General features: G+C 40.7%; 75 protein-coding genes (1 of these 75 running past the window's edge). 62 read left to right on the top strand and 13 right to left on the bottom strand.

Going from position 1 to position 54,128, the window contains the following annotated elements; genetic code table 11:
- A protein-coding gene (locus DFR63_RS05060; protein ID WP_115884857.1) for a lipid II:glycine glycyltransferase FemX crosses the window boundary here: on the top strand, positions 1–945 show its 3' portion. The gene continues 309 nt to the left of window position 1, outside the view; only the last 945 of its 1,254 coding nucleotides appear in the window; its start codon lies beyond the left edge, outside the window; the stop codon is at positions 943–945.
- A 45-nt stretch (positions 946–990) separates the two neighbouring features.
- On the opposite strand, the gene DFR63_RS05055 is transcribed toward DFR63_RS05060, so the two are convergent.
- From DFR63_RS05055 to DFR63_RS11750, 4 genes are read right to left on the bottom strand one after another with little or no spacing between them, the layout of a single operon-like run.
- Entirely contained in the window at positions 991–1,266 is a 276-nt protein-coding gene (locus DFR63_RS05055) for a hypothetical protein (protein WP_115884856.1), read from the bottom strand.
- 12 nt (positions 1,267–1,278) lie between these two features.
- A complete protein-coding gene (mspA, locus tag DFR63_RS05050; protein WP_115884855.1) occupies positions 1,279–1,596 on the bottom strand; it encodes a membrane stabilizing protein MspA in 318 nt (105 codons plus the stop codon).
- Complete coding sequence (locus DFR63_RS05045; protein ID WP_115884854.1) at positions 1,593–2,747, bottom strand: MFS transporter; 1,155 nt, start codon at positions 2,745–2,747, stop codon at positions 1,593–1,595. Before DFR63_RS05045 ends, mspA begins: the two co-directional genes overlap by 4 nt.
- An 18-nt stretch (positions 2,748–2,765) precedes the next feature.
- A complete protein-coding gene (locus DFR63_RS11750; RefSeq protein WP_162842284.1) occupies positions 2,766–2,933 on the bottom strand; it encodes an SE1832 family protein in 168 nt (55 codons plus the stop codon).
- A 217-nt stretch (positions 2,934–3,150) separates the two neighbouring features.
- On the opposite strand from DFR63_RS11750, the gene DFR63_RS05040 reads away from it, so the two are divergent.
- From DFR63_RS05040 to rpsI, 37 genes are all read left to right on the top strand, one after another.
- On the top strand, positions 3,151–3,789 hold the full coding sequence (locus DFR63_RS05040; protein WP_245954136.1) for a YczE/YyaS/YitT family protein: 639 nt from the start codon (positions 3,151–3,153) through the stop codon (positions 3,787–3,789).
- A 23-nt stretch (positions 3,790–3,812) separates the two neighbouring features.
- On the top strand, positions 3,813–5,144 hold the full coding sequence (locus tag DFR63_RS05035) for an NCS2 family permease (RefSeq protein ID WP_115884852.1): 1,332 nt from the start codon (positions 3,813–3,815) through the stop codon (positions 5,142–5,144).
- A 292-nt stretch (positions 5,145–5,436) separates the two neighbouring features.
- On the top strand, positions 5,437–5,745 hold the full coding sequence (rpsJ, locus tag DFR63_RS05030; protein ID WP_026859110.1) for a 30S ribosomal protein S10: 309 nt from the start codon (positions 5,437–5,439) through the stop codon (positions 5,743–5,745).
- Positions 5,746–5,767: 22 nt separating this feature from the next.
- Positions 5,768–6,430, top strand: a complete 663-nt coding sequence (gene rplC / locus DFR63_RS05025) for a 50S ribosomal protein L3 (RefSeq protein ID WP_115884851.1) — start codon at positions 5,768–5,770, stop codon at positions 6,428–6,430.
- 21 nt (positions 6,431–6,451) lie between these two features.
- A complete protein-coding gene (gene rplD, locus DFR63_RS05020; RefSeq protein ID WP_115884850.1) occupies positions 6,452–7,072 on the top strand; it encodes a 50S ribosomal protein L4 in 621 nt (206 codons plus the stop codon).
- The gene (gene rplW / locus DFR63_RS05015) at positions 7,072–7,344 is read left to right on the top strand and encodes a 50S ribosomal protein L23 (RefSeq protein WP_115884849.1); all 273 of its coding nucleotides are present in this window, start codon (positions 7,072–7,074) and stop codon (positions 7,342–7,344) included. Before rplD ends, rplW begins: the two co-directional genes overlap by 1 nt.
- Before the next feature lie 35 nt (positions 7,345–7,379).
- Positions 7,380–8,210: a 50S ribosomal protein L2 gene (gene rplB / locus DFR63_RS05010; RefSeq protein WP_115884848.1), complete on the top strand. Its 831-nt coding sequence runs from the start codon at positions 7,380–7,382 to the stop codon at positions 8,208–8,210.
- 54 nt (positions 8,211–8,264) lie between these two features.
- Positions 8,265–8,540 (top strand): 30S ribosomal protein S19, encoded by a 276-nt coding sequence (gene rpsS / locus DFR63_RS05005; protein WP_092595648.1) that lies wholly within the window; start codon positions 8,265–8,267, stop codon positions 8,538–8,540.
- A gap of 35 nt (positions 8,541–8,575) precedes the next feature.
- Positions 8,576–8,959, top strand: a complete 384-nt coding sequence (rplV, locus tag DFR63_RS05000; protein ID WP_115884847.1) for a 50S ribosomal protein L22 — start codon at positions 8,576–8,578, stop codon at positions 8,957–8,959.
- 21 nt (positions 8,960–8,980) lie between these two features.
- Positions 8,981–9,622, top strand: a complete 642-nt coding sequence (rpsC, locus tag DFR63_RS04995) for a 30S ribosomal protein S3 (protein WP_115884846.1) — start codon at positions 8,981–8,983, stop codon at positions 9,620–9,622.
- A gap of 17 nt (positions 9,623–9,639) precedes the next feature.
- On the top strand, positions 9,640–10,074 hold the full coding sequence (gene rplP / locus DFR63_RS04990) for a 50S ribosomal protein L16 (RefSeq protein WP_115884845.1): 435 nt from the start codon (positions 9,640–9,642) through the stop codon (positions 10,072–10,074).
- Positions 10,064–10,273, top strand: coding sequence for a 50S ribosomal protein L29 (gene rpmC, locus DFR63_RS04985; protein ID WP_026859101.1), 210 nt, complete (start codon positions 10,064–10,066; stop codon positions 10,271–10,273). The genes rplP and rpmC overlap by 11 nt, the downstream gene beginning before the upstream one ends.
- Positions 10,274–10,291: 18 nt before the next feature.
- A complete protein-coding gene (gene rpsQ, locus DFR63_RS04980; RefSeq protein ID WP_115884844.1) occupies positions 10,292–10,555 on the top strand; it encodes a 30S ribosomal protein S17 in 264 nt (87 codons plus the stop codon).
- A 30-nt stretch (positions 10,556–10,585) separates the two neighbouring features.
- Positions 10,586–10,960, top strand: coding sequence for a 50S ribosomal protein L14 (rplN, locus tag DFR63_RS04975; protein WP_115884843.1), 375 nt, complete (start codon positions 10,586–10,588; stop codon positions 10,958–10,960).
- A 26-nt stretch (positions 10,961–10,986) separates the two neighbouring features.
- Positions 10,987–11,295, top strand: coding sequence for a 50S ribosomal protein L24 (gene rplX / locus DFR63_RS04970; RefSeq protein ID WP_115884842.1), 309 nt, complete (start codon positions 10,987–10,989; stop codon positions 11,293–11,295).
- Positions 11,296–11,321: 26 nt separating this feature from the next.
- Positions 11,322–11,861 carry a 50S ribosomal protein L5 gene (gene rplE, locus DFR63_RS04965; RefSeq protein WP_115884841.1) on the top strand — a complete coding sequence of 180 codons (540 nt, stop codon included), beginning with the start codon at positions 11,322–11,324 and terminating at the stop codon, positions 11,859–11,861.
- A gap of 19 nt (positions 11,862–11,880) precedes the next feature.
- The gene (locus DFR63_RS04960) at positions 11,881–12,066 is read left to right on the top strand and encodes a type Z 30S ribosomal protein S14 (RefSeq protein WP_026859096.1); all 186 of its coding nucleotides are present in this window, start codon (positions 11,881–11,883) and stop codon (positions 12,064–12,066) included.
- A 29-nt stretch (positions 12,067–12,095) separates the two neighbouring features.
- On the top strand, positions 12,096–12,494 hold the full coding sequence (gene rpsH, locus DFR63_RS04955) for a 30S ribosomal protein S8 (protein WP_092595632.1): 399 nt from the start codon (positions 12,096–12,098) through the stop codon (positions 12,492–12,494).
- Between the two features lie 25 nt (positions 12,495–12,519).
- Positions 12,520–13,056, top strand: a complete 537-nt coding sequence (gene rplF / locus DFR63_RS04950; RefSeq protein WP_115884840.1) for a 50S ribosomal protein L6 — start codon at positions 12,520–12,522, stop codon at positions 13,054–13,056.
- Positions 13,057–13,080: 24 nt separating this feature from the next.
- Positions 13,081–13,443, top strand: coding sequence for a 50S ribosomal protein L18 (gene rplR / locus DFR63_RS04945; protein WP_115884839.1), 363 nt, complete (start codon positions 13,081–13,083; stop codon positions 13,441–13,443).
- Positions 13,444–13,464: 21 nt separating this feature from the next.
- Positions 13,465–13,968, top strand: coding sequence for a 30S ribosomal protein S5 (rpsE, locus tag DFR63_RS04940; protein WP_115884838.1), 504 nt, complete (start codon positions 13,465–13,467; stop codon positions 13,966–13,968).
- Positions 13,969–13,982: 14 nt separating this feature from the next.
- Positions 13,983–14,162: a 50S ribosomal protein L30 gene (gene rpmD, locus DFR63_RS04935; protein WP_115884837.1), complete on the top strand. Its 180-nt coding sequence runs from the start codon at positions 13,983–13,985 to the stop codon at positions 14,160–14,162.
- A gap of 27 nt (positions 14,163–14,189) precedes the next feature.
- Complete coding sequence (gene rplO, locus DFR63_RS04930) at positions 14,190–14,630, top strand: 50S ribosomal protein L15 (protein WP_115884836.1); 441 nt, start codon at positions 14,190–14,192, stop codon at positions 14,628–14,630.
- Entirely contained in the window at positions 14,630–15,931 is a 1,302-nt protein-coding gene (gene secY, locus DFR63_RS04925) for a preprotein translocase subunit SecY (RefSeq protein WP_115884835.1), read from the top strand. The genes rplO and secY overlap by 1 nt, the downstream gene beginning before the upstream one ends.
- An 18-nt stretch (positions 15,932–15,949) precedes the next feature.
- Positions 15,950–16,597, top strand: coding sequence for an adenylate kinase (locus DFR63_RS04920; RefSeq protein WP_115884834.1), 648 nt, complete (start codon positions 15,950–15,952; stop codon positions 16,595–16,597).
- Positions 16,598–16,736: 139 nt separating this feature from the next.
- Complete coding sequence (gene infA / locus DFR63_RS04915) at positions 16,737–16,955, top strand: translation initiation factor IF-1 (RefSeq protein ID WP_017547668.1); 219 nt, start codon at positions 16,737–16,739, stop codon at positions 16,953–16,955.
- Positions 16,956–16,985: 30 nt separating this feature from the next.
- The gene (gene rpmJ / locus DFR63_RS04910) at positions 16,986–17,099 is read left to right on the top strand and encodes a 50S ribosomal protein L36 (RefSeq protein WP_003156543.1); all 114 of its coding nucleotides are present in this window, start codon (positions 16,986–16,988) and stop codon (positions 17,097–17,099) included.
- Between the two features lie 24 nt (positions 17,100–17,123).
- On the top strand, positions 17,124–17,489 hold the full coding sequence (gene rpsM / locus DFR63_RS04905; RefSeq protein ID WP_115884833.1) for a 30S ribosomal protein S13: 366 nt from the start codon (positions 17,124–17,126) through the stop codon (positions 17,487–17,489).
- A gap of 29 nt (positions 17,490–17,518) precedes the next feature.
- Positions 17,519–17,908: a 30S ribosomal protein S11 gene (gene rpsK, locus DFR63_RS04900; protein WP_035809663.1), complete on the top strand. Its 390-nt coding sequence runs from the start codon at positions 17,519–17,521 to the stop codon at positions 17,906–17,908.
- 80 nt (positions 17,909–17,988) lie between these two features.
- Positions 17,989–18,933: a DNA-directed RNA polymerase subunit alpha gene (locus tag DFR63_RS04895; protein WP_115884832.1), complete on the top strand. Its 945-nt coding sequence runs from the start codon at positions 17,989–17,991 to the stop codon at positions 18,931–18,933.
- Between the two features lie 19 nt (positions 18,934–18,952).
- Positions 18,953–19,351, top strand: a complete 399-nt coding sequence (rplQ, locus tag DFR63_RS04890) for a 50S ribosomal protein L17 (RefSeq protein ID WP_115884831.1) — start codon at positions 18,953–18,955, stop codon at positions 19,349–19,351.
- Positions 19,352–19,498: 147 nt separating this feature from the next.
- Complete coding sequence (locus tag DFR63_RS04885; RefSeq protein ID WP_115884830.1) at positions 19,499–20,290, top strand: energy-coupling factor transporter ATPase; 792 nt, start codon at positions 19,499–19,501, stop codon at positions 20,288–20,290.
- Entirely contained in the window at positions 20,287–21,147 is an 861-nt protein-coding gene (locus DFR63_RS04880) for an energy-coupling factor transporter ATPase (protein WP_115884829.1), read from the top strand. The genes DFR63_RS04885 and DFR63_RS04880 overlap by 4 nt, the downstream gene beginning before the upstream one ends.
- Positions 21,140–21,937, top strand: a complete 798-nt coding sequence (locus DFR63_RS04875; RefSeq protein ID WP_115884828.1) for an energy-coupling factor transporter transmembrane component T family protein — start codon at positions 21,140–21,142, stop codon at positions 21,935–21,937. Before DFR63_RS04880 ends, DFR63_RS04875 begins: the two co-directional genes overlap by 8 nt.
- A gap of 5 nt (positions 21,938–21,942) precedes the next feature.
- Entirely contained in the window at positions 21,943–22,677 is a 735-nt protein-coding gene (truA, locus tag DFR63_RS04870) for a tRNA pseudouridine(38-40) synthase TruA (protein ID WP_115884827.1), read from the top strand.
- Positions 22,678–22,853: 176 nt separating this feature from the next.
- Complete coding sequence (rplM, locus tag DFR63_RS04865) at positions 22,854–23,291, top strand: 50S ribosomal protein L13 (protein WP_115884826.1); 438 nt, start codon at positions 22,854–22,856, stop codon at positions 23,289–23,291.
- 19 nt (positions 23,292–23,310) lie between these two features.
- Positions 23,311–23,703: a 30S ribosomal protein S9 gene (gene rpsI, locus DFR63_RS04860; protein WP_115884825.1), complete on the top strand. Its 393-nt coding sequence runs from the start codon at positions 23,311–23,313 to the stop codon at positions 23,701–23,703.
- A gap of 117 nt (positions 23,704–23,820) precedes the next feature.
- Here the strand turns inward: rpsI and DFR63_RS11745 are convergent, their stop codons facing one another.
- A complete protein-coding gene (locus DFR63_RS11745) occupies positions 23,821–23,958 on the bottom strand; it encodes a hypothetical protein (RefSeq protein WP_162842283.1) in 138 nt (45 codons plus the stop codon).
- Positions 23,959–24,125: 167 nt separating this feature from the next.
- Between DFR63_RS11745 and DFR63_RS04855 the strand changes: the two genes are divergently transcribed.
- The 4 genes from DFR63_RS04855 to DFR63_RS04840 all read left to right on the top strand — a co-directional run bounded on the left by DFR63_RS04855 (position 24,126) and on the right by DFR63_RS04840 (position 27,209).
- Positions 24,126–24,572 carry a DUF4385 domain-containing protein gene (locus tag DFR63_RS04855; RefSeq protein WP_115884824.1) on the top strand — a complete coding sequence of 149 codons (447 nt, stop codon included), beginning with the start codon at positions 24,126–24,128 and terminating at the stop codon, positions 24,570–24,572.
- Between the two features lie 92 nt (positions 24,573–24,664).
- Complete coding sequence (locus DFR63_RS04850) at positions 24,665–25,345, top strand: YjjG family noncanonical pyrimidine nucleotidase (RefSeq protein WP_115884823.1); 681 nt, start codon at positions 24,665–24,667, stop codon at positions 25,343–25,345.
- A gap of 67 nt (positions 25,346–25,412) precedes the next feature.
- On the top strand, positions 25,413–26,129 hold the full coding sequence (locus tag DFR63_RS04845) for a 3-ketoacyl-ACP reductase (RefSeq protein ID WP_115884822.1): 717 nt from the start codon (positions 25,413–25,415) through the stop codon (positions 26,127–26,129).
- Between the two features lie 138 nt (positions 26,130–26,267).
- The gene (locus DFR63_RS04840; RefSeq protein WP_162842282.1) at positions 26,268–27,209 is read left to right on the top strand and encodes a hypothetical protein; all 942 of its coding nucleotides are present in this window, start codon (positions 26,268–26,270) and stop codon (positions 27,207–27,209) included.
- A 47-nt stretch (positions 27,210–27,256) separates the two neighbouring features.
- On the opposite strand, the gene DFR63_RS04835 is transcribed toward DFR63_RS04840, so the two are convergent.
- Positions 27,257–27,766 carry a YfiT family bacillithiol transferase gene (locus DFR63_RS04835; protein ID WP_115884821.1) on the bottom strand — a complete coding sequence of 170 codons (510 nt, stop codon included), beginning with the start codon at positions 27,764–27,766 and terminating at the stop codon, positions 27,257–27,259.
- A gap of 115 nt (positions 27,767–27,881) precedes the next feature.
- Positions 27,882–29,252: a uracil/xanthine transporter gene (locus tag DFR63_RS04830; protein ID WP_115884820.1), complete on the bottom strand. Its 1,371-nt coding sequence runs from the start codon at positions 29,250–29,252 to the stop codon at positions 27,882–27,884.
- A 220-nt stretch (positions 29,253–29,472) separates the two neighbouring features.
- Here DFR63_RS04830 and DFR63_RS04825 point away from each other — a divergent pair, with 220 nt between their 5' ends.
- The gene (locus DFR63_RS04825) at positions 29,473–29,916 is read left to right on the top strand and encodes a YaiI/YqxD family protein (protein ID WP_115884819.1); all 444 of its coding nucleotides are present in this window, start codon (positions 29,473–29,475) and stop codon (positions 29,914–29,916) included.
- Positions 29,917–29,931: 15 nt separating this feature from the next.
- A complete protein-coding gene (locus tag DFR63_RS04820; RefSeq protein WP_115884818.1) occupies positions 29,932–30,855 on the top strand; it encodes an AEC family transporter in 924 nt (307 codons plus the stop codon).
- Positions 30,856–30,922: 67 nt separating this feature from the next.
- On the opposite strand, the gene DFR63_RS04815 is transcribed toward DFR63_RS04820, so the two are convergent.
- Both DFR63_RS04815 and DFR63_RS04810 read right to left on the bottom strand, forming a co-directional pair.
- Entirely contained in the window at positions 30,923–31,300 is a 378-nt protein-coding gene (locus DFR63_RS04815; RefSeq protein WP_162842281.1) for a thiol-disulfide oxidoreductase DCC family protein, read from the bottom strand.
- Between the two features lie 190 nt (positions 31,301–31,490).
- A complete protein-coding gene (locus DFR63_RS04810; protein ID WP_115884816.1) occupies positions 31,491–31,871 on the bottom strand; it encodes a RidA family protein in 381 nt (126 codons plus the stop codon).
- Positions 31,872–32,102: 231 nt separating this feature from the next.
- Here DFR63_RS04810 and DFR63_RS04805 point away from each other — a divergent pair, with 231 nt between their 5' ends.
- The 4 genes from DFR63_RS04805 (at position 32,103) to DFR63_RS04790 (ending at position 36,990) form a co-directional block, all read left to right on the top strand.
- Complete coding sequence (locus tag DFR63_RS04805) at positions 32,103–33,749, top strand: PucR family transcriptional regulator (RefSeq protein ID WP_115884815.1); 1,647 nt, start codon at positions 32,103–32,105, stop codon at positions 33,747–33,749.
- Between the two features lie 150 nt (positions 33,750–33,899).
- Positions 33,900–35,297 carry an NCS1 family transporter gene (locus DFR63_RS04800; RefSeq protein ID WP_115884814.1) on the top strand — a complete coding sequence of 466 codons (1,398 nt, stop codon included), beginning with the start codon at positions 33,900–33,902 and terminating at the stop codon, positions 35,295–35,297.
- 90 nt (positions 35,298–35,387) lie between these two features.
- Positions 35,388–36,323, top strand: coding sequence for a CorA family divalent cation transporter (locus DFR63_RS04795; RefSeq protein WP_115884813.1), 936 nt, complete (start codon positions 35,388–35,390; stop codon positions 36,321–36,323).
- Between the two features lie 169 nt (positions 36,324–36,492).
- Entirely contained in the window at positions 36,493–36,990 is a 498-nt protein-coding gene (locus DFR63_RS04790; protein WP_115884812.1) for a hypothetical protein, read from the top strand.
- A gap of 86 nt (positions 36,991–37,076) precedes the next feature.
- Here DFR63_RS04790 and DFR63_RS04785 read toward each other — a convergent pair whose 3' ends face one another.
- On the bottom strand, positions 37,077–38,525 hold the full coding sequence (locus tag DFR63_RS04785) for a YhgE/Pip domain-containing protein (RefSeq protein ID WP_115884811.1): 1,449 nt from the start codon (positions 38,523–38,525) through the stop codon (positions 37,077–37,079).
- Between the two features lie 222 nt (positions 38,526–38,747).
- On the opposite strand from DFR63_RS04785, the gene DFR63_RS04780 reads away from it, so the two are divergent.
- Both DFR63_RS04780 and DFR63_RS04775 read left to right on the top strand, forming a co-directional pair.
- The gene (locus tag DFR63_RS04780) at positions 38,748–39,029 is read left to right on the top strand and encodes a DUF3219 family protein (RefSeq protein WP_245954135.1); all 282 of its coding nucleotides are present in this window, start codon (positions 38,748–38,750) and stop codon (positions 39,027–39,029) included.
- A 3-nt stretch (positions 39,030–39,032) separates the two neighbouring features.
- Complete coding sequence (locus DFR63_RS04775) at positions 39,033–40,001, top strand: LLM class flavin-dependent oxidoreductase (RefSeq protein WP_115884809.1); 969 nt, start codon at positions 39,033–39,035, stop codon at positions 39,999–40,001.
- A 61-nt stretch (positions 40,002–40,062) separates the two neighbouring features.
- Here the strand turns inward: DFR63_RS04775 and DFR63_RS04770 are convergent, their stop codons facing one another.
- A complete protein-coding gene (locus tag DFR63_RS04770; RefSeq protein WP_115884808.1) occupies positions 40,063–41,238 on the bottom strand; it encodes an MFS transporter in 1,176 nt (391 codons plus the stop codon).
- Between the two features lie 255 nt (positions 41,239–41,493).
- On the opposite strand from DFR63_RS04770, the gene DFR63_RS04765 reads away from it, so the two are divergent.
- The 4 genes from DFR63_RS04765 to DFR63_RS04750 all read left to right on the top strand — a co-directional run bounded on the left by DFR63_RS04765 (position 41,494) and on the right by DFR63_RS04750 (position 43,979).
- Positions 41,494–42,087 (top strand): ribonuclease H1 domain-containing protein, encoded by a 594-nt coding sequence (locus DFR63_RS04765; RefSeq protein ID WP_115884807.1) that lies wholly within the window; start codon positions 41,494–41,496, stop codon positions 42,085–42,087.
- Positions 42,088–42,104: 17 nt separating this feature from the next.
- A complete protein-coding gene (locus tag DFR63_RS04760) occupies positions 42,105–42,512 on the top strand; it encodes a hypothetical protein (protein WP_115884806.1) in 408 nt (135 codons plus the stop codon).
- 22 nt (positions 42,513–42,534) lie between these two features.
- Complete coding sequence (locus tag DFR63_RS04755) at positions 42,535–43,314, top strand: Cof-type HAD-IIB family hydrolase (RefSeq protein ID WP_115884805.1); 780 nt, start codon at positions 42,535–42,537, stop codon at positions 43,312–43,314.
- A 200-nt stretch (positions 43,315–43,514) separates the two neighbouring features.
- Complete coding sequence (locus tag DFR63_RS04750; protein ID WP_115884804.1) at positions 43,515–43,979, top strand: Dps family protein; 465 nt, start codon at positions 43,515–43,517, stop codon at positions 43,977–43,979.
- Positions 43,980–44,032: 53 nt separating this feature from the next.
- On the opposite strand, the gene DFR63_RS04745 is transcribed toward DFR63_RS04750, so the two are convergent.
- On the bottom strand, positions 44,033–44,692 hold the full coding sequence (locus DFR63_RS04745) for a metal-dependent transcriptional regulator (protein WP_115884803.1): 660 nt from the start codon (positions 44,690–44,692) through the stop codon (positions 44,033–44,035).
- A 150-nt stretch (positions 44,693–44,842) separates the two neighbouring features.
- A complete protein-coding gene (locus DFR63_RS04740) occupies positions 44,843–45,565 on the bottom strand; it encodes an SDR family NAD(P)-dependent oxidoreductase (protein ID WP_115884802.1) in 723 nt (240 codons plus the stop codon).
- Positions 45,566–45,678: 113 nt separating this feature from the next.
- Here DFR63_RS04740 and DFR63_RS04735 point away from each other — a divergent pair, with 113 nt between their 5' ends.
- The 8 genes from DFR63_RS04735 to DFR63_RS04700 all read left to right on the top strand — a co-directional run bounded on the left by DFR63_RS04735 (position 45,679) and on the right by DFR63_RS04700 (position 53,592).
- A complete protein-coding gene (locus tag DFR63_RS04735; protein ID WP_115884801.1) occupies positions 45,679–45,999 on the top strand; it encodes a hypothetical protein in 321 nt (106 codons plus the stop codon).
- A gap of 15 nt (positions 46,000–46,014) precedes the next feature.
- Complete coding sequence (locus DFR63_RS04730) at positions 46,015–47,316, top strand: pyrimidine-nucleoside phosphorylase (RefSeq protein WP_115884800.1); 1,302 nt, start codon at positions 46,015–46,017, stop codon at positions 47,314–47,316.
- Between the two features lie 15 nt (positions 47,317–47,331).
- Positions 47,332–48,480: a UTP--glucose-1-phosphate uridylyltransferase gene (locus DFR63_RS04725; protein WP_115884799.1), complete on the top strand. Its 1,149-nt coding sequence runs from the start codon at positions 47,332–47,334 to the stop codon at positions 48,478–48,480.
- The gene (gene trhA / locus DFR63_RS04720; RefSeq protein WP_115884797.1) at positions 48,480–49,190 is read left to right on the top strand and encodes a PAQR family membrane homeostasis protein TrhA; all 711 of its coding nucleotides are present in this window, start codon (positions 48,480–48,482) and stop codon (positions 49,188–49,190) included. The genes DFR63_RS04725 and trhA overlap by 1 nt, the downstream gene beginning before the upstream one ends.
- 68 nt (positions 49,191–49,258) lie before the next feature.
- A complete protein-coding gene (gene proC, locus DFR63_RS04715; protein ID WP_115884794.1) occupies positions 49,259–50,059 on the top strand; it encodes a pyrroline-5-carboxylate reductase in 801 nt (266 codons plus the stop codon).
- Between the two features lie 72 nt (positions 50,060–50,131).
- A complete protein-coding gene (locus DFR63_RS04710; RefSeq protein ID WP_115884792.1) occupies positions 50,132–51,682 on the top strand; it encodes an amidohydrolase in 1,551 nt (516 codons plus the stop codon).
- A 90-nt stretch (positions 51,683–51,772) separates the two neighbouring features.
- Entirely contained in the window at positions 51,773–52,822 is a 1,050-nt protein-coding gene (locus tag DFR63_RS04705) for an Mrp/NBP35 family ATP-binding protein (RefSeq protein WP_115884789.1), read from the top strand.
- A complete protein-coding gene (locus DFR63_RS04700; RefSeq protein WP_115884786.1) occupies positions 52,819–53,592 on the top strand; it encodes a KinB-signaling pathway activation protein in 774 nt (257 codons plus the stop codon). The genes DFR63_RS04705 and DFR63_RS04700 overlap by 4 nt, the downstream gene beginning before the upstream one ends.
- Positions 53,593–54,128: the final 536 nt, after the last annotated feature.

Raw genomic sequence — 54,128 nt, 5'->3', positions numbered from 1 at the left:
TATACGATTAAAATAGATCCGGATATTCCCGCTGAAGGCAATGAAGATACAATAGAATACCTGAAATCCCTCGGTTTTAAACACCACGGTCTTACAGACGGAATGAGCAAAGATGTTATCCAGCCCCGTACGACGATGGTGACGGATATCAGTGTTGATGATAAACTGCTGCTGCAGAGTTTCGAGCGCAACAACCGCACGAAAGTCCGCAATTCTCTTCGCGCGGGAACGACGGTGTATAAGGCAGCGAGAGAAGAATTGCCTGACTTTGTTAAGCTGATGAAAGAGACTGGCGAACGCGACGGTTTCTTAACGAGAGATATTACTTACTTTGAATCGCTGTATGATAACTTAAATCCAGAAGGCCACATGGAACTGTTTATGGTAAAACTGATGCCGGAAGAAGCTTTGCAGGCTCTTGAAAACGATATTGCTAAGGTGGAAAAAGATATCAGGAAAGCGGAAAAAATTAAAGATGAACAGAAGAAGCAAAATCAGCTTGAAAACTTAAATAAGCGTATGGCAAAAGTTCAGGCGCAGTTTGAAGGCATGAATGAAATTCAGCGTACACATCCGGACGGGGTTCTTCTGTCAGGAGCGCTCTATGCCCAGGCCGGTCATAAATCTTATTACCTCTACGGAGCATCTTCAAACGATTTCAGGGAGTTTCTACCGAATCATCACATGCAGTGGCATATGATGCAGTATGCAAGAGAACACGGGGCAGTGACATATGACTTCGGCGGTGTATCGGTTGAGCCCGATAGAGAGGATGAACATTTTGGGCTGTGGCAATTTAAAAAAGTATGGGGCACAGAAGTATCAGATAAAATTGGTGAATTTGATTATGTAACAAACCGTCCTCTGTATACCATGGCGGAAGTGATGTTTCCGTTGTTCCAGAAAAGTAAAATGCAGCTGAATAGAATACTTAAAAGAAGATAATAGTAAAAAAAGATCCATCCGGAGTACTCCGGATGGATCTTTCGCTTATAAATAATAAGGCTGCATTATAGCAATATACAATATAAACAGCACGGACGCACACGAGATAATAATCAGCGCGAGTGAAAAGTAAGAGTGCATATTCCGGCTTTCATTCAGATGAGGCTCTGAGCGGAAAGCCCGGATGCCTGTAATAATAGCCAGTGCTGCGAGAGTGAACCAGATATAAATGTTGTAGAAAATAATGCCGTCGTTAATCGAATAATTTATAAAGAACAGTATCTGTATTAACATCAGCAGTATTAGGATAACACGTCTCATGTACACATCTCCTTACAGCGTGAGCAGTATTATTATAAGTACAAGCGCCATCGTCAGCGTAAAGGCATGAACTAAAAATAAATTTTCGCGGTCGCCCTTTGATTCTTTAAAAGCTGTAATTTCAACTGACAGAACAATACATAAAGAAAGTGCCAGTACGATAAAAATATCCGGGCTGGTCAGTGACAGACTGAATGTAATTGTCATCATTAAAAATGCAGCGCCGGAAATATAACGTGCAACGTCAAGAACGCGCGACCGCATATTTAAAATGGTAGCAGCACTGATAACGATATAAATTAAAAGCATGAGGAGCGTTAGTAAGGTCATGCGGCTCTCCCTCGTTTTCTATAATATTGAAAAATAAAATGTGTAGACAGCACAGTCATCAGCGCACCGAAATAAAACGGCAAGCCGGCAGATACTAAGAACAGTGCGTTAAATATAAGCGGCCCGCATATTCTACCGAGACTGTCTAGAGAATATGTCGTTGCTGTAACGCGTCCCATATCATGGGCAGATGCTTCTTTCGTAATCTGTGATGTCATTAATGTTTTTGCGAGTGCGTTGCCTGTCATAAGCAGCACAATACAGATTCCTGCGTAGACAAGTCCGGTCATAAACGGCAGCATGATAAAGGCAATAACTGCCATAATTTGTCCCGCAACCATTGCTTTTTTCTCCTGGCCGTCTTTCAGCTTTCTTATATACACTCCTTGAGTCAGCGCATTGAATATTCCGCCGATGAAAAACAGTACACCCATTTCTGTCGGTGTAATATCAATGCGGTCCTGTCCGAGCAGCTGGAAAGTACTTTCCATCCCGCTCATGAAAAACATTACGAAAAAAGTGCCGATCATCAGTATGCCAATCGGCTGCGTAAAGTAATCAGCGGCGAGGGTAATTTTCTTCGGTGCCTGCTGTGTTGACTGACGATATGTTTCAGAGACTTTAAAGAAGCTGAAAATCAAGGCGCCGGTAATCACGGTTGTCGTCATGTAGTAGGCAAAACTTAAAGAGATGCCGGCGAGAATTCCTCCGACACCCGGGCCGAAAATAAAGCCGAGACCAATGCACATACCGACAAGGCCCATGTATTTTGTGCGCTCTTCACGAGTTGTAATATCTGCAACCATGCTCGTTGTGGCGGTATAAAGTGCGCCTGAAGCGGCACCCCCAATAATTCTGCTTATATACAGTACGGTTAAATTGTCGATGAATAAACCGAAAATTAAAAAGCTGAGTGCAAAAGCAGCGAGCCCTCCGAGCAGAAGCGGACGTCTGCCGACTTTATCCGACAGCCGCCCGAAGAACGGTGCCGAAAGAAAACTTGCAAGTGAATAAACCGCAAGCAGCAGCCCCATATGTATCGTATTGACACCGAGCTGATTCACAAGCTCGGGAATGACGGGGATAATCATACTGAATCCGAAATAGATTAAAAATTGAATGATCATAATCAGGGTAATCATTCGTTTCATTATATACACGTCCTGAAATTACTTATTTTTTAGCGCCTGGCGAACTTCTTTAATTTGCTGTTCGAGGTCGTGAAGACGGTCAGTCATTTTCGCAGTTGGATGACCAGTGGACTCAATTTTTTCCAAGTCACCCTGAAGGTGAACATATTCATACTTTAACTCCTGCAATTTGCTTTCCAAATCCATTTTTACCACCACCTAAACTTAATTAATATCATATCATAAAAGTGGAGTTCTAATTGTGATGAGAAAACAATAAATTTTAGACAAACGTTAACGTTAAAAAAAATGTAAATGTACGGTTTTAGCATAGATTAATATAAAAAAAGGTGTATAATATACTTGTATTTGAGATTTAATCCAACTGGTAAAATTTATGCTTATTATACATAGGAGTGATAATTTGTCGCACAGCTTTATTAAGCGTTGCCTGTTTTACTTTGCGGGTTTAATCATATTATCGGTCGGTATAGCGATGCAGGTCAAAGGTTTCGTTATGGGGCTGTCTCCCTGGGATGTACTGCATTTTGGCCTGTGGCAATCACTCGGACTGACATTTGGAAGCTGGTCGGTTATCGTCGGCATTGGAATAGTTATTGCAACTTCGCTGATTTTAAAAGCTCTTCCTAAAGGGGGAGTTTACGTCAATCTGGTAACGATAGGTGCATTCATCGACTTTTTTGTCTGGATACTGCCGGATGCGGAAGCCTGGCCGGCACAGGCACTATTTTTTACAGCGGGTGTATTTATTGCAGCCTTTGGTTCGGCTTTTTACATGACACCGAATTTAGGAGCGGGACCGAGAGATTCGCTAATGATGGTGCTGGTCATGAAGTTTAATTTAAGAATGGCGAGAGCGCGGTTTTTAATGGAGCTTACAGTTGCTGTACTTGGTCTGATACTTGGCGGACCGGTATTTATTGGTACGGTGCTGATTGTACTTTTTTACGGCAGAATTATCGAAATGTTTTTCCCTTATACAAGGGAACTGCTGATTCGTTTTATCGGTTATGATGATCCGAAGATTATACAATTTAAATAATCATTATATGATTGGAGTTTGTTATGAAAAAGTTTTTTGGATTCGATGAACTGGACACTAATTTTAAAAAAGAAATTATCGGGGGACTGACGACGTTTCTGTCGATGGCTTACATTCTTGCAGTAAACCCTTCAATATTGTCACTGCAGGGTATAGAGGGCGTACCCGATGAAATGAAGATGGATATTAATGCCGTCTTCGTGGCAACGTGTCTTGCCGCTTTTGTCGGCTGTCTTTTTATGGGCGTTATTGCGAAGTATCCCATCGCTTTAGCACCGGGCATGGGGCTGAACGCGTTCTTCGCTTTTACAGTTGTGCTGACGATGGGTATTCCATGGCAGACTGCTTTGACCGGCGTTCTCTTCTCCGGAGTAATATTCGTACTGCTGACATTGACCGGACTTCGCGAATACATAATTAATGCCATTCCGATGGAAATGAAAATGGCGGTCAGTGCCGGTATCGGATTCTTTATTACATTCGTTGGACTTCAGTCCTCAGGTATTATCGCAGGAGATGATGCGACATTAATCAGCCTCGGCGATGTTCAAAGCGGCGGTGTGCTGCTGACTTTTGCAGGACTCGTTATTACCGTTATTCTAATGACTAAAAAAGTGCCGGCTGCAATTTTTATCGGTATGATTGCTACTGCACTTCTCGGTATTATGACAGGAATTGTTCCGCTGCCGTCTGCAATTGTTGGCTCTGTGCCAAGTGTTGCACCGACATTTGGTGCGGCGTTTGAAGGTCTGATGGACTTTGATACAATATTTAATGTGCAGTTTCTAATTGTAGTGCTGACATTCCTGTTTGTGGATTTCTTTGATACTGCAGGAACACTCGTAGGAGTAGCGTCACAAGCCAACCTTATTAAAGACAACAAACTCCCGCGGGCTAGTAAAGCGCTTCTCGCAGATGCATTTGCCACGATTACAGGAGCGATTTTCGGAACATCTACAACTACTTCATATGTAGAGTCTACTGCCGGAGTAGCAGCCGGCGCACGGAGCGGATTTGCTTCGGTGGTCACCGGTCTGTTATTCTTATCAGCAATATTCTTTTCACCGCTGATTGTGACATTTACTTCTGAAGTGACAGCGCCTGCACTTATAATAGTAGGAATTTTAATGGCATCGAATCTATCTAAGATAAGCTGGGGCAGATTTGAAATCGCAGTCCCTGCATTCCTGACTGTATTTATGATGCCGCTCACTTACAGTATTGCGACCGGTATCGCTGTCGGATTTATCTTCTATCCGATCACGATGATTATGGCAGGAAAAAGAAAAGAAATTAATCCAATCATGTACGGTTTATTTATAGTATTTATTTTATACTTCATATTCATTAATTAATATCAGAACTGATGCATATATAATAGAAAATAAAAAAACTTTAAAAAGAGTGAAGAAATCTTTAGAAATCTATTGATTTCCTCACTCTTTTACTGTATCATATCTAACGTTGGACTTAAGCGGACACTAATGTGTCCTGTATACGTGAAGTGCTGATCCAATGCACATCACACATCGATGAAGCGAGAGGTTACTGACACACCCGGCCGCATTGCCATGGCTGATGTGCGAGAAAATTTTCGCGGAGATAGTCTACCATTAATAGGATGACGACCATAAGGAGGTATAAATAATGGCAAAGCAAAAAATTCGTATTCGTTTAAAAGCGTACGACCACAGAGTGCTGGATCAATCAGCAGAGAAAATCGTTGAAACGGCAAAACGTTCAGGTGCAGATGTATCAGGACCGATTCCGTTACCGACTGAGAAAACTATTTACACAGTTATTCGTGCGGTGCACAAATACAAAGATTCACGTGAACAGTTTGAACAGCGTACGCACAAACGTCTTATCGACATTTTAAACCCTACACCTAAAACAGTTGATGCTCTAATGGGCTTAAACTTACCATCAGGCGTAGACATCGAAATCAAGTTATAAATTATAGGAGGTGCGACTTTCGATGACCAAAGGAATCTTAGGTAGAAAAATTGGGATGACTCAAGTTTTCGGTGAAAACGGAGAGCTAATCCCTGTAACAGTAGTTGAAGCTGCAGGAAACGTAGTAGTTCAAAAGAAAACTGAAGAAACAGACGGATATAACGCGATTCAAATCGGATTTGATGACAAACGCGATTATAACGCAAAAGGCAGAAGCAATAAATATGCTAACAAAGCAGAGGCGGGCCATGCTAAAGCATCTGGTGCTGCTCCTAAGCGCTTCATACGCGAATTCAAGAACGTAAACACAGAGGAATTTGACGTAGGTCAAGAAGTCACTGTAGATACATTTGCTGCAGGCGATTTTGTAGACGTAACAGGAACTTCAAAAGGTAAAGGTTTCCAGGGTTCTATCAAACGACACAATTTCAGCCGCGGACCAATGAGTCACGGTTCACGTTACCACAGAGGATCAGGTGCCATGGCTATGGCAGCGAGCCCGTCAAGAGTCTTCAAAGGTAAAAAATTACCTGGACAAATGGGTGGTAAAACGATTACTATGCAAAACTTAGAAATCGTACGTGTTGACGCAGATAAAAATGTTGTTCTTATTAAAGGCAACGTACCAGGACCTAAAAAAGGTTTTGTAAAAATTTCATCATCAATTAAAAAAGGTAACAAGTAATAAGGAAGGGAGGATAAACACATGGCAATCGATGTTTTATCAAAAGAAGGAACTAAAGTAAGTTCTATCGAACTAAACCAGGATGTATTCGGAATCGAACCGAACCAGCATGTACTGTTTGAAGCAGTTCACTTACAGCGTGCATCTCTTAGACAAGGGACACATGCAGTGAAAAACCGCTCAGCTGTACGCGGCGGCGGAAGAAAGCCGTTTAAACAAAAAGGAACAGGTAACGCACGTCAAGGTACAATCCGTGCACCACAGTTCCGCGGAGGCGGCGTTGTATTCGGACCGACTCCAAGATCATACAGCTTCAGCATGCCGAAGAAAATGAGGAAACTTGCACTTCGTTCAGCACTTTCAGCGAAAGTGAATGAAGAAGCACTACAAGTGATTGACCACCTTGAAATGGAAGCGCCAAAAACTAAAGAATTCTTAACAGTTCTTGAAAACCTTGGTGCGGCTAAGAAAGTACTTCTTGTACTTGAAAATAAAGACGAAATCGTTGAAAAATCAGCGCGTAACATCCCAGGTGTTACCGTGTTGACTCCAGCTGGTCTTAACGTACTAGATATCCTTTCTGCTAACCATGTGATCTTCACTGAGGGAGCAATCAAAAAAGCAGAGGAGGTACTTGTATAATGGATGCACGCGACATTATCAAGCGCCCAGTAATCACTGAGCGTTCTGCTGACTTAATGTCAGAAGACAAATACACATTTGATGTAGATGTGAGAGCGAACAAAACTCAAGTTAAACACGCAATTGAAGAAATTTTCGACGTTAAAGTAGACAAAGTAAACATTATGAATGTTAAGCCTAAGAAAAAACGCATGGGCCGTTACGAAGGCTACACAAACAGAAGAAGAAAAGCGATTGTAAAACTTAAAGAAGGTTCAATCGAAATCTTTTAATTAATAATAGATACCAATAAGGAGGTATAACGAGGATGGCAATTAAGAAATATAAGCCTACCACGAATGGTCGTCGTAATATGACTGGTTCGGACTTTGCTGAAATTACTTCAACAACTCCGGAACGTTCATTATTAGAGCCGCTGCCGAAAAGAGCGGGACGTAATAACCAGGGTAAAATCACTGTACGTCACCAAGCAGGTGGACACAAACGTCAATACAGAGTCATTGATTTTAAACGTAATAAAGACGGGGTTCCTGCAACAGTAAAAACTATTGAATACGATCCAAACCGTTCAGCTAACATCGCGTTAGTATCATATGCAGATGGTGAAAAGAGATATATCTTAGCACCTAAAGGCATGACAGTTGGAGCAGTAATCATGAGTGGACCTGAAGCAGATATCAAAACAGGGAACGCATTAGCATTAGCTGATATCCCAGTTGGTACTACAATCCACAATATCGAATTAAAACCGGGTGCCGGCGGACAGATGTCTCGTTCAGCAGGTACAGGTGCACAGCTGTTAGGTAAAGAAGGTAAATACGCGCTGGTAAGATTAGCTTCCGGCGAAGTACGTATGGTTCTCCTTACATGCAGAGCGACAATCGGACAAGTTGGTAACGAGCAGCACGAACTTATCAACATTGGTAAAGCCGGACGCTCTAGATGGAAAGGTAAACGCCCTACAGTACGCGGTTCGGTAATGAACCCTAACGATCACCCTCACGGTGGTGGTGAAGGTAAAGCGCCAATCGGTAGGCCATCTCCAGTTTCACCTTGGGGCAAACCAACTCTTGGTAAGAAAACTCGCAGAGGCAAAAACCGTTCGACTAAGTTCATAGTAAGAGGACGTAAAAAATAAGTAATGTAAGTGTGCGGATAAAATCCGCACGCATTATTGGAAGGAGGCGCCTACATGGCACGCAGTCTTAAAAAAGGACCTTTCGTCGATGATCACCTCATGAAAAAAGTAGAGGCTCAGAACGAAGGTAGTAAAAAAAGTGTAATTAAAACATGGTCACGCCGTTCAACGGTTTTCCCGAATTTCATCGGACACACAATCGCTGTATACGACGGACGCAAACATGTACCTGTGTACATCACAGAAGATATGGTTGGCCACAAACTGGGTGAATTTGCACCTACTAGAACTTTCAGAGGTCACGGAAACGATCAGAAAACAAAAAGATAAATAACTAACCATATGCGATAAAGGAGGAAAGACTCATGCAATCGAAAGCTGTTGCTAAAACTGTGAGAATCGCTCCGCGTAAAGTACGCCTTATTCTTGACCTTGTCAGAGGTAAAGAAGTTGGAGAAGCGATTTCAATTCTAAAACTTACAAACAAGAGATCTTCACCGGTAGTGGAGAAATTAGTTAAATCTGCTGTTGCTAACGCAGAACACAACTACGATATGGATATCGACAACCTGTACATTTCAGAAATTTATGCAGACGAAGGTCCAACGCTGAAAAGATTCCGTCCACGTGCTCAGGGCCGTGCTACTAAAATCAACAAGCGTACGAGCCATATCACAGTAGTTGTTGAAGAATATGCAAATGAAACAGAAGTTGAAACTGAAGAAAACCAAGAGACAGAGAACGCTTAATTATATAAGGAGGGAATTAACTTGGGCCAAAAGATAAATCCAAATGGGTTTCGTGTAGGTGTCATTCGTGACTGGGAAGCAAAATGGTATGCAGATAAAAACTTTGCAAGCCTGTTACACGAAGACTTAAAAGTTCGTGAATATATCGAGACTAATCTTAAAGATGCATCAATTTCCAAAGTGGAAATCGAACGTGCAGCAAACCGTGTAAACATTGCACTGCACACAGGTAAACCAGGTATGGTAATTGGTAAAGGCGGTAGTGAAATTAACAAACTCCGTACTGCACTGACTAACTTAACTGGCAAGAAGGTTCATATCAACGTTATTGAAATTAAGAAAGTGGATATGGATGCTAAACTTGTAGCAGAAAATATTGCGCGTCAGCTAGAAAACCGTGTATCTTTCCGTAGAGCACAAAAACAAGCGCTTCAAAGAGCTATTAAATCAGGCGCTAAAGGTATCAGAACACAAGTATCAGGACGTTTAGGCGGTGCCGACATCGCTCGTGCTGAAGGTTACAATGAAGGAACAGTTCCACTTCATACACTTCGTGCAGACATCGATTATGCTCACGAAGAAGCAGACACTACTTACGGTAAGTTAGGTGTCAAGGTATGGATCTACCGTGGAGAAGTTCTTCCTACAAAGAATAATAAATAGTAAGGAGGAAAATTGGAATGTTATTACCAAAAAGAGTTAAATACCGTCGTCAGCACCGTCCAGACACTAAAGGACGTTCAAAAGGCGGAAATCAAGTAAGCTTTGGCGAATATGGACTGCAGGCTACAACAACGTCTTGGATTACTGCAAGACAAATCGAAGCAGCACGTATTGCAATGACACGTTACATGAAACGTGGCGGTAAAGTATGGATCAACATCTTCCCGCACACGCCATATACAAAGAAACCATTAGAAGTACGTATGGGTTCTGGTAAAGGTGCAATTGAAGGCTGGATTGCAGTTGTTAAACCAGGCCGCGTTATGTTTGAAGTTGCGGGTGTTGAAGAAGAAGTGGCGAAAGAAGCTCTTCGTCTTGCAAGTCATAAACTTCCATTAAAAACGAAAGTAGTAAAACGTGAAGAATTAGGTGGTGATACGAATGAAAGCTAAAGAAATCCGTGATTTAACGAATTCTGAAATTGAATCTAATGTTAAAGAATTGAAAGAAGAACTTTTCAATCTGCGCTTTCAGCTAGCTACAGGTCAGCTAGAAAACACTGCTCGTATCAAAGAAGTTAGAAAGACTATTGCTAGAATGAAAACGACGGTTCGCCAGAGAGAGATTGAAGAAGCGCAAGCGAATCAATAATTAGAGGAGGTTCAAATCGTGGAAAGAAAAAACGAACGCAAGGTTTACCAGGGCCGCGTCGTATCCGACAAGATGGATAAGACTGTAACGGTACTTGTTGAAACTTACACTAAGCACCCGATCATCGGAAAACGTGTTAAATATTCTAAGAAATATAAAACACATGATGAAAATAACACTGCGAAAATGGGCGACATTGTAAGAATTGAAGAAACACGTCCATTATCTGCGACTAAACGATTCCGTCTAGTTGAGATCGTTAAAGAATCTGTAATTATATAAAATATTTGAAACAGAAGGAGGGAATCACGCATGATTCAGTCAGAGAGCCGTTTGAAGGTAGCTGACAACTCAGGTGCACGTGAAGTGCTAACTATTAAAGTTTTAGGCGGAACAGGCCGTAAAACTGCGAACATTGGTGATGTAATCGTTGCAAGTGTTAAGAATGCAACACCAGGTGGGGTTGTCAAAAAAGGTGAGGTTGTTAAAGCCGTCATCGTCAGAACAAAAACAGGTGTCCGTCGTGAAGATGGTTCATATATTAAATTCGATGAGAACGCATGCGTAATCATCCGTGATACTGATGATAAAGGTCCAAGAGGTACGCGTATTTTCGGACCAGTTGCTCGTGAACTTCGCGAAGGAAACTTCATGAAGATTATCTCATTAGCACCAGAAGTACTATAACCAAAACCGAAGGAGGTGCGACAACTATGCACGTAAAAACAGGTGACCAGGTCGTTGTAATAAGCGGTAAGGACAAAGGTAAAAAAGGAACTGTACTAAAAGCAATTCCTGCAGATAATCGTGTCGTTATCGAAAATGTCAACGTAATTAAGAAACATCAGAAGCCATCTCAAATGAACCCGGAAGGCGGGATTCTAGAGGTAGAAGCTCCGATTCATGTTTCCAACGTCATGCATGTAGATCCTGAATCAGGTGAACGCACTCGTGTCCGTCATGAAATCAAAGATGGTAAAAAAGTGAAAATCGCTGTTAAATCAGGTAAAGAGATCAAATAAGATTTAAACGGAAGGAGGTCCCATTAATGGCTCGCTTAAAAGATAAATACAATGAAACAATTAAACAAGAACTCGTAAATAAATTTAATTATTCTTCAGTAATGCAGGCACCAAAGATTGATAAAATCGTAGTAAACATGGGTATCGGTGACGCTGTACAAAACGCAAAAGTACTCGACACAGCAGTTGAGGAATTAAGTGCTATTACAGGTCAAAAACCAATTATTACTAAAGCTAAAAAATCAGTCGCTACATTCCGTTTACGTGAAGGTATGCCGATCGGTGCGAAAGTTACACTTCGCGGAGAAAGAATGTATGAATTCCTGGACAAACTTATCTCAGTTTCATTACCACGTGTAAGAGACTTCAGAGGTATTTCGAAGAAAGCGTTCGATGGCCGCGGTAACTACACATTAGGTGTTAAAGAACAATTAATCTTCCCGGAAATTGATTACGATAAAGTATCAAAAGTGCGCGGTATGGATATCGTTATTGTAACGACAGCAAACACGGACGAAGAAGCTCGTGAACTGCTTACACAATTCGGTATGCCGTTCCAAAAGTAAGTAATAAGGAGGCAATATAGTGGCTAAAAAATCAATGATTGCTAAACAGCAAAAAGAACAAAAATTCAAAGTTAGAGAATATACTCGCTGTGAAAGATGTGGAAGACCACACTCAGTACTACGTAAATTCAAGCTTTGCCGTATCTGTTTCCGTGAACTTGCTTACAAAGGGCAAATTCCTGGTGTAAGAAAAGCAAGCTGGTAAGATTCATTAATCGAAAGGAGGCAACTTAAATGACAGTGTCAGATCCAATTGCAGATATGCTAACACGCATTAGAAATGCGAACATTGTTAGACATGAAACTTTAGAGATTCCTGCTTCAAACATGAAAAAGGAAATCGCTGGAATTTTGAAAACAGAAGGTTTTGTAAAAAATGTAGAATACATCGAGGACGATAAGCAAGGCATCATCCGTGTATTCATGAAATACAGCAACGAAAACGAACGCGTTATCACTGGTTTGAAACGTATTTCTAAACCTGGACTTCGTGTTTATGCTAAAAGAGAAGAGTTACCGAGAGTACTTAACGGTCTTGGGATTGCTCTTATCTCAACATCAGAAGGTGTGCTTACTGATAAAGAAGCACGTAAAAGAAATCTCGGCGGGGAAGTTCTCGCATACGTTTGGTAATTAATAAAACAGGAGGTGCAAAGTAATGAGTCGTGTAGGTAAACGTCTTATTGACATTCCAAATGATGTTACAGTTGACATTAAGGACAATACTATTACAGTAAAAGGCCCTAAAGGTGAACTGGTAAACACATTTAATGAAGAAATGGCATATAATCTTGAAGACACTACTTTAGAAGTAGTTCGCCCAAGTGAATCTAAAGAACACCGTACAGTTCACGGAACAACTCGTGCACTTATCAATAACATGGTTGAGGGTGTATCAAAAGGTTTCGTTAAAGAATTAGAACTTATCGGGGTTGGTTACCGTGCTCAAATGCAAGGTAATAAATTAACGCTCAACGTTGGTTTATCACACCCGGTAGAATTCGAATCAGCTGGAGATCTTTCAATCACAGTTGACGGTAATACTAACATTAAAATTGAAGGTATTAATAAAGAGGAAGTTGGAGCATTAGCTTCTAAAATCCGCCAAGTACGTCCGCCAGAGCCATACAAAGGTAAAGGTATTCGCTATAAAGGTGAAAACGTTCGCCAAAAAGAAGGTAAAACTGGTAAATAATAAATAAGTGAGGAGTGAACATCAATGATCGCGAAAATTGACAAGAATAAAGTACGTCAAAAGAGACATGGTCGCGTGCGTAACTTACTTTCAGGTACGTCTGAAAGACCACGTTTAAATGTTTACCGTTCAAACAAGCATATCTATGCTCAATTAATTGATGACACTGCGCAAATTACACTTGCAAGCGCGTCTACTAAAGACACTGAATTCAAAGGCGAATCAGGCTCTAACGTAGAAGCTGCTAAAGAAGTCGGAACTCTTATTGCTAACCGTGCAAAAGATAAAGGCATCGAGAAAGTAGTATTTGACCGTGGTGGATATTTATATCATGGACGCGTTAAAGCATTAGCAGACGCAGCTCGTGAAAACGGACTTGATTTCTAATATAAAGGAGGGACATATTTCATGGCTCAAAGAAGAGAAAGAGAAGTACAAGAATTTGAAGAACGCGTTGTAACGATCAACCGTATCGCTAAAGTAGTTAAAGGTGGTCGTCGTTTCCGTTTCTCAGCTTTAGTAGTAGTTGGAGACAGAAAAGGACGTGTAGGTTTCGGTACCGGAAAAGCACAGGAAGTTCCGGAAGCTATTAAAAAAGCAATCGAAGCTGCTAAGAAAAATCTAATTGAAGTACCGATCGTTAATGGTACTGTACCTCATGAAGTAATCGGACGATTCTCATCAGGTAACGTATTAATGAAACCTGCTGCTCCTGGTACAGGGGTTATCGCTGGCGGACCTGTCCGTGCGGTACTTGAGTTAGCTGGTGTTACAGATATCTTAAGTAAATCACTCGGCGCTAACACACCAATTAACGTAGTTCGCGCTACAATGGTAGGTTTAACTGAACTTAAAGATGTTAACGAAGTTGCAAAACTCAGAGATAAAACTGTAGAAGAGATTCTAAACTAAGGAGGGAATAGTCAATGGCAAAAGTGAAAGTTACCCTCACTAAAAGTGTTATTGGGAAACCAGAAACACAAAGAGAAACAGTTAGAGCATTAGGCCTTAGAAAAATGCACCAGACTGTTGAGCAGGAAGATACTCCTCAGTTAAGAGGACAGCTTGCGAAAATCAGTCATTTAGTTACAGTCGAAGAAAATTAATGATAAAATAATGTAGGAGGTGCGAAGATGAAATTACACGAACTTAAACCAGTTGAAGGCGCGCGTAACAAACGTAACAGAGTTGGACGCGGTATGTCATCAGGTAACGGTAAAACATCCGGTCGCGGTCATGACGGACAGAAGTCTCGTTCTGGCGGTAAAATTGGTCTTACTTTCGAGGGTGGTCAATTACCACTTTTCCGTAGAATTCCAAAACGCGGATTCACAAACATCAACCGTAAAGATTACGCAGTTGTAAATGTTAGTGCGTTAAACCGTTTTGACAATGGTACAGAAGTAACGCCTGAACTTTTAATAGAATCAGGGATTGTTAAAAACGAAAAATCTGGAATTAAGATTTTAGGCAACGGTAACTTAGAGAAGAAGTTGACGATTAAAGCGCACAAATTTTCTAGTTCAGCTGTAGAAGCGATTGAGCAACAGGGCGGAACTCATGAGGTGATCTAATGATCGGAACGATATCGAATTTCTTTAAGATTAAAGAAATACGTAACAAGATACTGTTTACTTTGGCAATGCTAGTTATCTTTAAAATCGGCACTTATATTCCTGTTCCCGGTGTAGATCCTGGTGTTTTCGACACTGGTGCTTCCGGGAGCGGAGTTTTAGATTTAATGAACACATTTGGCGGCGGAGCACTCATGAACTTCTCTATCCTTGCGATGGGAATAATGCCGTACATCACGGCTTCAATTGTGACGCAGCTGCTTCAAATGGATGTAGTTCCAAAGTTTGCTGAATGGGCAAGACAAGGTGAAGTCGGAAGACGTAAACTTGCTCAATTCACTAGGTATTTCACTATCGTTTTAGCATTTATCCAAGCTATCGGTATGTCATTTGCATTTAACCAGATGTTTGGCGGCAACCTTATCGATGACAATAATGTCGGATCTTATCTGCTTATTGCTTTAATTTTAACTACGGGTACAGCATTTCTTATGTGGCTTGGTGAGCAGATTACTGCACATGGTGTAGGTAATGGTATTTCAATCATTATCTTTGCTGGTATCCTCGGTGCACTTCCAGGTGCATTGATTCAGCTTTATCAGTCAAGATTCACAGGTAATGCGGATACTACAATGGCAGTGCTCCAAATTGCCGGTATTGTAATATTCCTTATTCTTCTGACTGCGTTTGCAGTGTTTATCTTACAAGCGATTCGTAAGATTCCAGTGCAATATGCAAAAGGACAAAGAACACCTGGATCACAGCTCGCGCCGCAATCGACATTTTTACCGTTAAAAGTTAACCCGGCAGGGGTTATCCCGGTAATTTTTGCAATGGCATTTCTGATGATGCCTCAAACTCTGACATTATTCTTCCCAGATGCAGACTGGGCACAAACGGTAGCCCGTTTTGCCGATCCGTCTGACTGGATAGGAATGATTGTCTATGTTGTCCTGATTATCGCATTTGCTTACTTCTATTCATTTGTACAGGTGAATCCTGAGAAAATGGCTGACAACCTGAAAAAACAGGGCAGCTACATTCCCGGTATCCGCCCAGGTAAAAATACACAGGACTATATTACTTCTGTTTTATACAGATTAGTATTTGTAGGTTCTCTGTTCCTTGCAGGAATTGCAATTTTACCACTCTTAATTACGAAGTTTATGGACTTGCCGCAGGCAATTCAAATTGGGGGAACGAGCTTGCTGATCGTTATCGGGGTCGCTCTTGAAACGATGAAACAATTGGAAGCTCAGGCTAACCAGAGAGAATACCGCGGATTTAGAAAGCGTAGATAAGTAGGAGGAAACAAAATAATGAATATTATTATTATGGGTTTGCCTGGTGCAGGTAAAGGTACTCAAGCTGCGAAAATAATCAAAAAATACTCGATTCCCCATATTTCCACAGGAGATATGTTCCGTCTTGCAATTAAAAACGAGACGGATCTCGGGAGACAGGCCAAGGCTTTTATGGATCAGGGAGAACTTGTTCCTGATGAAGTAACAGTTGGTATCGTAAAAGAGCGTCTCTCTCAAAGTGATGCAAAAGATGGTTTCCTGCTTGACGGTTTCCCTAGAACCGTTGAACAGGCTGAAGCGTTGAACAGCATCATGTCAGAGCTCGGCACTCAAATCGATAAAACCATATATGTTGAAGTGCCTGAAGAAGAACTGATGAACAGACTGACTGGCCGGCGCATCTGCGAAACTTGCGGTGCGACTTACCACCTCGTGTTTAATCCGCCTAAGACAGAGGGTATCTGTGATTTAGACGGCGGTAAATTATACCAGCGCGAAGATGACAATCCGGAAACAGTGCAAAACCGTCTGGAAGTCAACATCAAACAGACAGCACCACTTTTAGATTTCTATAAAAGTCTTGGAGTTCTAGCTACAGTAGATGGCTCAAAAGATATAGAAGAAGTTTTCGAAGAAGTCGATGAAATTCTTAATGGCTTATAGAAATGTTCACCTTGCAGCAATTTAGGTGAATGTTGCTATGTCTATATGTATACGAGAGAGTCGTTATTAGACGAAGTGAGTCGTCACCTAGAGCAAATTTCTATAAAGGAATTGAAATGCTGTATAAGGAGGAAAAGAAGTGAGTAAACAAGATGTAATTGAACTGGAAGGTACAGTGCTTGATACTTTACCAAATGCAATGTTCAAAGTAGAATTAGAAAATGGTCATGAGATATTAGCTCATGTATCAGGTAAAATTCGTATGAACTATATACGCATACTTCCTGGTGATAAAGTAACAGTTGAGATGTCACCTTATGACTTAACACGTGGCAGAATCACTTATCGTTTTAAATAAGAGACTCCATATTCTAAGGAGGTAAAAAACATGAAAGTAAGACCATCAGTAAAGCCTATCTGTGAAAAATGTAAAGTTATCCGCAGAAAAGGAAAAGTAATGGTAATTTGTGAAAACCCTAAACACAAGCAAAAACAAGGTTAATACTTAATTTGGAGGTGCAAAGATATGGCTCGTATTGCAGGAGTTGACGTACCACGTGACAAACGTGTTGTAATTTCTTTAACATATATTTTCGGTATTGGACCAGCACGCGCTAGCGAAATTTTAGCTAAAGCATCAGTTGATGAAAATACTAGAGTTAAAGATCTTACTGAAGATGAATTAAACAAAATTCGTGAAGTAGTAGATGCGTATAAAGTCGAAGGTGACTTACGCCGTGAAACAAACTTAAACGTTAAACGTCTAATGGAAATCGGTTCTTACAAGGGAATGCGTCACCGTCGCGGTTTACCGGTTAACGGTCAAAAAACTAAGAACAACGCAAGAACTCGTAAAGGTCCAATTAAAACAGTAGCGAACAAGAAGAAATAAATAGTTACTAAAGTAAAGGAGGATAAATAATGGCTCGCAAACAACAATCACGTAAACGTAGAGTGAAAAAGAATGTCGAAGCAGGTGTGGCACACATCCGTTCAACTTTTAACAACACTATCGTAACAATTACTGACGAGTTCGGTAATGCTCTTTCATGGTCATCTGCTGGTGCATTAGGGTTTAAAGGTTCTAAGAAATCTACTCCTTTCGCTGCACAAATGGCTTCTGAAACTGCTTCTAAAGCAGCGATGGAACATGGTCTTAAAACTGTAGAAGTTACAGTTAAAGGTCCTGGTGCCGGACGTGAAGCAGCTATCCGTGCGCTTCAGTCAGCTGGACTTGAAATTACAGCTATCAAAGATGTAACTCCAGTTCCACACAATGGCTGCCGTCCGCCTAAACGCCGTCGTGTATAAAAAATAATAAATCGCTTAAGTAGTTGGGAACAATATTATTTTCTAATATTTTCGGCGTTTAAAGGGAGGATATGTTACACATGATCGAAATCGAGAAACCTAGAATTGAGACAGTAGAGGTATCGGAAGATTCTAAGTTTGGTAAGTTTGTTGTAGAACCTTTAGAGAGAGGTTATGGGACAACACTTGGGAACTCCTTGCGTCGCATTCTGTTATCATCATTACCAGGTGCGGCAGTTAAGACGATTGAAATAGAAAATGTACTTCATGAGTTTTCGACAATTGACAACGTTGTTGAAGACGTGACTACAATTATTACCAACATGAAGAGCCTTGCTTTAAAAATATATTCCGAAGAAGAAAAAACTTTGGAAATTGATTTTAGCGGTGAAGGTGTAGTTACTGCAGCTGATATTACTCACGACAGCGATGTGGAAATTTTAAACAGAGACCTTAAGATTGCAACAGTATCTAAAGGCGGAAGCTTAAAACTACGCATGACAGCTGATCGCGGTCGGGGATATACTCTTGCAGAAGGTAATAATAAAGCTGATATGCCAATTGGTGTAATTCCAATCGACTCTATCTATACACCGATAGAACGTGCGAATTATACTGTTGAAAATACACGTGTAGGACAAAGTACAAACTTCGATAAGCTGACTCTGGATGTTTGGACTGATGGTTCAATCTCTCCTCAGGAAGCAGTATCATTGGGTGCTAAAATTCTCACTGAACATTTAAACATCTTTGTAGGTCTTACAGATGAAGCGCAAAACGCTGAAATCATGATCGAAAAAGAAGAAAATCAGAAAGAGAAAGTACTTGAAATGTCTATTGAAGAACTTGACTTATCAGTACGTTCTTATAACTGTCTGAAACGCGCTGGTATTAACTCTGTTCAGGAACTTACTGATAAAACAGAAGCTGATATGATGAAAGTGCGTAATCTGGGACGTAAGTCACTGGAAGAAGTTAAATTTAAACTTGAAGACCTTGATTTAGGTCTACGTAAAGAAGACTAGTCATAAAGGAGGAGAAATAATGGGTTACAGAAAACTTGGACGTACATCTGACCAAAGAAAAGCAATGCTACGCGACTTAGCAACTTCACTAATAGTAAGTGAGCGCATCACTACTACTGAAGACCGTGCTAAAGAATTACGTAAACTTGCAGACCGTTTAGTTACACTTGGTAAACGCGGTGACCTAGCATCGAAAAGACGTGCCGGTCAAACTGTACGTAACGTAGAAATCATCAATGAAGATGGTTCAACAAGTTATGCACTTCAAAAATTATTTGAAGACATCGCTCCACGTTTCGCAGACCGTCAAGGCGGTTACACAAGCATTAAGAAACTTGGTGCTCGTCGCGGTGACGGAGCTGAACTTGTAATTATCGAATTCGTAGAAGGCGCTCCAGTTACAACTGAAGAAGCGTAAACTTTTAAAAGCAGAGTGAGTGTTATGATGGTGAGCCCGGAAGGGCTCATTCGTCTAGCTCAACGTATCCTGCAGTATATAATCAGTGCGCGACTCTTATTGCAGGGTACGCGCTTTTTTTACATAATTTTTTAAAGGGGTGGAAATATGATTTCACTAAAAGATATTGCATTTAAATACCGGTCTGAAGAAGCATATGCTCTGGATCATATTTCCATCTCTTTTAATGCAGGCGAATGGACGTCCATTATCGGGCATAATGGTTCAGGTAAAAGTACGCTGGTAAAAATCATCATGGGTATTATCGAAGACTATGAAGGTGAAATATACGTCGGCAATGAACTTTTAACCGAGAAAAATAAACAGAGATTGAGACGCAAGTTTGCAATTGTCTTTCAAAATCCGGATAACCAGTTTGTCGGTGCGACAGTAGAAGATGACGTTGCCTTCGGACTGGAAAATCTGGGACTTGAAAGAGAGGAAATGATTGCCCGCACAGAACATGCTCTTGGTCTCGTTAATATGCTTGAATTTCGTTCTCATGAACCCCACCGTCTGTCGGGAGGCCAAAAACAGAGAGTCGCTATCGCAGGTGCACTCGCGCTCCAGCCGGAGGTCCTCATTTTGGACGAAGCGACTTCGATGCTGGACCCGGCAGGCAGGAACGAAGTGCTGTCCATTTTATGGAACCTGCACGAACAGCTGGATACAACGATTCTTTATATTACTCATGATTTAACGGAAATTGACCACAGCGACAAAGTCATCGTTATGAACGACGGCAGTATTGTCGGAGAAGGCACGGTTGAAGAAATTTACCGGGATAAGGAAATGCTGGCAAGAAGCAGCTTAAAAGTACCTTATACGGTGGAAATTTCAAATGCACTTCTGGACGGTTCATTCGTCACTCATGATGAACTGGTGGTGCGGCTATTATGACGATTCGATTTACAGATTTAAATGTAATCTATCACCGCAAGTCTCCATTTGAATATCATGCCTTAAAAAATATAAATACGACCTTTGAAAATGGAAAGTTCTACGGGCTGATCGGACATACAGGGAGCGGTAAATCAACGCTGATTCAAACGATGAACGGCTTGATTCTGCCGAGCTCCGGCACAGTGGAAACAGACGGCATTATACTTTCGAAAAAATCTAAGCAGAAGCTTATCCATCAGGCGAAGATGAAGGTCGGCATGGTATTCCAGTTCCCTGAACATCAGCTGTTTGAAAGCACGGTGCTGAAAGATGTTATGTTTGGTCCGATGAATATGGGAATAGCGGAAGAAGCTGCAAGAGAGAAAGCCTGCTATTACCTTAAACTTCTCAATGTTCATGAATCGCTGCTTGAGAAAAGCCCGTTCGAACTTTCCGGCGGCCAGATGAGGAAAGTTGCAATCGCTGGAATACTTGCGATGGAACCAAATATCTTAATACTGGATGAGCCGACGGCGGGACTCGATCCTTTAAGCCATGATGAAACGATGCAGCTGTTTTATGATGTGTATAAAGAAATAGGTATTACAGTAATTTTAATTACACATGATATGAATGATGTGCTCGAATTTACTGATGAAGTAAAGGTAATGTCACAGGGAGAGCTTGCAGGCGAAGGCAGAACAGCTGATATACTGACAGACCAGAACTTTATGGAACGGTACGATTTGGAAGTACCTCATGTTATTCAGCTGGCCCGGGATTTAAAAGAGAAGGGTATAGCATTGAATGGCACTCCGAAAAATACAGCTGAATTTATTCGGCTGTATGAGGACTGGAGGCGTAACAATGCTTAGTTCAATGCTGCTCGGCAGATATATTCCGGGAGACAGTATAGTCCATAGACTGGATCCGAGAGCTAAAATTATTTCGGTCATTCTGTTTATGATTATCGTTTTCTTTGCAAATCATTGGGTCGGCTACAGTCTGCTGATACTGTTCGTTTTGTCGGTGACAAAACTTGCAGCTTTATCAATCAGATTTCTGTTTAACGGTTTAAAATTGATTTTTATTCTGCTGATATTTACCTTCCTGATGCATATCTTCTTAACCAAAGGCGGGACGGTGCTGGTTGACGGCGGATTCTTTACAATCGAGTCCGAAGGGCTGATCACCGGTATCTACATTACAATCCGGCTGATACTTCTCGTAGTCATTACCACGCTGATGACGCTGACAACGAGTCCGATCGAGCTGACAGATGCTATTGAAAAGCTGTGCAGGCCGCTGAAAGCCTTAAAAGTTCCAGTGCATGAGATTGCGATGATGATGTCGATTTCATTAAGATTCATTCCGACGCTGATGGATGAGACAGAAAAAATAATAAAAGCACAGAGTGCGCGCGGATCGACTTTTATGACAGGAAATTTAAAACAGCGTATCAATGCACTCGTTCCAATTTTTATACCTCTTTTTATGTCTGCATTTAAACGGGCGGAAGAAATGGCGATAGCGATGGAAGTCAGAGGTTATCAGGGCGAGGAAGGCAGGACGCACTATCGTCTTCTGTCCTGGAGAACACGGGATACACTGGCACTGATCGTGCTTGTTTTATTCGGTGCATTATTAATATTTGTAAGGCAGTGAAACTAATGAGAGTGGCAGTTAATATTTCATATAACGGACGAAACTTCAGTGGATTCCAGTATCAACATGACTACCGCACGGTGCAGGGCACTGTGGAAAAACAGCTGAAACGGATGCATAAGGAGTTTGTCCGGATTCATGCATCATCAAGAACGGATGCAGGTGTGCATGCTTTGGAACAGTATTTCCACTTTGACACACCGATAGATCTGCCGCCTGAAAAATGGAAATTTATTTTAAACAGAGCGATGCCGGCTGACATATTGATTAACGATGTTAAAATCGCTGCTGATGACTTTCATTCACGCTTTGATGCGACGGGGAAGACTTACCGTTATAAAGTCTACACAGGCACTAAGAACCCTTTTTACGATGGTTTAAAGACACATTACCCGTATGAACTGGATGCTCTGCTGATGGAAGAGGCGATGCAGCCGTTTATCGGCACGCATGACTTCACGACATTTTCCAGTGCCAAGGCGGAAATTAAAAATAAAGTTCGGACTATTAAAGACTTTAAAGTTATCGAAACAGCAGACGGGTTTGAATTTCTGATTACCGGCACCGGTTTCCTTTATAATATGGTGCGGGTAATTACAGCTTATGTTCTCGAATGCGGCAGAGGTATCAGAAAACCTGATACTTTAAACATGATTGCCAAAAAAGACAGAACGGTGATTCCTAAAACAGCACCGGCAGAAGGACTTTATCTGGAAAAAGTATGGTATGAAAAGCTGTAGAAATTATCTTGAAAACATTGACTTTATGAAGGTTAAATTATATAATAATTAACGGTACATTTTTATATCCATCCATGATTAATAGGCCCCGGAAACTTATTAGGATTATGAATATAAAAAGACAAAAACGACAAATTTAAAACGACAATAGAGAACAGATTTAGGAGGAAATTACTATGCGTCAAACGTTTATGGCTAATGAGCAAAACATCGAACGTAAATGGTTTGTTGTAGATGCAGCAGGTAAAACTTTAGGCCGCTTATCTACAGAAGTAGCAACAATTTTACGCGGGAAACATAAACCAACTTTCACACCTCACGTTGATTCAGGTGACTACGTTATCGTAATCAATGCAAGTGAGATTGTGTTAACAGGTAAAAAAGAATCACAAAAAATCTACTACAGACATTCAGGTCATGTTGGTGGAATCAAATCAGTATCAGCTGGTGAATTAAGAGACAAAAACCCAATGAGATTATTAGAAACTTCTATCAAAGGAATGTTACCTAAGAATCCATTAGGACGTAAACAAGGCAAGAAATTATTTGTATACGGTGGAGCGGAACACCCACACGCAGCACAACAACCTGAAAACTACGAGTTACGTGGTTAAGGACTAGGAGGGAAAACATTTGGCTAAAGTAGAATATCAAGGAACTGGACGTCGTAAGCACTCAGTTGCACGTGTACGTTTAGTACCAGGTGAAGGTAAAGTAACAGTTAACGGACGCGACATGAGAGATTATCTCCCATTTGAAAGCTTAATTTTAGATTTAAGCCAGCCATTCGCAGTTACAGAAACAGAAGGTAACTACGATGTATTGGTAAATGTTCACGGTGGTGGCTTCACAGGTCAGGCACAAGCAATCCGTCACGGTATTGCAAGAGCTTTACTTGAAGCAGATCCAGAACACCGCGGCGCGCTGAAAAGAGCTGGACTCTTAACACGTGACCCACGTATGAAAGAACGTTACAAATACGGTCTTAAGAAAGCCCGTCGTTCTCCACAGTTCTCAAAACGTTAATATATATGTATATATTGAAGAAGCACTTCCCAGCAATGGGGAGTGCTTTTTTGTGCCGTAAATAATTTAAGCAGGATTAAGATAGATGAAATTATCCCAAAAATAAAACTGTGCTGTCTACGTTCCTTTTAATTTTTCAATCTTACTATCGATGGTAAAATGACGATAAATTGTCAGGGCAATAACAATGATATTAAGAATATTTGATAAAAGAAGACTTCTGAATAACAATCGGTTAATTTTAGAACTGTACATTTGACTTCACTTCTTTTTACTTGATTTAGCCATTATAGGTATACGCATATATGCCATGTACCCGGTTCAATATAGATTCACTGGTATATCTATCAGCTGTAAAATATTTAAAGTTGGGCAATAGGGGTACTGTAATTATGTATATAGATTTGGGGGAGTGAGATAAAATGGCGTTTGACTATGACTTAAATTTCGACAATATAAATTTTCGTCAGCAGCCTGAACTGTACAGAGTAGGCAGAGGCGAGCAGGGCGTGCTTTTGGTAGAACCTTATAAAAGTGAAATACTTCAGCACTGGAGGTTCAAAACACCTGAGATAGCTAAAGAGTCTTCCGATAAAATCTATCAGATGTATTTGGATTATAAAGAGAACAATGACTTTGTGGGCATGGATATGGCAAGGAAATTCCTGCAGATGGGTTATACGAGAGCCCGCCGTTATGCAAATTATAAGGGCGGCAGAAAATACGATAAAGACGGTGAAGTGAAAGAAAGAGATATTGATCCTGCAAAAGCAGAATCAGCTGCTATTTTTGAGAAGAAATGGATTAAAGTACGTGAAGATGAGGAGTATTTGAAATTGAAGAAAGCACATCAGAAGAAATATGGCTGACTGGAGGAAGGCTTATGGTCAGTTGAGTATCATAAATTTTACTGATATCGTTTATATGAGCTAATGCCAGAATATATGATAGGAGTATATCTATGTACAAAGCTATTTTTCTCGATATCGATGATACAGTATTTAACTTTAAAAAATGCAGCGAGAGTGCATTAAAGGAAACTTTCTCGACACTCAATCTTAAATATAACAAACTTGTGTTTGATTCGTTTTCAGCAATTGATGAGCGTTTATGGAAACAGCAGAAAGAGGAAATGCTGTCCGTTGCGGATGTACTGAATATAAGATTTAAAGAACTGTCTGAGACACTGGGAATGGATTATGACAGTAATCTTGCTAAAGAGCATTTCGGCAATTTTTTGGGTGAGCAGTTCATCATGGAGCCCGGTATAGAAGAAGTACTGGAGAAAATATCAGTAGATTATAAGATATATGCAGCTTCCAACGGGGTATTGACGATGCAGGAGAACAGACTGGATTTATCCGGATTGAAGCGGTATTTTACTGATTTATACGTGTCTGATGATATCGGCAGTGCAAAGCCGAATATTGGATTCTTTACAGAGAGTATGAAGAGAGCAGATCTTGAGCCTTCTGATATACTTATGATTGGGGACAGCCTCGTTTCTGACATTGCGGGTGCAAGGAATGCCGGAATTGATTCGGTCTGGTACAATCCTTACGGACTGGAAAACGAGACTGATATTGAAGCGGATTACGAGATTAAAGAACTGCATGAATTAGCTGATATTTTAAATCCATAAGTTATGCTAAAGATGAAGAACGTGATAAAATTATATGTGAAATAAAAGAGTTAAAGGAGATTTCAATATGCAAAATATAAGCGGCAAAACAGCATTGATTACAGGAGCAGGCCGCGGTATTGGCCGTGCAACGGCTCTTGCCCTGGCAGCAGAGGGTGTAAATATCGGATTGGTCGGCCGGTCGATTGAAAATCTTGAAAAAGTTCAGGAAGAACTTAAGAGTCATGATGTTAAAACGGCAATCGCTGCAGCGGATGTATCGGATATGGAATCAATCACTTCAGCGGTAGAATCAATACGCGGTGAGCTCGGTGCGATTGACATTCTTCTCAATAACGCCGGTATTTCCAAGTTTGGCAGCTTCATGGAACTGACGCCTGAAGAGTGGACGAACATTCTCAATGTTAATGTTAACGGCGTGTATTACACAACACGCGCGGTACTGCCTGAGATGATTGAACGCAATACAGGAGATATTATCAACATATCTTCTACAGCAGGTCAAAAAGGCGGTCCGGTGACGAGTGCCTATTCTGCATCGAAGGCTGCAGTGATCGGCCTGAGTGAATCACTGATGATGGAAGTGCGTAAGCATAATATCCGTGTAACGACATTAACGCCAAGTACAGTCGCGACAGATATGGCGGTTGAACTGAACTTAACAGACGGCAATCCTGAAAAAGTCATGCAGGCAGAAGATCTTGCTGAACTGATTGTTGCCCAGCTTAAATTAAATCCGCGTGTTGTACTGAAAAATGCAGGACTGTGGTCAAATAATCCGTAAAAATTCTATTGTAAAAGGTTGTCTGATGAAAAATTCAGGCAGCCTTTTATTATTTTTTAGAAAATATGGGTATAGGTTAATAATGTTACATACAGCCGCAGTTAATTTAAGAGGAATGGACAAGCAGGGGGAGAGGCTATGAGATGGTTAATACTTATGCTGGCAGGTGCGTTTATTCTGACAGGGTGCAGTAATACGGACGAACCGCCGATTGACGAACCTGAAACTTCTGAGGCAGATACAGAAGAATCTGTGACTGAAGAGACGGAAACTACGGAGACAGCAGATGAAGAAGATGCTGAATCTGAAGAAGAATCTGATGAGAATGCCAGTGTGAATACGGAAAATATATCTGAAACAGAAGAAGCTGAGGAAGCTGCAGAACCGGTTGATGTAATGGAAGGCACTGAACTCGTCAGCGGTTACTGGATAAATTACAGCGGTGAAGATGATGCCAGATCTTATATGACCCGCACTGAGCCGATGGAATATATCCCGGAGCAGGATTATACGGTAACGGCTGCTGCTTACGTATCCTATTTTTACGGCAGTGAATTTATTAAAACAAATAACTATGGGCATGACGGACCGCATATTATAGAACAGGTGCCTGAAGCGGACCGTATTATTGTCAGTTTCAATGATTCGGAAAAGGACACAGTTCAGCTGATAAATGAAGGAAGGGAAGACGCCTCAGCGGGTAATGAAGTCAATACTACTCCTGATGATCTGGTCGGACGCGGTAAACCGGTGGAAGAAGGAATGCAGGGTACAATCATGTTTGGGCAGGATTTTCTATCAGGGGATGATGTATTTACCGGTGAACGAATCGATGACAAAGGCAACTTCGTTGAAGACGCTGATTATTATGTAACAGGCGCATTGAAATATACACCTTCTGAAGATTATGTTATTACATCACCTGCTTATATTAGTTTTTATAACGGCAGGAGATTTATAGAAACTGTAGAAATTACAGCGGTGCCTGCATATCTGCCTGAAGTGAGTGGTGCAAATTATATTAATATCAGTTTCAACGACGATTATTTGTTTGAACTGAATATCATTGAACTCGACTGAAAAGAGCTCCTTTGAAAAAACTTCAAAGGAGCTCTTGCTGTGTGTATTTATTTTGATAAGGCGATTTTAATATGAGCTAAATGATGCTCTTCATGCCATGACAGCTTAGCAATTTTAGTTCCGACGGAAATTTCACCATTAACCTGATGTGTGAATACACGTGTTAACTGTTTTTCTGTCAAACTGTTTCCAAGCGCGATTACATGTTCATTTATGCCTTCCAATATTTTAAGAGAACTATCTACAGGAAGTTCGCTGTCAGGCAGCTCTGCCCAGTCATCTTGAATGAACTCCGGAACTTTTGGGTTATTGTCCGTTAAAGCAAGCTTCAGGCGCTGATACATATTCAGCTGTGAATCAGCAATGTGATGAACGAGCTGACGCACAGTCCAGCTGCCTTCACGGTATGTTTTATTTAACTCCTCATCCGTCAGGGAAGCAACTTCATTGCGGAGACGTTCAGTATAAGTACTGATATCTTCCAGCCATTTTTGAACATCGTTAAGAGTCACAGTCTCAGGAACTTGCAATTTACCGATAGGATATTTTACGTCCATATTCAAACCCCTCACTTCTTCATTATATGAATCTACCTTACCATAACAGCAGATATACATCATAATACGAACATAAAGAAAAGCTCTGACCGTTGGGACAGAGCTTTAACTTTACTTATAATTTATTGACAGGTTCTTCTTTTTCAATATTTTTACCAATATTGTTTGAGATAGTTGCACCGACCTTATCCCAATTCATTAAATTTTCCATTGCGATGGAAATTATCGTACCCATTAAGAGACCGCTTGATAATAACGGCTGAACATAGCCTGGGAGACTTGCGAATGCCGAAGCGGGTACTGCCATAAGTACAAGCCCGAGAAACATCGGGATAGCTGCACGGTAAATATTCAGGCTGTTGAATTCCACAAGTTTGAACCAGTCCCATGCAGAGCCGAAGAGTTGAACATATGAAACGAATAATACTGCACAACCGACGCTTAATGGAATCATCGTAAAGAATGAACCGAATTGAGGAATCACACCCATAATAAAGAACATTGCCGCACCGAAGATAAACGGCATACGTTCGTAAATTTTAGTCTGCTGAATAAAACCGATTGATGATACAAATGGAGAATAAGGTACCAATCCGAGAAATCCTGGAAGAATCGTCATAACACCGGTAATAGTAAATGAATTTCTGTAATCTTTGCTCGTTGAAGGTGAATCCGGATAAAGAGGATCTGTTCCTTTAATAGAGCCGTACTGTTTAGATAAGTTAAGCATACCTGTAATAACAACGGTTAAAATAATTCCAATATTCCATGCTGGCGAACCGAGCGGGAACCAGAATATTTCAAGGGAATTTGCTGTTCCGCCTGTAAGCTGTGCATCCGAGCCGAACAATAAGAGATAAGCTGGCCAGCCGACAATAATCCCAATCAGCATAGCGTACTGTGATAATTTATTGGAACCGCGAATCGTTAAAATAAGAACTAAGCTGACAATAACAAATGATAAAATCGCGGGTCCAATTTGAATTTCTGTCGGACCCTCTCCGCCGCCAAATGGCAGACCGACCATGCCTTTGAAGAAGCTGATGCAAAGGGAGACGCCGAACAAGAGCATGAATACTCCCATAACACTTGGATTAAATAATTTTTCTAAATAATATCCTAAACCTGTTAAACCGATAATTACTGTAAGAATCCCTGTAATAATTAAGCCGGTTGCGATACTGCCGCCCACTTCTGCAATAGGCATTCCCTGCGCTGCTGCAAGTGAAGATAAGGCGAGAAGTACGCCCCACCACAGTCCGGATGGACCGTCCATAATCGGCCTTCTATGGCCGATAAATACCTGTAACAGACATGCAATTCCGCCAAGTATAAATGAAAACTGCATTGTACTCACAATTTCCGCCTGCGATAAATTAAAAGCTGCGCCCATGGTAATCGGCACAACAACTGTGTTGATAAATATATACATTAACCATTGAAGGCCGCCCAGCCAGTTATCGACATTTTTGAAATACTTAGTCATACTTTATGTCACACCATTTCATATTTAATTTATTTTAATATCTACTTTATAATAAGGGGGTTTATATAAAAAAACATTGTCCAAAACAGATAAATTGAGAATATTTTTTATCGTAAATTATCAAAGTAAAGAAGGAGGAAATCAGAAAGACAGATTTCCAGAGAAAATACTAAAAAATATTTGCTATAATTGAGGTTAAATGAAAAGGCAGTGATGTTTTATGAAAGTTATTATTGATGCAGATGCATGTCCGGTAAAGGATATAGTGATTAAAGAAACTAAAGATGAAAATATAGAAGTCGTACTTGTATCGAGTCTGTCTCATTTCAGTTCAAAAGAACTCGACTCGCATGTCCGGACAATTTATGTCGATGCCGGTCCCGATGCTGCAGATTATAAAATTGTCCAGCTGGCTGAAGCGGGAGATGTCATCGTAACACAGGACTACGGCTTAGCCTCGCTGCTTCTGCCGAAGGGCTGTACAGTCCTGCATCATACAGGTTTCGAGTATAATAAGATGAATATGGATTATCTGCTTGAAACACGCCATATGAGCAGTGTAATCAGAAGAGGCGGTGGGCGGATCAAAGGTCCTAAGGCTTTATCGCAGGAAGATAAAAATTCATTTTTAAAAGCTTTTCAAGAGGTGTTTGCATCAAAATAAGGGGAGAACACATCTATGACTGAATTTCTGTTTATTTTAACGAATGTAATGCTGCCGATAGCTATTATTGTTTTTATCGGTTACGTTGCACAGTTGAGATTGCAACTCGATCGGCCGACACTCGGCAAACTGATGGTGAACTATATTATTCCGGGATTCATATTTATGAACCTCTACAGTTCGGATATAGACTTCAGTCTGCTGTTATACATAATGATTTTTTTGTTTATCTTTGCACTGCTGTCTTATGCCGTGTCGAGGATTATCGCAGCTGTGTTTGGAGTGAAAGGGCAGCACACTGTATTATTTACGAACTCCAGTTTATTTTATAACGCTGGTAATTACGGCGTGCCGGTTAACGATCTGGTATTTAAAAGTGATCCGTTTGCGATGAGTGTGCAGGTCATGATGGTAGTATTCCAAAATATTATTGCATACTCATACGGTATTTTCGTCCTGAGTGCGGAAAATGTAGGGAAATTTAAAGCGCTGCTAGGCTATTTTAAAATGCCAATATTTTACGGGCTGTTTTTAGGTCTGATATTTAACTACTTCAATATTGGTTTGCCGACGCCGGTAATATCATCACTGGATTACATAAGAGACGCGATGATCGGTATGGTGCTGTTCATACTCGGAACACAGATTGCCGGCATCAGATTCCGCCACCTCCGGTTTACTGCCTTTATCGCAACGGCCGTGAAACTGTTAGTCATTCCTGCCATGGCACTGCCGATGCTGCTTCTCTTTAACGTCGAAGGTGTCGTTGCACAGGCGATACTGATTACGACAGCAATGCCTGCATCTGTAAACAGTTCTGTTATTGCCCAGCAGTACAGCAGTGATCCCGAATACGCTGCGGAAATTGTGATGATGAGCACGCTGCTCAGCGCAATCACTCTGCCGCTCGTTATTTACACAGCGCTGAATGTGTTTTAAATATTTGAGAGTGATATTGAAGCGGGCGATTGCGCGCCACCGAGAACTGACGACGGCACTCTTCCTATTAACTTAAATACATATCGATAAATTTTTTTGAAGGCCGTTCGCATACATTCTTAACGGGAATTTTTTTACGGTATTTTGCAATGACTTTATAGATTGTATCCCGTATAAATTTAGGAATAAGTTTTAGAAGAACAACGGGCTTAAAAAGCCTGTTAGCATCCGCGAGCATGTGAAGTACAGCATCAGAATATATATAAGTTTTGTCTTCTGCGATATAAATAACGCTGTCTATATCGTCATCCGGCTTATGATTTTCTTTAGTCCAATCAGTATTGAAATCGGTAATGCGGAGTTCAGGATTTTTGTTAATGCGCACCGTAAAGCGTACGAAGAAATTGCAGAAACTGCAGTCTCCGTCAAAAATCAGTACTTTCATAGTCACGCCTCCTCTCTTTGATTTTATCATAATAACTTTTAGACTAATATTGATGAGGAATGAGAAGGAAATGGCTGAAAAATTGCTGGGGTTGGTATGACAAAATCTCATATGTATCCTAACTCCCGCACACTCCTATTCTCAACAAAAAAGCAGAATCCCGGAAACTCAGGATTCTGCTTTATTTATCTTATTTTTTGACAATCATTTCAATTTCAACTTCTGCGCCAAGCGGTAACTCAAGTACTGCGACACACGTGCGTGACGGATATGGAGCGCTGAACTTCTCTTTATATACTTCATTCATCGCTTCGAAGTTTTTCATCGTCGTTAAGTAAACATTCACTTTAACAACCTGATCTTCTGTAACTCCCGCATCTTCCATAACGTCAAAGAGGTTATGGAAGGCAATTTCAGTCTGTTTAGCAATATCTCCTGTTAAATCTTCAGTAACATCCAGTCTATTTTTTGCTGTCTGTCCTGAAAAATAAAGAAAATCTCCAGCGTCGGTAACGTGCGAATATGGCCCCGAGCTGCTGACTGTTTTTGTGTTAAATGCTTTTCTGCTCATAAAACACCCTCCTAATTATAATAATTTAATCATAGCATTTTTAAGGGAATTGACTAGCATTAAACAAAATCTATTAGTGTAAAAAAGTATATCCAACTTCGATAAGAAATTATGTGTTTTCTATGAGCTTATTATTGGGTATAAAGTGGGCAAAAGCTGTTATAGTATATGGTGGAAGATATTAGAATGTTTATCGACTTAGGATAAAATCATTTAAAAAGAGGTTTGACCATGCATTATACAGTTAAAGAATTACTGACTCTCGACGAATTCCGGGAGGCTGAATATATTGGCACCAAACAGAGTCTCGCAAAAAACATAAAAGGTATAACGGTAATCGATTCACCTGACATTTCGTTATGGCTTAACGGGGGTGAGTCCATTCTGACAAGTTTCTTCCCGGTAAAAGATTTAAACGAAGAAGAAATGAAGGATTGGATGCACGAGCTTGCCGATAAAAAAATCAGCGCTCTAATCGTTAAGATACCGAAAGAGTTTGACAGTATCCCAAAACCGGTAAGGGAGGTCTGCAGGGAGAGGAATATTCCGATTATATCGCTGCCGACTGCAATTCCGTTTATCGATATTATTTATAAAGTTACACGAAAAATTTTTAATCAGGATGTTGAAAAACTGGAATATTTCAGAGAAATTCACCACCGTTTCACCGAATTGTCGATTCAGAATGTCAGCGATGAAGTGATTATTGAGACGCTCGAGTCACTGATTGGAAATCCCGTCACAATTTACAACGAGCTGTTTAAAGTCATTGCGACTACGGACAAGGAAGTGGAATTGTTTTACGAATCGCATAAGTTTCAAGAGGAGAAAAATACAAAGAACACTATTTTCCCGATCTACCGCCGCTTTGTAATTTATCCGAAACTGCAGGACCGTGAATGCGAGCAGATTATGATACCGGTCACATCGGTCAACCAGACAAAAGTTATGCTTGTGATCAGTGCAATTCATTCAGGCTTCAGCGATTTTGATTTTATGGCTATTGAAAATGCGGCGACAGCGCTGTCTTTAAATCTCGCTAAAAAAATTGCGATTTCTGAAGTTGAGAAGAAATATAAGAATGAGATTATCGATGATTTGTTATCGGGCGACATCAGAGATGAAGATGATATTGTCGAACGTGCCGATAATATTAAATTTGATTTAAACAGCCGTTCTGCAGTTGTAGTATTTACACTGAAATTCAAAAGTAAAAAAGTAACGAGCGAAATCAGAGAACGGTATTATAATATTTTAAATAATAATATAGACTACTATTTAAAAAATGCTATCGTGCGCGAACGGTTTAATCAGGTCATTGTAATCTGGCCGGTGCATTCCGGACAGAGTAATAAGAAAAAAGAGATGGATACTATTAAAAGAACGCTCGGCTATGTCATTAACAAATTTGAAAGCACGGTCAGAGAGGCGAAAGTTTATACTGGTATCGGCTCCATTGCGGATACAGTGCATGATCTGCCGAAAAGTCACAAAGAAGCGCAGGAAGTGCTTGATGTAAATGAAATGTCTTACCAGCACAATCCTATTTTAAGTTTTGAAGAGCTTGGCATTTACCGTCTGCTCTACCAGTTCAAACACGATAACAACAGATTGAAGGAATTTATTCCCGCCAGTCTCGGAAGACTGCTTGATTATAACAAGACAAACAGGGAACAATTAATTGAAACGCTGGAAATGTATTTGCAGTGCCAGCAAAATGTTTCGCGTTCTGCAGACAGACTTTACGTACACTATAAAACGGTTTCCTACCGCCTTGATAAAATTAAGGAAATTACCCAGATGGACTACGACGATGCGAATGAAATGCTCTCAGTCCAGGTCGGACTGAAGATACTGGAAATAATGAGAAAGGAGTAACCTGTAAAATATAGATAATTAAATAGATAAAAACGTAAAAAATTATCTATACTGGATAAAGACACCGGGCTTTTAGACATATATAATAAATGATGGTGTTAAACACTGAATGTAAATAAATTAAATTTGGAATATAACAGAGGTGTAAATATGTCAGAAGAACATAACAATCAACCGCCTGAGGGCCTGGATGCGGCAGCTCAGACGGATTCTCTTAAACCGAATGGTCCTGAAGACAGAACTTTAGGGGCAGCGGGATACATGTCACTGTGGGTCGGAGACGGTGTCAACATGGGTAATATGACACTCGGTGCGAGTGTTGTAGTTGCAGGTATGGCAGTACTGAATATTTGGCAGACTATTGCAGCAGCATTAATTGCAATCGGAATCGTTTCTATCCTCTTTGCATTAAACGACAGAGCGGGGTATAAATACGGTATTCCTTACGTAGCTCACTTAAAAGCTTCATTTGGGGAGAAAGGTACATTGCTTTCTTCACTGCTCCGGGCGGTGCCTGCTGTTATCTGGTACGGTATCCAGAGCTGGATCGGCGGTACGGCGCTAAATGAAGTATTCAGAATACTGTCAGGCGGCGCATTCGACAACGTTTTTGTTGGTTTTATTATTCTATTAGTTATACAGATAGTGCTTTCAATGAAAGGCTTCAAGAGTATTAAAGCAGTTGAATCAGTGGCATCCATCGTTCTGATGGGTATTGTTGTAACTGTGTTTATCATACTGGTTAAAGACCACAGTGCAGCAATTTCAACTTCATGGATTAATGCCGAAGGTACATGGGGGATTGAGTTCTTCGCCTATATCATGGTCTTCCTCGGTAACTATGCTGCTATATTCCTAAGTGCGGCAGACTATTCACGTGAACTGAAAACAGGTTATACGGACGGAAAAAGAGGATTACTTTACTTCCTGCCGATTATTGTTGCCTACGGTTCAGTCATCGTTGTCGGTGCGATGCTTGCAAGTGCGACAGGCTATACAAACCCGGCACTTGGACTGCCAGCCTTATTCGATAATGTTTACATGCAGCTGTTCATCTCTGTATTTATCGTATTTGGTGCAATAGCAGTAAACATGGTAGCAAACATTGTTACACCAACTTATGTGATTCAGCTGTTTACTAAACTGAACTACAAGGTTGCAGTAGTAATTACAGGACTGCTTGCAATGGGTTCATTCCCTTGGCTGTTAGTACAGGATGACAATGCAAAAGGTCTGGATACTTTCGTTCATGTATACTCAGCTTTCTTAGGACCGTTAATTGCGATTCTTATCGTTGAATTCTACATTATGAGAAAACAGCGTATCGATATTAAAGAATTGTATAAAAAAGGCGGAAACTTTGACGGAGTCAACTATGCGGCGATACTGGCACTCGGTATCGGGGCGGCGGCGGCCTTCATGTTCGTTGACCTTGCATGGCTGATCGGATTTATCGTTGCAGGTGTTGCGTATCCAATCATTTCGAAAACGATGTTTAAAGGTTCCAAGTTCAAGAGAGATACGATTTTTGAAAAAGATATGAAATAAGATGATAAGAGCAGTGAGATTTTTTAATCTCACTGCTCTTTTGCTTTAATCTTTAACATTTGGGTATTAGAAATCAGGGAGGAGATTCCGATGAGTCTTGAAATTCAGTACATATCTAAAAACAATCAGATAGAAACATCAGGTGGCCGGGATACAGTTCCTTACGATACAACTTTTACCTGGTATGATTACAACAGTTTTAATGATAAGGAGCAGCTGCTTGAAGATTTTAATTTTAAAGAAGACAGGTTAGAGGATGAAACTACGAAAAGATACCGGCCGCAGTATTATAAGTTTGATGACTATCAGCTGTTAATCTGTCACGTCATTGACCGGGATACGCTGGAAGCTCATGCAATTAATATCTCTATCATGAAAGATGTCATTGTTACCTATCATGACGGAGTGCTGGATGATTTTATCGATATTGCCGAAATTATTAAACATAAACACGAAGATTTGGAAGTTGATATCGCACTCCATATACTTCATGCAACGGTCGATCAGTATTTCGATATCGTCCATGAAATAGAAGATGATGTAATGCTGTTTGAAGAAAAGCACGGCAATGAGAAAAAAGGTGAAGATATCACAGCAAAAATGTTCAATTTAAGAAAAAGAATCTTCCGGGTGAAGCGCGTCATCGTACCAATGGAAGAACTCGTGGAAAAATTTAAAGAACAGGAAGATATTTTTAACAGCAGCCAGAGCGAGCCGATCTTAAGTAAAATTAATTCTAAAATCGACAGACAGCAGCTGATTATTCAATTCTCAGAAGAAATGATTGATGAAATGAAAGATAATTATATCTCTTATAATACTTTCCGCATGAATAAAATTATTAACGTGCTCACAATTATTTCAGCAGTTTTCCTGCCGCTGACACTGATCACCGGTATATACGGCATGAATTTTGAAAATATGCCCGAACTGTCGTGGCCGCCGGCATACTTTGTAACCTTGGGCATAATGATTATAATCAGTGTGTGCATGCTGGGATATTTTAAATATAAAGATTGGATGTAGCTTTACTAAATAAATAAATTTTTTAAAAACAGTTTACATTTTTAAGATGACAGTGCTATTATTTAAAACGCAACAATTAATAATAGTAACTATTACGATTTAAATGAGGGGCAAAATAAAAAAGGAAATGTTAAAATGGTGGAATAAATGAGAAGGATGAGGTGCTGTGATGGCAAACGGCGGTGTAATATATTTAGAGAGAAAAGATGTACCGAAAAATTATGATCCGAAAGGATTTAATGTAAAACTGTTCGGACTCGTCGCCCTGAGTGCGTACTTACTATTTATTATTTTTGATATGTCATATATGACGTTCAGAAATATTGAAGAAAGTGCATTTAACCGGGCTTATATTATGGCACTCGTTATTCTAATCGGAATTATAGCCGGTTTTATATTTAAAGCCGATAAGGGTGATAAATATTACGAACTGCATATTGCACCATCTGGAATGATTATTAAATTCCGCCGGGGACAAACAGTACTGCCGAAAAAAGATATCACCAATATTACAATTGAACGTGATATTCAGACAGTCATTCGTTTCTACAGTGGAGAGGAAATACTGAAAGAGCTGAATCATATTTATCTGAACCATGAACAATTTGTAAACCGGCTGAGAGAATTGGATTATCCGGTGGAAGATCGTACAGAAGATGAAGTTTAAATAGAGAAAAGGCACTGTTCCCGTCGGGAACAGTGCCTTTTTGATGAAGATAAGTCTTCGATTACAACTTCAGGCTGTTCACATAATCAGGACTGAATTTTGCTCAGTTTTCTGATCAGGTTTTCGAATGAGATAAATTTGAACTTCAGGAAGTTTATCAGCTGAAGTATAAGAATGCTGCCGACAGTAATTGATACAGTATAAATGACTGCATCCCCATATGATAAACTGCCTTCAAAACTGAAAATCGATTCACGCATAGCAGCGATAACGTAACTCATCGGCAGTACCGGGTGTATAAATTGATATATATTGCCGGCAGTTTCTATCGGGAAAGTTCCGGCACTCGCTGAAAGCTGCAGAATTAAAAAAACGATTGTTATAAATTTACCGATATTGCCGAACAGTGACACAAGTACTGACACAAAGAGCAGTGAAGCAAATGCCCACAGTATAATGACGCCGTAAAATTTAAGCGGTACATTTAAAGGGAAATCGAACATTAATTCTATAACTGATGCAACTCCAGCAGAGGAAATTACTGCTTGTATTGAGATGATAATCAATTTGCTGCCGGACATAGAAAGTGAGCTCGGGTAGTTCTCAGTACTGCGGTTAATTGGGAAAATTACACTGAAAGCAATGGCCCCGACAAATAAGCTGACAGCAATAATAAAGGGAGCAAAGCTTTGACCGTAATTATTCATATCAGTAATCTCACTTTCGTTTACTTCAACAGGAGAAACAATCACCTCGGCATTGTGTTCAGTAAATGAATAATTATCAAGAGGAGCTGAACCGTCTGCTACTTCCTGTTCAAGATCCCCGAGATTTTCTTCCAGTGACTCGAGACCAGCCGTAATTTCAGTATTCCCCTCAGTCAGCTGACTGCCCGCTGCGCCAAGTGCCGGTGCTGCCTGGTCAAGTCCTGTCTGCAGCTGCTCATTGCTTTCACGGAGCTCGGTTGCGCCTTTTTGTAAATCAGCGAGCGCAGTTTCGATATCATTTACCGACCCTGCCGCTTCTGCTAAAACATCCATTAACGTTGAGGTATAAGTTTCACCGACAGTTTTAGCAATAGCATCTGCAACACCTGATCCGCCCTGGGTGCCCATCATGCTGCCGATGAAATTAAAGCCCGGGTTTGTAGTTACATCGATTGAAATTAATTCCGGTTCTTCATCCAGGAGCGTTGTTGCCTGTTCGGATACATTATCTGCAATATGTATAGTTGCATACGATGTTCCATTTTCTAAATGCTTCTGTGCCGTTTCTGCATCGGTGAACTGCCAGTCAAATTCGCTGTTTTCAGCGAGTTCATTTTCAATTCTCTCACCGACATTAAGTGATTCATCATTGAGCTCGGCGCCTTTATCTTCATTGACGACACTGATTTGGATTTCATCCATCTTATGGTAAGGATCCCACATGGCACCGAGAAAGATTGCAGTATAAAGCGCCGGGATTGTTGAGATTGCGAGCAGGGAAATAGTTAAAAACGGATTTTTCATTAATTGTTTGATATCACTGAACATATAGTCTCTCTCCAATCAATTGGTATATCTTTAATGTACGTAATAAAGCAGACGATGTCTAATTATATGTGAAACTGAACACATATAAATTATTAAAATAGACGCTGGAATATCCATTTAACAAAGCTTAGAAAATCTAAAAGAGGGTAAACATTTTATTAGCAATAGAATATTGCGGATGTTAATATTCTCATTAGTGAATCGAAAGGGATGAAAAAAATAGTGGCGAATGACATTATAGTTTTAGACGATATAACTCTGGATGTAAAAGAGTTAAAAAGAGATGAGGAAGAAGGTACAGTGTATATTGAATTTGATGTGACAAGTGAAGATTACCACAATTTATCAGAGCACCTGTACAAAGAAGAGTTCCTTGTAAGACTCCCGGGGAATAATAATGAGGAGTTCCAAGCGAGAATTATCAACTATTCAACATCACTCGATAACCTGTATGAAGAAGACCAGGTGGGAGAGTACCGCATTACACTGAAAGAAGAAAAATAAATTATGAAACTGAGTATTCTTGACCAGGCACCTGTTTCTGTAAATATGTCCGCAGGCGAAGCGCTAAGAAATAGTGTGAAGCTGGCCGTAGCGGGCGATGAACTTGGGTTTACGAGGTTTTGGCTGGCAGAACACCACGGTATGAGCGGTTTATCATCAAGTGCGCCTGAAGTGACACTCGGCGCTATCGGGATGGTGACAAAAAATATCCGTCTCGGAAGCGGTGCAACTTTACTGCCGTACTACAAACCGTTTAAAGTGGCGGAAACTTTCAATACTCTGGCCGCTCTTTACGGAGACCGCATCGATATCGGTATCGGGCGTGCACCAGGCGGAGATAACAAAGCATCCGAAGCGCTGAGCGATAACTATTTGCAGCAGGTGTTTAAAATGCCGGAACTCCTGGCAGAGCTCCAGGGATTTATACAGAATAATGATAAAAGCCTCCGGGCGATGCCTGTACCGGATACCCCGCCTCAATTATGGATGCTCGGCACGAGTGAGAAAAGTGCAATTTCTGCACGGGACAGCAATATGAATTACTGTTTTGGGAAATTTATGAGTACGAGCAACCCTCTGGAGGTGCTGGATACATATCGTGAAAGTTCTTCGCCGGGTAAAATTATTGTTACAGTTAATGTGTTCTGTCATGAAAATAGCGAAACAGCTCGTAAACTCGCCTGGAGTTATGCTGTCAATCAGGCGCTGAAATCAACGGGACGAGCTTTTAAAGGAATTCCAAGCCCAGAAGATACAGCCGATATCGAACTGACAGAAGATGAAAGACTGGAAGCAGAAACTATATTATCGAATCTAATCTTTGGAACACCGGAAGAAGCCGGTGATGAACTGACAAGGCTCAGCGAAGCCTATCAAGTCGAAGAATTTATGATTGTGACGATTACTCATAATATAGAAGATAAAATAAACAGCTACCGTCTGCTGGCAGATCAATTGTTAACAGAGCGGTAAGCAGAAAACCTCCGGGAATCTGATTTCAGACTCCCGGAGGTTATAATTTTGCTTTTTAACATCAGGCTGTGAAGCGATCTTTATCTTCTATAAAGTGTGTGGCAACCATGCATAAGGCGCCGAATATCAGCATGCCGCCTGCAATAAATGTGATTTCAGTGTAGCTGAAATTGTTAGACAGGAGCACAGAACCCAGCGAAGCACCGATGGCATTTGCCAAGTTGAATACTGAAGCGGCGAGTGTGCCTGCAAGAGCCGGTGCCGTTATCGCAGCAAAAATAATCTTAGCATTAAGCATCGGTGAAATACCAAAAGTGCCTAAACCGAACAAGCCGGCAGCAAGGTAAGCGAGATAAGGTACCTTCAGCATAAATGTAAACCCGAGCAGCACGATGGCTATAAATAAAATAACCAGCGTTACGGCTCCCGTCAGTTTACCCGGCTGAACTCTGCCGGAAGAGAAATTCCCGATGACGGCGAAAGTACCGAACATTAGCATACTGAAGGTAACGCCAAGATCTCCCATATTGGCGATTTCACGCAGCATCGGTTCTAAAAAGGTGTATGCTGTAAAAACTCCGGAATAACCGAAGACGATTGTTATAATAAGCATGATGACATTTTTATCTTTTAAAGCTGACAGTTCTGCAGTAATTTTTGGGACGTCTGCAATTTTAAAGTTCGGAGTGACAAGAATCAAACCGAGCAGATTAATAACGCCAAGAGCGACAATCATCCAGAAAACCACACGCCAGTCGAGGACTGAACCGATGTAAGAGCCAAAAGGTACACCGAGCATTACTGCAATCACAAGGCCGCCATTGACAAGAGCAATAGCTCCCGTTTTTTTGTGAGGGGGTGAAATTGCCATCGCAAGACTCATCATGACGCCGAAAAACGGAGCATGCATCGAGGCGGATAACAGGCGTGACAGCAGCAGCACCTCAAAATTCGGTGCAGTCGCTGCAATGATATTACTGATAATAAAAATAGATATTAATATAAGTAATAATAATTTTGGGGGAAATTTTAAAGTTAAGAGCCGGATTACGGGTCCGAACAGAGCGACACTCAGCGCGTATACGCTCAGCAGCAGTCCTGTCGTCGAGACGGCAACATCTAAATCAGCGGCAAACTGAGTGAGCAGTCCCGTAACGACATATTCCGTCATGCCGACCGCGAAAGCTCCGATCATAAACACTGTAATAATTGTATTTCTTGAAGGATTTTTAAACATACGCGCCTCCCTTTCAAGTTTTCTATTAAAAGCACATAGGAGATATTAATACACATTAAATTCAATGTCCAGAGCAGCGCTTAAGAAAGTTTTCTCATATAAAAAGACAGTTTATTGAGAAAATATACTGACAGCAAATATACACTGAAGTTTAAGACCGCGGCTTGAGGTGCTGGCAGTTTACTATAAAACAGAGGGCCGCTCATGGTACAATCATGAGTGGTTTTTATAGTTGAAACTTACAGGAGGATATATATGGCAAAATTTTATGCAGTAAGAAAAGGCCATCGTCCCGGTATTTACAATACATGGGCAGCCTGCGAAAAAGCAGTAAAAGGCTTCAGCGGAGCCGAATTTAAATCTTTTAAAACAAAAGCTGAGGCGGAGCGTTTTATGAATAATCTTAAAGATGAAAATAAGCAAATACCTGATGGCGAGCTTGTTAGCTACGTAGACGGCAGCTACGATAAGCGTGTTAACAAGGCAGGCTTCGGAGCGGTGTTTATCATTAATGATGAAGTAATCCATACTGCTGCAGAAAGCACGCCTGTTGATCCGGATAATAATCTGTGGAATGTGTCAGCTGAAATTGCAGGTATTCTGTATGCCGTCAAATGGGCAATACAGCATGGTTATAAGACTATCCATGTGCACTACGATTACGCTGGTCTTGAAAAATGGTACACTGGGGAATGGCAGGCAAAAAATGCTGTCACGCGTAATTATGCTGAAGAAATGAACAGTTTTGGAAAACAAATCAACATACATTTTTACAAAGTCGCTGCACATACCGGTGTCCGTTTTAATGAGATGGCGGATGAACTGGCTAAACGTGCAGTGAATAACTAGCAGGAAGGACTTACTGTATGTACATATTATTATTTGTCCTCGTGGCAGGGCTGCTGCTTAAATTTGCAATGACGACTTTTTTCAACGATGACAGACTGCATTTTTCCTTTGATGAACGGAGATACTTCAGCGACGAAAAAGCAATAGGTAAAATAATGCGGCTGAAACTCGTTTATATTGAACGTGTGTTTTTAGTCCTTATGACAGTGGTATTTATTATTGGAGCAGCGGTATTTTTCACAGGAAACATAACACTTGGAGTCTGGTTCTTGGTTAGTGTAGTTATACTGCAGCTCATTTTGAATATAGTAACGGATTTCAAACTGTACACTGCACTTCACGATAAATCTAATCTAGTCATGACAGTAATCTGGCTGCTGCTGATTATCGGTTTAATTATTTTAACGAATATTTATATACTGTAACAAATTATAGAAGAGGTGCCTTATGTCAAATCGCAAGTTAATATTTTTTGATATCGATGGAACGTTATACAACTCTGATAAAGTAGTGCCTGCTGAAGCGAAGAAAGCTGTCCGCCAGTTGAAAGAAGACGGGCATATTGTGGCAATCGCAACCGGCCGTGGCCCATTTATGTATAAGAAGTTGAGAGAGGAACTCGGCATTGAAACATATATCAGCTACAACGGACAATATATTGTTTTCGAAGGTCAAGTGATATATGATAATCCAATCGAAAGCAGCACACTGGAAAAATTAAGTGCACAGGCGCACAGCAATAACCACCCGGTCGCATTTTGCGATGAGAAAGATTTAAGGGTCAGCACAAAAGAACATGAACATGTAAAAGCGGGGATTGGTTCACTGAAACTCGACTTTGAAGTTTCGGAAGACAAAGCGTATTTTGAAGATAATGCTATTTATCAGTCTCTTCTGTTCTGTACAGAGGAGGAGGAAGCGGAGTACACTGCTTCTTATGACGACGTATATTTTTTAAGATGGCATGAATTCTGTATGGATGTTATTCCAGCAGGCGGATCAAAAGCTGAGGGAATAAAGACGCTGATGGATAAAATGAATATTGATATTAAGGATGCGTATGCATTTGGCGATGGACCCAATGATGTAGAGATGCTTGAGCTAATTGAGAATAGTGTTGCGATGGGCAACGGTGTGCAGGAAGCAAAAGCAGTCAGCAGATACGTCACTGGACACGTTGATGAAAATGGGCTCTATGACGGGCTAAAGATAGCCGGATTATTATAATCCGGCTTTTTTATGTTTATAAAAAGTATGCAGGGGTATTGCTAAACATAGTCGGAATCAGAGAGACTCTTATTTATAATAGTTATAAATAAGAGTTGAAATCTGTTTCAGACGTGGTATAATATATTTACAGATAATAATGATTCTAAATAGTGATTTTAGGCGAAAATCAAATCTATATAAGAGAAAGGTGATTTTTAATGGTACAAGTTAAAGAGAAAACACAAGTAATCGAGGTACTTAATAAACAGCTGGCAAACAACACGGTATTATGGACTAAACTTCATAATTTCCACTGGTATGTTAAAGGACCTAACTTCTTTTCACTACATGCTAAATTTGAAGAGCTGTATGATGCAACAGGAGTATATGTAGATGATCTTGCGGAAAGAATTTTAACAATCGGCGGCGAACCAGTCGCAAAACTGACTGAAGCACTTGAAGAGTCAAGCATTGAAGAAGGCGAATATGGACTTGATGCAAAACAGATGGTTAAACAGCTGACAGAAGACTTTGAAGTACTCTCAGCAGAATTAAACCAGGGTGTGAAAGTGGCAGAAGGTGCCGGCGACGACCGTACAGCAGATATGTTCATCGCAATGGCTCAGGAGATTGAGAAAAATAACTGGATGCTTAAATCTTATTTAGGCGAAGACGTTAAATAATATAATATGATAAACGAAAAGACCGCTTCCTTTAAAGGAAGCGGTCTTTTCGTTTATTCGGTTTTATTAACGACAAATAAATACTGGGCAATTGTCCGGCTCAGCTCAGTGTCTTCACCGGAAGTGTGATTGGTAATGTAGAAAAGATCAAGTTTTTTGTCACGGTCAGTGATTTGAATGTCATCGTTGATATTCAGATTCGCACGCTTAAAGTGCTGCACTAGCTTATCTTCATTTAATATTCTTGAAATGCTGACGATATCATCGTTTTTAATATCGGATAAACGAGTTGATACTTTTTCCTGGGTATCCATCAGTTCTAAAGGAATAGCGCCGCCGTGAGGGCAGTGTTCCGGATAGCCTAAATATTTTTCAAGCTGATCGGCTAAAATATCACTTGTCGAGTGTTCGAGCACTTCTGCTTCATTATGCACTTCATCGATATTAAATCCCAGATTGTCAACAAGGAAAACTTCCCACAGGCGATGTTTCCGTATCAGTTTTTTTGCATATTCTGCTCCTGCATCAGACAGCATACTTCCTTTATATGGTGTATATTCTACCCATCCTGCTTTAACTAAACTGTTCATCATTTCAGTCACAGTCGGGGGGGAAATATTTAAACGCTCGGCAATTTCTTTATTCGGCACCTGGATTTTCCACGCTCCAAGTTCGAACAACACCTTTAGATAATCTTCTTTAGTTGGGCTCATTATTACCCTCCATTCTGAAACTTCAATTTTAATTATGAAGAAAAATTAATAGACTGGCAAATCATTTTCTAAAAATAAACAAGCGTTATTTTTTATCAGCCGCATAAAAAACGTCTGGAAATATCAGTTCCAGACGATAATTATATTTAATTACAGGTTTCTAGGCTTTGGATTCGTAGCCCACATCTCGCTGTTTTTAACAAATGTGCGTGGATGAATCTTCAGCTGGTTGACGATAATATCAGCGATATCTTCGGGATGGGTCATCGTTTCGGGCTCGAGTGACGGTGTGCCGATTAAATCAGTTAAAACGGCTGATGGTGTTAAATACTGAACGCGTATATTATTTTTACGGACTTCCCGCATTACGCCTTCAGTTAATCCGATAACGGCATGCTTAGTCGCGGAATACAGTGCGCTGCCTGCTGACGAACGAAGACCTGAAACAGAAGCGATATTAACCACGTCGCCGGAATTCTGCTCCTGCATACCAGGCAACACTTCTTTCATCATATAATACATACCGAAAACATTAACGTCGATCATTTTCCGGAACATATCTTCATTATCATCAAAGAAGCTGCCGTTACCCATAATTCCTGCGTTATTAATCAGAATATCGATATGGCCAAAGTCGTTTAATACTTCTTCGACGATACTTTTAACATCCGCTTTAACTGAAACGTCACCGCTTACGGCAATAGCTTTTACATCTTTTTTTTCCAGGGTTAAAAGAGCATCTTTTAAAGTATCACCGCTGCGGCCGACTATTGCAACATTTACTCCGTTGTCAGCTAGTGCCTCGGCAGTTTTTAAACCGATACCTCTGGAACCTCCGGTAATTAAAGCGGTTTTACCATGTAAATTCTGCATATTTGTACCTCCACTTTTAAAGTTCATGTTATGAATTGTGACATATTTTAAGTATAATGAAGATACTAAAAAGATGAAATGGATATGCTTGTTAACAGGGAGGAGGATTTACTATGGCTGAACGCGGACAAACTAATATTTTTGATGATGTAATTAAGGAATCGGAATCGTTTGTTATTGTTGTGCAGGAAGTGCTGGAACAGAATGGCCGGCTGCAAAAGAAAATCTTACGTGAATATCCGAGCCTCGATCATACGGCAATGAAAAATTTGTTTGTGCATTTAAAGGATATTTATACTGACGAAAAACACAGTGAAAATGGGACATATTTCGATATAACAGTGTATACTAATGAAGATTATGCGGCTGAGAATATTTATGCGCATACGAAACGCTATAAGAATAAAAAGGAATGGACGGCAACGTCTAAATAGAAGGAGCACTTTACGATGAGAATGGTAGATATTATCGCCAATAAACGCGATAACAAAGAATTGACTAAAGAGGAGATTGAATTCTTCATTAACGGATATACAAATGGGGAAATTCCCGACTATCAGGCTTCAGCTTTATTAATGGCGGTGTTCTTCAACGATATGACCCCTGAAGAAGCAGCTGACCTTACGATGGCTATGGTGAATTCCGGTGATCAGATTGATTTGTCTGCAATTGACGGCATTAAAGTGGATAAACACTCTACAGGCGGTGTCGGTGATACAACTACATTAGTGCTCGCACCTTTAGTAGCAGCACTAGATGTTCCCGTTGCAAAAATGAGCGGGCGCGGGCTCGGTCATACCGGCGGAACAATTGACAAACTTGAAGCTTTAAAGGGGTTCCATGTGGAATTGACACAGGATGACTTTGTGAATCTTGTCAATAAGGATAAAGTTGCGGTTATCGGACAGTCCGGAAACCTGACACCTGCCGATAAATTAATTTACGCATTGCGCGATGTTACGGGAACGGTAAACTCGATACCGTTAATTGCAAGTTCTATAATGAGCAAAAAAATTGCTGCAGGTGCAGATGCAATTGTCTTAGACGTTAAAGTCGGAGACGGCGCATTTATGAAAACAGAAGAAGATGCTGTAGCACTGGCTGAGACAATGGTGCGTATTGGTAATAATGTCGGCCGCCGCACGATGGCAATTATTTCAAGCATGGAAGAACCGCTCGGCTATGCTGTCGGTAACGCAAACGAAGTGAAAGAAGCAATCGATACGCTTAAAGGCGAAGGACCTCCTGACTTAACTGAATTATCATTAACACTTGGAGCACAGATGGCAGTTGTCGGCGGCAAGGCAAAAGATCTCGATGAAGCACGCGCTATGCTGGAGGAAGTTATTAAGGACGGCAGTGCTTTAGAAAAGTTTAAAGTTTTCGTTAACAATCAGGGCGGCGACGGCATGCTTGTTGATCATCCTGAAAATCTGCCGCAGGCAGAATATCACTTTGATGTTGTCAGCGAAGAAGAAGGATACGTTGAAGTCATCGATGCGGAAAATATCGGGGTTGCAGCATCAATCCTCGGTGCAGGACGCCAGACAAAAGAAGACGAAATCGACCTCGCTGTCGGTATTGTACTCGAGAAGAAAGTTGGAGACTATGTTCAAAAAGGCGATGTTATCGCTAAAATTGCAGCGAACACTGAAGACGTGAACAGCGTCGCTCAGAAAGTTATCGACAGCTACCACTTCGGTAAAGAACAGAAAAGAACGAAACTCATCAAACGGATTATTACTGCATAAGTTAGGAGAAAAAATATGATTGAAAAATGGATTCCTCAATACAATCTGCTGGAAGACAGCTATCAGGACAAAGTGAAAGAACAATTTGAGACACTCGATATTAATACTATCGAACGTGTTTATAACGAAACATATGTCAACAAAACAGAAGTGGATTTATCTTCAGTAGAAGAGGTGCCTTATGTGCTGAAATCCGCACTCGATTTAGATGCTGTGTCTGAAGCGGCGAACACTGCTGTCGACAGCGGCGAAGTTGCGGTTGTACTGATGGCCGGAGGTCAGGGAACAAGACTTGAACACCCAGGTCCGAAAGGAACATTTTCATTTGAAGGTGTGTCGCTGTTCGAGCTTCAGGCAAGACAGATTCTCGAGTTTAAAAATGCACAGGGTGAGCTGAAAGTTCGCTGGTATATTATGACGAGCGATATCAACCATGAAGAAACGATGGACTTCTTTAAAGAGCATAATTATTTTGAAGTGCCGGAAGAAAACATTCACTTCTTTAAACAGGAGCATTTTCCACCACTGACCAAAGAGGGCGAACTGCTTCTTACCGAATATAAGGACATTATGCTGACACCGAACGGCAACGGAGGGATTTTCAGCTCATTAAAGAACAGCGGAATGCTCAAGGAGATGGAGCAGGCGGGCGTAAAACACGTATTTATGAACAATGTCGACAATGTTGTCGTTAAAGTGCTGGATCCTGCACTGGTCGGTCTCCACGTTACTGAAAATAATGATATTACATCGAAATCGATTACGCCGAAATCTGGTGAGTCAGTCGGACGTCTGGCTGTAATGAACGGCAGTAAAGGGGTGGTGGAATATACGGAACTTCCTGCCGGCAGTGAAGACAAATTCACGAACGCAAATATCGGTATTCATATGTACAGCATGAACTTTTTAAATAAAGCAGCTGACGGTGAAATGCCTTACCATCTGGCGCTGAAAAAACTGGAACACCTCAACCATCATTTAACAGTTGTAAAAGAAGAGGTACTGAAGTTTGAGAAGTTTTACTTTGATGCATTTAAATATGCTGATAAACACAATACGCTTCAGGTCGACAGAAAAGGTGAATTTTCACCGCTTAAAAATAAAGCAGGAAATGACAGTATAGAAACTGCCTTTAAAGATTTAACTGAAGAAGGACTGATTTAATGGCTGAAGAGTCAAATTCTGAAAGCAGCAAATATAATAAAGAAGAAGTATCTACAAGGATAGAAAGAACTTTGAAAAATGTTGTTCCCCTAACGTTCGGAGAAGAAGTGGGCAACGCGGTCAGTCACGGGGTAGCTGCGATAATATTTATTTTTCTGCTGCCGTTTACCGCTGTCTATATGCATCTCGAGGGTGGTATGTCTCATGCAGCCGGGGGTTCAATATTCGTCATCAGTATGCTGCTAATGTTTTTGACCTCCACTCTGTACCATTCGATGGAGCACAATACAAATCATAAATATGTTATGCGTCTTCTCGACCACAGTTTTATTTACGTGGCGATTGCCGGAACGTATACACCGATAGCAATTTCTGTTGTCGGCGGCACCTTCGGCCTTGTAATACTTATCGTGCAGTGGGTTGCAACAATACTCGGTATTCTCTATAAGGTGCTGGCACCTGTAGTGAACGAAAAAGTCAGTCTGGCAATTTATTTAATTATGGGCTGGTCCGCAGTTGCATTTATTCCTTCTATTATAAGTGAAACGTCGTGGGTCTTTATCGGCCTTATTATACTCGGCGGACTCGCTTACACTGCAGGGGCATGGTTTTATGCGCAGAAAACACGTAAATATTTTCACATGATTTGGCACTTCTTTATCATAATCGCAGCGATATGCCACTATACAGCGATTGTTTTTTATATCTGATGCAACCTTTGTGGATAATATGATATTATAGACAGCTTACGAATGAAAAACTGAGCGGAGTGGTAGGAATGAAAATAGTATTTTTTGGCGCAGGCAATATGGCCAGTGCGATATTTACAGGAATGATTGAAAAAGGAACAGTCAAAGCAGAAGACATTTATATTACGAGTAAGTCAAACCGGGTGGCAGCGATGGAATTTAAAGAATCGCTAGGTGTGAATGTGTCCTACGATGATGCGGAACTGTGCAAAGATGCCGATTATATCGTGCTCGCCAGCAAGCCCCAGAACTTTACAGATGTAGCTGAACGGATCCGTCCGTATTTGGAAAAGAAAACAAAACTGATTTCGGTGATGGCGGGTATTCACATCGCGAGAATTCAGGAAGAAGCTGGTATGGAAAATGCGGTAGCGAGAATTATGCCGAATACAAATGCAATGGTGCAGTATTCGGTTAACGGCATTGCATTTTCGGATGACTTCGACAACAAGGACGAATTGATTGAATTAATGGCGAGTTTCGGTAAAAATGTTGTCGTTGGTGAAGAAGGCATGGATAACATTACAGCGGCGACCGGCTCAGGGCCAGCATTTCTGTACTACATTTACGAACAGTATGCGAAAAGTCTCGAGGAACTCGGATTTTCAAAAGAAGATGCGGAAAAACTGACGAGAAACCTGGTTATTGGTACAGGGAAAACTTTATCGGAACGTCCTGAATCATTTGAACAGCTGCGGACGGATATTACATCTAAGGCAGGTACGACTGAAGCGGGCTTAGATACGCTCAGTGAATTCAAACTTCAGGAAATGATTTCGAAGACTCTCGGCAGTGCGAGGGACCGGAGTAAAAAATTAAGTGAACGATAAATGAATCTGGGAATACTTTCATATATAATAATATATGAAAGTATTTTTTTATAGATGAGAGGTATGGAATAGATGTCGACATTATATTATAACGGAACAATTTACACGATGAATGCACCTATGGATACGGTTGAGGCTGTATTAATACATAATGGTCTGATTGAGAGAACCGGGAGCTATAAAGAATTAAAATCATCTGCATCTGAATTTATTGATTTAAAAGGTAAAACAATGATGCCCGCCCTGACCGATGTGCACCAGCATCTGGTTATGATCGGCAAGAAACTGGAGCTGCTGGCACTCGACGATGTAACGGACATCGATGAGATGAAAGAACAGGTTAAAGCGTTTAAGACAAACCGCAGCTGGAACAATATCCTCGGCTATGATGAAAACAATTTCGACAACCAGTATAAAATTACAGCAGAAGAGCTGGATGACCTGACCGATAAACCGACTTTAATTACGCGTATTTGTGCGCACGCGGGAGTAGTGAACTCTGCAGCTTTCGAAGCATTGAACATCACTAAAGATACCGAGGACCCGGAAGGCGGATATTTTGAACGAGATAAGAATGGTGAACTGACAGGCTGGGTATACGACAAGGCGTTTGAAGAAATGCGTGCGGCAACTGTGGAAGATACCGCCGAATCGTTAGGGGAAGACATTGCCCGCGGTGTTAAATATTTGCAGTCTCTCGGTATTGCGAATGTTCATACGGAAGATCTTGCCTACTACGGTGATTTTAATGCGCCGCTGGATGCTTATTTAAACACGCTGGGTAAAGACGCATTAAAATTCAGGGTGAATCTTCTGACTCATGAGCAGGTATACGAAGATGTCGTTAAGGCTGATAAAACATATAAAGAAAACTTTGTGGAACGCGATGCGATGAAGATTTTTGCAGATGGTGCTTTTGGAGCGAAGACTGCACTTGTCAGCGAACCGTATAACGGTACACAAGACAAAGGACTGCAGATTCACACGGTGGAAAAACTGGAGCAGCTGGTTCAGACTGCCCGGGCTAATAATGATGCGATCGCTGTTCATATGATTGGCGACCGGGCAATTGAAATGGTGCTCGATGCTGTAGAGAAGTATCCTGTGCCAAAAGGGAAGCATGACCGTCTGATTCATATCAGTATGCTGCGGCCGGATTTAATTGAGCGTATCGCCAAATTGCCTGTTGTTTGCGATATTCAGCCGACCTTCCTGACTTCAGATATGCCGTGGGTAGAGGAATATATAGGCAGTGCACGTGCAGAATATTTATATCCTTTTAAAACACTGCTGGATAAAGGTATTATACTCGGCGGATCATCCGATGCACCGATTGAAAAAGTTAATCCTTTTCTCGGCATTCATGCGCTGATGACCCGGGAGGATAACGGTACTGTATATAATCCGGAACAAATTGTCTCCCGTTTTGAAGCGTTTAAAATGTATACTACTGAAGCGGCCAGAATTGTCTACAGAGAAAATATACAAGGCAGAATAGCTGAAGGATATTTTGCGGACTTTATCGTGCTGGACAGAGATGTCATGACAGTCACACCGGATGAAGTCAAGGAAACAAAAGTGCTGAAAACTGTTATAGACGGAGAGCCAGTTTTTGAAATGTAACCGGAAATTCACTTTTCGTTTATATTAGCGTCTCTGATGTTGTGTTATTATTAACGGTAATGGAATTAAGTCGAATGAAGGAGCATATACATGATTACTGAAAGTCAGGTAAGAGAACTAGTAGGAAATTTGAACGACCCGATTTTAAATGTCCCGATCAGTGAGACCGAAGGGATTTTACAAGTCAGTATTAAAGAAGAGAAAAAACACGTCAGTGTTAAAATAGCAATTGGCCGCGAGGGCGGGCAGGAACAATTGGAACTGCAGATGAAAATCGTCAGCCTGCTTAAAGAAGAGGGGGCAGACAGTGTTGGACTGCGTTTTGAAGAGCTGCCGGATGAAACAATTGAAAAATTCCGCTCCACACGCGGCAGTGCAATGGAACGCGGTTTTACACTCGGAAAGACGGAATTTATTTCTGTAGCTTCAGGTAAAGGCGGCGTTGGTAAATCGACAGTTGCTGTGAATTTGGCAGTTGCGCTTGCAAAAGAAGGCAAAAAAGTCGGTTTAATTGATGCCGATATATACGGTTTCAGTGTACCGGATATGATGGGTATTACAGAACGTCCGGAACTTGACGGCGAAACGATTATCCCAGTAAAGAGATTTGGTGTCGAAGTCATTTCCATGGCTTTCTTTGTTGAAGAAAATACGCCTGTTATATGGAGAGGGCCGATGCTCGGCCAGATGCTGACAAGTTTCTTTGAAGAAGTGAAGTGGGGAGATCTGGATTATCTGCTGCTTGACCTGCCACCGGGTACCGGTGATGTGGCATTGGATATTCACCAGATGCTGCCGCACAGTAAGGAAATCATCGTTACAACACCGCACCCGACTGCTGCTTTTGTTGCAGCAAGAGCTGGTGCAATGGCACAGCATACAGATCACGAGATTATCGGCGTAGTGGAAAATATGAGTTACTTTGAAAGTAAAGAAACAGGAAACAAAGAGTATATTTTTGGTAAAGGCGGCGGCCAGAAGCTCGCAGATGAATTAAATACGCCGTTATTAGGACAGCTTCCACTGGGTCAGCCGAAATGGAATGAAGAGGATTTTGCACCGTCAGTATATAAAGATGATGAAATCAGTGCTGTCTATACAGACATGGCGAAGAAAGTGATCGGAGGCACTGCTGAATGACATCGAAGTATTTAGTTAAGTTTTATTTTGTTACATTAATGATTGGTGCGGTTATAACTACCGCCATCAGTCTGATAACTGAATACGAAACTGTTACGAAATATTTGTTCCAGGGCCAGTTCGGTGACTTTTTTGCCGGCTTTATATTTCTGGTCGGCTACGGGCTGTTAATAGCAACAGTCAGTCAGGTTGTTTTCTATATATATTTATTCATCCATCCGCTTGGCATGGGAATATTCAGAAAAGCCTGGCCGTATGTACAGATTCTTCTAATAATGTACGCAGTTTTCGACTTGTTCTATCTCCGTTTCAGACAGGTTGGGATAGATCACGGTTCTACATGGTCCTTTGTATGGATTCCTATTATAATCGTAGTAGCTGGAGTAGGCTTTGCATATTATAAAAATAAAATCACAAAGGCGAATGTATTTATAGCTTCGGCGTTCTTTATGATTTTTATGACTTCACTCACATTACTTCCTTTTATATCAGTAGAGGAGACTAACTGGATCTACCGTTCAGTATTTACGGTCATTCTGACTAACGCATATCAACTGATTAGATTGCCGAAGTATATAGAAGACTCTCAAAAAGAAAAAGAAGAGAGAGGCCGTATCACGAGAAGTGATATTAATGAGCAAAAACGCAGTGATCTCAAAAAAGAAGCGGAAGAAAAGCGTACGAAAGAAGAAAGCCAAATTAAAGCACGTGAGAAAATGGGTTATAAAAACAAAACGCGGCAAGCTGTGAAACAGGATAAGAAGAAATAATGAGCTGGAAATATTATGAAGAAAACTATATAAGATGAAAAAAGACCGCAGAATGCTGATTTTGCGGTCTTTCTTTATAATATATAAAATTAATATATAAAAAGCGTTGACCTTTCCTACGTATCTTGGTAAGATATAAAAGTCGTCAAAACACAACGCAACAAAAATTAACAAGATTAATAAAAAGTTAAAAAGTTGTTGCATCTGAAAAACAGACGTGTTATGATATGAAAGTCGTCGAAAGGCGCGAATAAAACTTAACAAGCACTTAAAAATAGTTATTGCATTCGAAACTTGAATGTGCTAAGATATAAAGGTCGCTTCAAACGTGACGTAATTAAAACTTTATATTCTTAACAAAAACTTAATAAAAGTTGTTGCATCTGAAAAACAGACATGTTAAGATAACTTAAGCGATTTCAGAGATTGCCTGAAAAACACAAAGAACATTGAAAACTGAATGACAATATGTCAACGTTTAATTCCGAATAAAGAAGTCTTCTATTAATTAGGAGCAGACATTGAGGCGACCAATT

Source organism: Jeotgalicoccus halotolerans (genome assembly GCF_003387165.1).
Taxonomy (GTDB): Bacteria; Bacillota; Bacilli; order Staphylococcales; family Salinicoccaceae; genus Jeotgalicoccus; species Jeotgalicoccus halotolerans.
Note: the sequence above shows the minus strand (reverse complement) of the source record. Positions and strands in the feature narration are given on the sequence as shown.

What these genes read in the sequence shown, in the direction of transcription:
- DFR63_RS05055 (WP_115884856.1), bottom strand. Translation starts at nt 1,266, where the DNA reads ATGAGACGTGTTATCCTAATACTGCTGATGTTAATACAGATACTGTTC.
- mspA (WP_115884855.1), bottom strand. Translation starts at nt 1,596, where the DNA reads ATGACCTTACTAACGCTCCTCATGCTTTTAATTTATATCGTTATCAGT.
- DFR63_RS05045 (WP_115884854.1), bottom strand. Translation starts at nt 2,747, where the DNA reads ATGAAACGAATGATTACCCTGATTATGATCATTCAATTTTTAATCTAT.
- DFR63_RS11750 (WP_162842284.1), bottom strand. Translation starts at nt 2,933, where the DNA reads ATGGATTTGGAAAGCAAATTGCAGGAGTTAAAGTATGAATATGTTCAC.
- DFR63_RS05035 (WP_115884852.1), top strand. Translation starts at nt 3,813, where the DNA reads ATGAAAAAGTTTTTTGGATTCGATGAACTGGACACTAATTTTAAAAAA.
- rpsJ (WP_026859110.1), top strand. Translation starts at nt 5,437, where the DNA reads ATGGCAAAGCAAAAAATTCGTATTCGTTTAAAAGCGTACGACCACAGA.
- rplC (WP_115884851.1), top strand. Translation starts at nt 5,768, where the DNA reads ATGACCAAAGGAATCTTAGGTAGAAAAATTGGGATGACTCAAGTTTTC.
- rplD (WP_115884850.1), top strand. Translation starts at nt 6,452, where the DNA reads ATGGCAATCGATGTTTTATCAAAAGAAGGAACTAAAGTAAGTTCTATC.
- rplW (WP_115884849.1), top strand. Translation starts at nt 7,072, where the DNA reads ATGGATGCACGCGACATTATCAAGCGCCCAGTAATCACTGAGCGTTCT.
- rplB (WP_115884848.1), top strand. Translation starts at nt 7,380, where the DNA reads ATGGCAATTAAGAAATATAAGCCTACCACGAATGGTCGTCGTAATATG.
- rpsS (WP_092595648.1), top strand. Translation starts at nt 8,265, where the DNA reads ATGGCACGCAGTCTTAAAAAAGGACCTTTCGTCGATGATCACCTCATG.
- rplV (WP_115884847.1), top strand. Translation starts at nt 8,576, where the DNA reads ATGCAATCGAAAGCTGTTGCTAAAACTGTGAGAATCGCTCCGCGTAAA.
- rplP (WP_115884845.1), top strand. Translation starts at nt 9,640, where the DNA reads ATGTTATTACCAAAAAGAGTTAAATACCGTCGTCAGCACCGTCCAGAC.
- rpmC (WP_026859101.1), top strand. Translation starts at nt 10,064, where the DNA reads ATGAAAGCTAAAGAAATCCGTGATTTAACGAATTCTGAAATTGAATCT.
- rplN (WP_115884843.1), top strand. Translation starts at nt 10,586, where the DNA reads ATGATTCAGTCAGAGAGCCGTTTGAAGGTAGCTGACAACTCAGGTGCA.
- rplX (WP_115884842.1), top strand. Translation starts at nt 10,987, where the DNA reads ATGCACGTAAAAACAGGTGACCAGGTCGTTGTAATAAGCGGTAAGGAC.
- rplE (WP_115884841.1), top strand. Translation starts at nt 11,322, where the DNA reads ATGGCTCGCTTAAAAGATAAATACAATGAAACAATTAAACAAGAACTC.
- rpsH (WP_092595632.1), top strand. Translation starts at nt 12,096, where the DNA reads ATGACAGTGTCAGATCCAATTGCAGATATGCTAACACGCATTAGAAAT.
- rplF (WP_115884840.1), top strand. Translation starts at nt 12,520, where the DNA reads ATGAGTCGTGTAGGTAAACGTCTTATTGACATTCCAAATGATGTTACA.
- rplR (WP_115884839.1), top strand. Translation starts at nt 13,081, where the DNA reads ATGATCGCGAAAATTGACAAGAATAAAGTACGTCAAAAGAGACATGGT.
- rpsE (WP_115884838.1), top strand. Translation starts at nt 13,465, where the DNA reads ATGGCTCAAAGAAGAGAAAGAGAAGTACAAGAATTTGAAGAACGCGTT.
- rpmD (WP_115884837.1), top strand. Translation starts at nt 13,983, where the DNA reads ATGGCAAAAGTGAAAGTTACCCTCACTAAAAGTGTTATTGGGAAACCA.
- rplO (WP_115884836.1), top strand. Translation starts at nt 14,190, where the DNA reads ATGAAATTACACGAACTTAAACCAGTTGAAGGCGCGCGTAACAAACGT.
- secY (WP_115884835.1), top strand. Translation starts at nt 14,630, where the DNA reads ATGATCGGAACGATATCGAATTTCTTTAAGATTAAAGAAATACGTAAC.
- DFR63_RS04920 (WP_115884834.1), top strand. Translation starts at nt 15,950, where the DNA reads ATGAATATTATTATTATGGGTTTGCCTGGTGCAGGTAAAGGTACTCAA.
- rpmJ (WP_003156543.1), top strand. Translation starts at nt 16,986, where the DNA reads ATGAAAGTAAGACCATCAGTAAAGCCTATCTGTGAAAAATGTAAAGTT.
- rpsM (WP_115884833.1), top strand. Translation starts at nt 17,124, where the DNA reads ATGGCTCGTATTGCAGGAGTTGACGTACCACGTGACAAACGTGTTGTA.
- rpsK (WP_035809663.1), top strand. Translation starts at nt 17,519, where the DNA reads ATGGCTCGCAAACAACAATCACGTAAACGTAGAGTGAAAAAGAATGTC.
- DFR63_RS04895 (WP_115884832.1), top strand. Translation starts at nt 17,989, where the DNA reads ATGATCGAAATCGAGAAACCTAGAATTGAGACAGTAGAGGTATCGGAA.
- rplQ (WP_115884831.1), top strand. Translation starts at nt 18,953, where the DNA reads ATGGGTTACAGAAAACTTGGACGTACATCTGACCAAAGAAAAGCAATG.
- DFR63_RS04885 (WP_115884830.1), top strand. Translation starts at nt 19,499, where the DNA reads ATGATTTCACTAAAAGATATTGCATTTAAATACCGGTCTGAAGAAGCA.
- DFR63_RS04880 (WP_115884829.1), top strand. Translation starts at nt 20,287, where the DNA reads ATGACGATTCGATTTACAGATTTAAATGTAATCTATCACCGCAAGTCT.
- DFR63_RS04875 (WP_115884828.1), top strand. Translation starts at nt 21,140, where the DNA reads ATGCTTAGTTCAATGCTGCTCGGCAGATATATTCCGGGAGACAGTATA.
- truA (WP_115884827.1), top strand. Translation starts at nt 21,943, where the DNA reads ATGAGAGTGGCAGTTAATATTTCATATAACGGACGAAACTTCAGTGGA.
- rplM (WP_115884826.1), top strand. Translation starts at nt 22,854, where the DNA reads ATGCGTCAAACGTTTATGGCTAATGAGCAAAACATCGAACGTAAATGG.
- DFR63_RS11745 (WP_162842283.1), bottom strand. Translation starts at nt 23,958, where the DNA reads ATGTACAGTTCTAAAATTAACCGATTGTTATTCAGAAGTCTTCTTTTA.
- DFR63_RS04855 (WP_115884824.1), top strand. Translation starts at nt 24,126, where the DNA reads ATGGCGTTTGACTATGACTTAAATTTCGACAATATAAATTTTCGTCAG.
- DFR63_RS04850 (WP_115884823.1), top strand. Translation starts at nt 24,665, where the DNA reads ATGTACAAAGCTATTTTTCTCGATATCGATGATACAGTATTTAACTTT.
- DFR63_RS04845 (WP_115884822.1), top strand. Translation starts at nt 25,413, where the DNA reads ATGCAAAATATAAGCGGCAAAACAGCATTGATTACAGGAGCAGGCCGC.
- DFR63_RS04840 (WP_162842282.1), top strand. Translation starts at nt 26,268, where the DNA reads ATGAGATGGTTAATACTTATGCTGGCAGGTGCGTTTATTCTGACAGGG.
- DFR63_RS04835 (WP_115884821.1), bottom strand. Translation starts at nt 27,766, where the DNA reads ATGGACGTAAAATATCCTATCGGTAAATTGCAAGTTCCTGAGACTGTG.
- DFR63_RS04830 (WP_115884820.1), bottom strand. Translation starts at nt 29,252, where the DNA reads ATGACTAAGTATTTCAAAAATGTCGATAACTGGCTGGGCGGCCTTCAA.
- DFR63_RS04825 (WP_115884819.1), top strand. Translation starts at nt 29,473, where the DNA reads ATGAAAGTTATTATTGATGCAGATGCATGTCCGGTAAAGGATATAGTG.
- DFR63_RS04820 (WP_115884818.1), top strand. Translation starts at nt 29,932, where the DNA reads ATGACTGAATTTCTGTTTATTTTAACGAATGTAATGCTGCCGATAGCT.
- DFR63_RS04815 (WP_162842281.1), bottom strand. Translation starts at nt 31,300, where the DNA reads ATGAAAGTACTGATTTTTGACGGAGACTGCAGTTTCTGCAATTTCTTC.
- DFR63_RS04810 (WP_115884816.1), bottom strand. Translation starts at nt 31,871, where the DNA reads ATGAGCAGAAAAGCATTTAACACAAAAACAGTCAGCAGCTCGGGGCCA.
- DFR63_RS04805 (WP_115884815.1), top strand. Translation starts at nt 32,103, where the DNA reads ATGCATTATACAGTTAAAGAATTACTGACTCTCGACGAATTCCGGGAG.
- DFR63_RS04800 (WP_115884814.1), top strand. Translation starts at nt 33,900, where the DNA reads ATGTCAGAAGAACATAACAATCAACCGCCTGAGGGCCTGGATGCGGCA.
- DFR63_RS04795 (WP_115884813.1), top strand. Translation starts at nt 35,388, where the DNA reads ATGAGTCTTGAAATTCAGTACATATCTAAAAACAATCAGATAGAAACA.
- DFR63_RS04790 (WP_115884812.1), top strand. Translation starts at nt 36,493, where the DNA reads ATGGCAAACGGCGGTGTAATATATTTAGAGAGAAAAGATGTACCGAAA.
- DFR63_RS04785 (WP_115884811.1), bottom strand. Translation starts at nt 38,525, where the DNA reads ATGTTCAGTGATATCAAACAATTAATGAAAAATCCGTTTTTAACTATT.
- DFR63_RS04775 (WP_115884809.1), top strand. Translation starts at nt 39,033, where the DNA reads ATGAAACTGAGTATTCTTGACCAGGCACCTGTTTCTGTAAATATGTCC.
- DFR63_RS04770 (WP_115884808.1), bottom strand. Translation starts at nt 41,238, where the DNA reads ATGTTTAAAAATCCTTCAAGAAATACAATTATTACAGTGTTTATGATC.
- DFR63_RS04765 (WP_115884807.1), top strand. Translation starts at nt 41,494, where the DNA reads ATGGCAAAATTTTATGCAGTAAGAAAAGGCCATCGTCCCGGTATTTAC.
- DFR63_RS04760 (WP_115884806.1), top strand. Translation starts at nt 42,105, where the DNA reads ATGTACATATTATTATTTGTCCTCGTGGCAGGGCTGCTGCTTAAATTT.
- DFR63_RS04755 (WP_115884805.1), top strand. Translation starts at nt 42,535, where the DNA reads ATGTCAAATCGCAAGTTAATATTTTTTGATATCGATGGAACGTTATAC.
- DFR63_RS04750 (WP_115884804.1), top strand. Translation starts at nt 43,515, where the DNA reads ATGGTACAAGTTAAAGAGAAAACACAAGTAATCGAGGTACTTAATAAA.
- DFR63_RS04745 (WP_115884803.1), bottom strand. Translation starts at nt 44,692, where the DNA reads ATGAGCCCAACTAAAGAAGATTATCTAAAGGTGTTGTTCGAACTTGGA.
- DFR63_RS04740 (WP_115884802.1), bottom strand. Translation starts at nt 45,565, where the DNA reads ATGCAGAATTTACATGGTAAAACCGCTTTAATTACCGGAGGTTCCAGA.
- DFR63_RS04735 (WP_115884801.1), top strand. Translation starts at nt 45,679, where the DNA reads ATGGCTGAACGCGGACAAACTAATATTTTTGATGATGTAATTAAGGAA.
- DFR63_RS04730 (WP_115884800.1), top strand. Translation starts at nt 46,015, where the DNA reads ATGAGAATGGTAGATATTATCGCCAATAAACGCGATAACAAAGAATTG.
- DFR63_RS04725 (WP_115884799.1), top strand. Translation starts at nt 47,332, where the DNA reads ATGATTGAAAAATGGATTCCTCAATACAATCTGCTGGAAGACAGCTAT.
- trhA (WP_115884797.1), top strand. Translation starts at nt 48,480, where the DNA reads ATGGCTGAAGAGTCAAATTCTGAAAGCAGCAAATATAATAAAGAAGAA.
- proC (WP_115884794.1), top strand. Translation starts at nt 49,259, where the DNA reads ATGAAAATAGTATTTTTTGGCGCAGGCAATATGGCCAGTGCGATATTT.
- DFR63_RS04710 (WP_115884792.1), top strand. Translation starts at nt 50,132, where the DNA reads ATGTCGACATTATATTATAACGGAACAATTTACACGATGAATGCACCT.
- DFR63_RS04705 (WP_115884789.1), top strand. Translation starts at nt 51,773, where the DNA reads ATGATTACTGAAAGTCAGGTAAGAGAACTAGTAGGAAATTTGAACGAC.
- DFR63_RS04700 (WP_115884786.1), top strand. Translation starts at nt 52,819, where the DNA reads ATGACATCGAAGTATTTAGTTAAGTTTTATTTTGTTACATTAATGATT.